Below are 55,996 nucleotides of genomic sequence, written 5' to 3'. Positions count from 1 at the left end.
GCGAATCCGAAGCGCAGGAACATCGCACGGATCGCCTTGAGACGGGCCTCGTCGGCCTCGTGCACCCGTGCCGCGGCCACGTCTGACTTGTGCGCCCATCCGCGTATCGCGAAATCGAGTTGCGGGTCGAAGAGCGTCTCATCGTGGAAGACCGTGATCAGATTGAGGACGGCCTCGGAAATGGTCTCTGCGTAGGCGCTGCAGGCCTCGACGAAGGCGCCGGTGTTCTTGGCGTCCCATTCTTCCAGCAGCGCATCGAGCAGCGCATCGCGGTCCTTGAAAAACCAGTAGAAGCTGGTGCGCGCGATTTGCAGCTGGCCCGCCAGCGGCTGGATCTTCACCGCATCGACGCCCGAAGTGATCAGCGCCTGTCGCGCGGCGTCCATCCAGACCTCGCGCGATCCGCGCCAGCCGGTGTTCTTTTCGTTGGATGCGCCTGTGTCGTTCATTGCCGCCATGGCATCGACCTTAGTCCGCCCTGATGGTGGCCACAAGCAGAATATACATATGTGAACCTATACTTGACATATGTGAACATTTTGCAGATAGAGATACCATCCGCCAAGGAGGCCCACCCATGTCCAACGATCCCCTTCTTCAACCCTATCAGCTGAAACACCTGACGCTTCGGAACCGGATCATGACCACCAGTCATGAACCCGCCTATCCCGAGGACGGGATGCCGAAACAGCGCTATGCCGCCTATCATGCAGAGCGTGCAAAGGCCGGGGTCGCATTGGCCATGACGGCAGGCTCGGCCGCGGTGTCCAAGGACAGCCCGCCGGTGTTCAACAACGTTCTGGCCTACAAGGACGAGGTGGTGCCCTGGATCAAACAGCTGACCGATGCCTGCCATGATCACGGCTGCGCTGTGATGATCCAGCTGACGCATCTGGGCCGGCGGACCCGCTGGGACAAGGGCGCATGGCTGCCATCGGTGTCATCCACCATGCACCGCGAACCGGCGCACCACGCCTTTCCAAAACGCGCCGAGGACTGGGATATCGAGCGCATCATCACCGATTTTGCCGACGCGACCGAGCGGATGAAGGCGGGCGGGATGGATGGTATCGAATTGCAGGTCTACGGCCACCTGCTGGACCAGTTCTGGTCGCCGCTCACCAATGACCTCGACGGGCCCTATGGCGGGCAAAGCCTTGAGAGTCGCATGAAACTGCTGATGGATGTGCTGACGGGCATTCGCAAACGGGTGGGGGACGATTTCATCGTCGGCCTGCGTTACACGGCGGATGAGACCGAGGCAGGCGGGATCACGCCCGAGGAAGGCATCGAGATATCCAAGCGGCTGGCCGATTGCGGCATGGTCGATTTCCTGAACGTGGTCCGGGGCCGCATCCACACCGACCCGGCGATGACCGACGTGATCCCGGTGCAGGGGATGAAGAACGCCCCGCATCTGGATTTCGCAGGCGCGGTGAAGAAGGCCACCGGCATGCCGACCTTCCACGCCGCCAAGATCCCCGACGTGGCCACCGCCCGCCATGCCGTGCAGGCCGGGCTCTTGGACATGGTGGGCATGACCCGCGCCCATATGGCCGACCCGCATATCGTGAAAAAGATCATCGAAGGGCGCGAGGACGACATCCGCCCCTGCGTCGGTGCCACCTATTGCCTTGACCGCATCTATGCCGCCGGCGAGGCGCTCTGCATCCACAATGCGGCCACCGGGCGCGAGTTGACGATGCCGCACGACATCGCACCAGCCAAGAGCCGCAAGCGCGTTGTCATCATCGGTGCCGGCCCTGCCGGGCTGGAGGCTGCCCGGGTCGCGGCAGAGCGCGGTCACCATGTCACTGTCTTCGAGGCCCAGCCTGATCCCGGCGGGCAGATCCGCCTGACGGCGCAGAACCCGCGTCGGCGCGAGATGATCTCGATCATCGACTGGCGCATGGCGCAATGCGCGGCCCGCGATGTCGCGTTCCGCTTCAACACCTGGGCCGAAGCCGGGGACGTGACCGCGCTGAACCCCGACGTGGTGATTGTCGCCACCGGCGGGCTGCCGAACACCGGACTCTACGAAAATCGCGCCGAGCAGCCCCTTGTGGTCTCGGCATGGGACCTGATTTCGGGCGACGTCAAGCCCGGGCAGGATGTGCTGGTCTATGACGAAAGCGGCGATCATCCGGGGCTCATGGCCGCCGAAATCGCGGCAAATGCCGGTGCCAAGGTGGAAGTCATGACGCCCGACCGGACCTTCGCCCCGGACATCATGTCGATGAACCTTGTGCCTTACATGCGGGCGCTGCAGGACAAGGACGTGACCTTTACCGTCACCCGACGGCTGAAGGCGGTGGAAAAGGACGGCAACCGTCTGAAGGCCAGGATCGGGACGGACTACAGTGGTTTCACGAGCGAAAAGAGCTATGACCAGATCGTCGTGAACTACGGCACCCTGCCGCTGGACGATCTCTACTTCGAGCTGAAGCCCCTGTCCTCCAATAGCGGGGCGGTCGACCATGACGCCCTGATCGACGGGCGTCCGCAGGCCGTGACGCGCAACGAGGACGGCCGTTTCCAACTCTTCCGCATCGGCGACGCGGTCAGCGCCCGCAACACCCATGCGGCGATCTACGACGCGCTGCGTCTGATGAAGGATATCTGACATGCGCGCGACCAAGACCGTCCACGTGATCTCTGCCCATGCCGAGGGCGAGGTGGGCGACGTGATCGTCGGCGGCGTCCTGCCACCGCCGGGCGACACGATCTGGGAACAGAGCCGCTGGATCGCGCGCGACCAGACCCTGCGCAATTTCGTTCTGAATGAACCGCGCGGCGGCGTCTTCCGGCATGTGAACCTGCTGGTACCGCCGAAACATCCCGAGGCACAGGCCGCCTGGATCATCATGGAACCAGAAGACACGCCGCCGATGTCCGGATCGAACTCGATCTGCGTTTCGACCGTATTGCTGGATGCGGGACTTGTCCCCATGCAAGAGCCCGAAACCCACATGGTGCTGGAAGCCCCCGGCGGGCTGGTGCGTGTGCGGGCGGAATGCCGCAACGGCAAGGCCGAACGCATCCATGTGCAGAACGTCCCCTCTTTCGCCGCCGAGCTTGACCAAAAGCTCGAGGTCGAAGGCATGGGCACGCTGACCGTCGATACGGCCTATGGCGGCGACAGTTTCGTGGTCGTCGATGCGGCCGCGCTGGGGTTTTCGCTGAATGAAACCGAGGCGCACGACATCGCCAGGCTTGGGGTCCGCATCACGAATGCAGCCAATGACCAACTGGGCTTTACCCATCCCGAGAACCCGGACTGGCGTCATATCTCGTTTTGCTTGTTTGCGGGACCACTTGTCGAAGGCGCGGCAGGCTTGGAGACTGGCGCTGCGGTGGCCATCCAGCCGGGCAAGGTCGACCGGTCGCCCACCGGCACCGCGCTATCGGCCCGGATGGCCCTGCTGCATGCACGCGGCGTGATGAAGGCCGGTGACCGCCTGACTGCGCGTTCGGTGATCGGATCGACGTTCTCGGGGACGATCATCAGCGAGACAACGGTAGGGGATCGCGCGGCCATCGTCCCGGAAATTTCGGGGCGCGGCTGGATCACCGGCATCCACCAGCACATGCTGGACCCCTCTGATCCCTGGCCCGAGGGGTATCGTCTGTCGGACACCTGGGGCGCCCGATAAAGGGTCATGGGGTGACAGTTGCCCGCAGCCGCAGAGGTTCAATGGCCCTGTGCGGAAAGACTGTCGCAGATTTTGCATCGCGTCCGGCAGTCAGCCTGACATCGACACACTGGCCGTTGGCATCCATCGCGCGCCAAAGGCAGCGCCATGTTCCACCCACACTGCAACAGTCCCCCGTTCAACGACGCCTTCCGATTTTCTGTCTGATCAGTTCCGGTCGCCGCATAGTCCGCCAAGGTCGAGCAGACCTGCGCCGTAGACCGGGTCCGGTCCCGGGTCGCCGCGATCAAGGGCCATGCGCCTCAACTCCGCTTCCACGCCGGGCGCATCGAGTTCGGGGCGCGACTCGCGCAGGATCGCCGCGGCTGCCGAGACGAATGGCACCGCGAAGGATGTCCCTGTCTTCCACCGTGCACCGCTGATCGAAGCTGCGGTCCAGACGTCCACGCCGGGCGCGGCGAGATCGACATGGTCGCCCCTTACGGCGCGTCGGTATACCTCTCCGTTCCGATCAACGGCGGTCACCGCGATCACGGGGTCAAAGGCCGCCGGATACGCGGGTTCCGCATTGGGGCCAAGGTTGCCGACTGCCGAGACGACGACGATGTCGAGGTCCAGCACCAGTCGATCCACCAGTTCTTGAAGAACCGTGTTGGGCGGTCCTGACAGGCTTAGGTTGATGACACCGACACCCTGTTCGGCCAGAAGGCCGAGCGACTCGATCAGGGTGAAGATGTCTGCGCGCTCGTCGCTGCCGACCCTGTAGAAGGCATCGACGGCGATCAGGGGCGATCCCGGGACCAGTCCCGGCGAACGTGTGTCAGGGTCACCGACAAGAAGCGCTGCGACCGCCGTTCCGTGAATGGCGCGCGAGGCGTCCAACTCTTCGACCGCAAGCCGTCTTACGTCAAGCAGCGCACCATCGAAGGTCTCGTGGTCTTCATTGATGCCTGTGTCGATCATGCCGATGGCGACACTTCGGCCGCAGGCGTTGTCGCGTTCCGATGACATGGGCCAGCCGATGGCAAGCCTTGCAGGGCACTCGTTGCCACTGCAATCTTCTGAAAATCCCTGCTCGGAACGGTAATAGTGGTTGAAATCGGCGTCCTGGCCGGTGGGCAGGCCACGCACTGCTTCCCGCGCTGCCGCAAGCGACAATCCCGGGGGAATTCGCAGTCGTCGGGATATTGCCGAGAAATCGGGAACGGTGATTTCCTCGACCACCTGAAAGCCCTGCCCGGTCAGCACGTCGAGGTCTTCCTCGGACAGGGCCAGCGCGACGATCTCGTCTGCTGCGTTGACGGGTGGCGGCGGCGCCGGTGTGGCGGGTGCGGGTGCGGGTGCGGGTGGCGTTGTCTGGCGTTGGGGCGCGCCGAAGAGGTCCCTCAGGAAATTGCCGCCTCCGCCGCTGCGCGCGCGGGGGCCATCGTCGTCGTCGTCATCGTCGCGTCGGAATGAGCTGCCATTGTCATCGTCATCGTTATCGCCGCCATCGTCGTCATCGTCGTCGCCGCCGTCGTCATCATCGTCAGCCCAGGCCGCGGAAAGCCCCATCTCGGACGCAACCAGTGGCAATAAGCTGTGAGCCGCCACAAATGACAGGAACAGAACGATCAACATCTGGGGTGTCTTCATGGCTTCATTCCTTTCTGGCCGGGCATGCTCAGAAGGTTTACGTTTGTAAGATGATGTTATTTCGTCAATTACCATAGAAAAGCACATTTCAGAAAATGCGGGACGAATTCGAGCAGGATATCATCGCGGCGCTTCCAAGCCTCCGGCGCTTCGCGCTCTCGCTGTGCCGCAACGGCGATATCGCCGACGACCTTGTCCAGACGACGGTCGAACGCGCCATCGCGTCGCGGGACCGCTACGATACATCCACCCGGGTAGAGCCCTGGCTTTTCCGCATCCTCAGAAATGCCTGGATCGATATGTCCCGCCGCAAACTTACCCGTGGTGTCGAAATCGACGTGACGGACACGCCAGAGGCGGCAGTCGTCGATGGCGCGCGGACCATCGAGGCGGTTCTGATGCTGCAAAAAACCGACGAGGCGCTGGCGACGCTGCCCGCAGACCAGCGCGAGATCATCGTTCTCGTCTGTTTCGAAGAGTTGTCCTATGCCGAGGCCGCCGAGGTTCTCGGGATACCCAAGGGAACGGTGATGAGCCGCCTCGCGCGGGCGCGGACCGCACTTGCGGAACGGCTTGGAATAAAATGACGCCTCGCCCGTTGTCTGGGTGGGGTCAAGGAGTAGTGGCATGAACAAGCAGGATTTCGAGGACGAGACGTTGATGGCCTATGCCGACGGCGAACTCGACGCCGGGACGGCGCAGGCGGTCGCGGCAGCAGCGGCGGCGGATCCTGCGCTGGCGCGACGGATCGAGATGTTCGCGACGACCGGCAGTCTGCTGGGCGAGCTTGGACGAAGCCGCCCGCTTGAACCGGTTTCGTCCGACCTCGAAGCGCGGGTGCGCGCAATGCTTGGTGCGGAATCAGCCACAGCGACGGTCGTCCCGTTCCGAAGTCCCGCTTCGGCCCCGGTGGCCTGGCGCCCTGCCGCCATCGCCGCGGGTCTTGCCCTCGCAGTCGGTCTCGCGGGTGGATACTTCGCCTCGCAGCAGTCCGGTGGTCAAGGTGCAACGGGGCTGAGCATCGCGTCGCTTGGCGCGCCTGCCATTGCCCGGACGCTGGACGAGGTGCCATCGGGCGAGAGGGTCGCCATCGAGGGCGGCGAAATCGCGACCATCGCGTCGTTCCGCAACGCCGACGGCGAGTTCTGCCGCGAGTTCGAGTTCGACAGGGCCGACAGCAACACCGTCGTGTCGGTCGCCTGCCGGACAGAGGCGGGCTGGGAGGCGCGCTTTGCCGTGGTCGCCACAAGCCCGGATGAGACGGGGTATGCGCCTGCCTCGTCGCTCCAGACGCTTGACGCCTATCTGGGTGGCGTGGGGGCCGGCGCGCCCCTGTCGCTCGAGGACGAGGCGGCGGCCCTGTCAGGTCTTCGCCGATAGCGTCGCCACCCCGGGACGATCTGAACAGGACCAGTAGCAGCAGCGAAAGCCCGCCCCGTCGGCCCTTGGCCTCGGATGGTGGGTCCGGTCATCGTGCAATGCTCAGGAAAGAACGACAGCCGTGCCTGCGGTGGATTGCAGGCACGGCTGCCGCTACGTGGTCGTTTGTGAGTGGTGGGCAGGGTCAGTCGTCGTCGTCGTTGCCGCCGTCATCGTCATCGTCGTCATCGTCGTCATTGGATGAACGGCCATCGTCGTCATCGTCATCATCGTCGTCGTCGTCGTTATCATTGGATGAGCGGCCATCGTCGTCATCATCATCATCATCGTCATCATCGAAACCGTCATCGTCGTCATCGTCGCGGCTTGCGTTGATGCGGCGGATGTCGTCGGGCGAGATGTCGCGGCCTCCGTTCCTCTCCCAAAGCTGGTTGGCCGAGGCCGTGCCGAAGGTCAGCACAAGTTCGTCGTAGGACAGAACGCCGTTTCCGTCGCGGTCGACTTCCGAGAAAGGGACCCCTTGGGAATGTGCGGCAGTTGTCGCAAGCAAAAGCGCCGCAACGCTGAGCGGGGCAAGTGAGATCGATTTTTTTATGTCATGAAACCTTTTGTTCCTGAATTGGTATTTCGGACGAAGTTCAACGAAACTCAGTCGTCATCGTCGTTCCGGCCATCATCGTCATCATCGTCATTCCGACTACGCCGCGAGCCGCGGTCATCGTCGTCGTCATCCCGACCACGCCGCCAGCCGCGGTCATCATCGTCGTCGTCGTTCCGGCCACGTCGCCAGCCATCGTCATCGTCGTCGTTCCTCTGGCGGAACTCTCCGCGCACGGTCGACCGAACGTCGGAAACGAAGGTGTCGAGGAAAAGCCATATCGCGTCGCGGTCATCAGCCACAGCGGGTGCGCTTCCCAAGGTCGTTGCGGCCACGCTGGCTGCGAGCAATAGTTTGAAGTGTCGCATAGGTTCTCTCCGTTGCATTGCGGCCCCGCATCGGGACCTTGCTGAGACTACGGATTGCGACAGTATCTATTCCGTGCGAGCGCCACTTTTTCTTTTTTCGGCGATCGTCTGCCGCCCGACCAGCCGCAGAAAAAGCCGCCGTCCGCCAGCAAGAACCGGGTAAAGCAAGGCCGCCCGACGTGGCGAGGCAAAGACTAGGCGTTGAAGAGTATTGAAGCCGCCCGAGGGTGCCGAGAGTGTCGCAAGCAGATGCACGGCGTCCTGGCCGAAGAACTGCTTTCCGTCCCAGGTCACCAGCATGCCCTGGTCAAGGTCGTATCCGGCAGAAAGCGCAGCCAGAACCGACGGGGCATCTGATCGGGCATCGATCAATTCGACCTCGCCCACCGTCTCTCGAAGGCGTACCATGGACACGTAAGAGGAACAGAACGGACATTCACCGTCATAGATTATCGTAATCCCATCGTGCAAAGCGCTTCTCCGATTTTTTTTCATCTGTCGGGAATAACGGCCAACCCGTTCCGTTATTCCATAGACAACGCGTGAAAGGAGAGAATTATGTCTCGGGCATATACGGCAGAAAATTTGCGTGAAAGATCGATCGCGGCACTCTCTACGCCGGTGTCCGGTCTTTCACTTGCAGCGTTTCGGATCGCACTTGGGGCGCTTCTGGTCTGGGATTGCTGGCGCTTCATCAAGTATGACCGGGTCTACCGCTACTGGGTGCAGCCCGAGTTCAACTTCACCTACTCGGGGTTCGGCTGGGTGACGCCGCTTCCCGATCCCTGGATCCACCTTGCGTGGCTTCTTGTGGGGATTTCGGCATTCTTCGTCATGCTGGGTCTTTTCTACCGGGTCTCCATCGTCGTTCTGACGGTCACTTTCAGTTACTTCTTCCTTCTCGACAAGGCAGAGTATCTCAACCACTTCTACCTCGTCATTCTCTTCCTGATCCTGATGTGCTTTCTGCCCGCGCACCGGCAGTTGTCGCTCGACGCGCGGCTTTTCCCGCAGGTCAGGGGCGATCATGTGCCCTATGCCTCGGTCTTCATCCTGCGCATGCAGATGGAAATCATGCTGATCTTCGCGGGTATCGTCAAGCTGACGCCCGACTGGCTGGCAGGCGAGCCCCTCGGGCTTTGGCTCAGGGCGCAGTCGAACGATTTCTTCTTCGGGTTCATGTTCCACTATGACTGGGTGATCCTTGCGGGCGCATGGGGGACAGTGGCGTTGCACGTGCTGGGCGCGCCGCTTCTGCTTTGGAAGAAGACGCGGCTTGTCACGTTCCTTGTCTATTGCTTCTTTCACTCGATGAACGCGGTCTTCTTCAACATCGGCATCTTCCCGTGGATGACCATTGCCGCCACGACGATCTTCTTCGCGCCGGACTGGCCGCGACGCGTCGCGCGCTGGCTGCTTGGCCGCTTCGAGGACCTGCCGGCCTACAACCCGCCCGCCCGGCCGCAGGCCCGTCCGATCTCGGCTCTGGCGCTCGCCGCGATTGTCGGCTGGGTCGGCGTGCAGGTCGCCTTGCCGCTGCGTGCCGGCGCCTTCCCGACCGAAGTGCGCTGGAGCGGCGATGGCCACCGTTTCTCGTGGCGGATGCGCATTTACGACCGGAAGGCCGAGGGACATTTCATTGTCAGCGCGAACGGCGAAGAGTGGATCGTCGATCCGACCGACTACCTGACGAAACGGCAGGCCGGGAAGATGCTGGTGCGCTCCGACATGGTCCACCAGTTCGCAGGCTACCTCGAAACGGTCTGGCGCGAAGCGGGCTACGAAGATGTCGCGGTCCGTGCCGACATCCTGAAATCGCTGAACGGGCGCCCGGCGCAGCCTTTCGTCGACCCTACGGTGGACCTGACAAAGGCACCGCTGGCCTATCTGTCACCCGACCCTTGGGTGCTTTCACTGGAACGACACGTTTGGGGCGTCGTGGACAACGGGCGGGATCCGGACCTGCCCAAGCCGGAGGACATGATCGTGATAGACCCTTCGCTGATGTAGCCACAGATCCGAATGGGGCGGCGGCCATCGCCGCCTTGCCCCTGCGTGTGAAAACCGCTATCGCGCCATCGCAAACCTATGACGCAAAGGCATGATCCGCATGACTGCTCCGAAGAAAGTTGTTCTGGCCTACTCGGGTGGCCTTGATACCTCGATCATCCTCAAGTGGCTGCAGACCGAATACGGTTGCGAGGTCGTGACCTTTACCGCCGATCTGGGACAGGGCGAGGAACTGGAGCCCGCGCGCAAGAAGGCCGAGATGATGGGCGCATCCGCCGTCTATATCGAGGACCTGCGCGAGGAATTCGTGCGCGATTTCGTCTTCCCGATGTTCCGCGCCAATGCTCTTTATGAAGGGCTGTATCTCTTGGGCACATCCATCGCGCGGCCCCTGATCTCGAAGCGTCTGGTCGAGATCGCCGCCGCCGAAGGCGCTGACGCCGTGGCCCATGGTGCCACCGGCAAGGGCAACGATCAGGTGCGGTTCGAACTGGCGGCCTATGCGCTGAACCCCGAGATCAAGGTCATCGCCCCGTGGCGCGAATGGGACCTGACCAGCCGCACCAAACTGATCGAATTCGCCGAAGCGAACCAGATTCCCGTCGCCAAGGACAAGCGCGGCGATGCGCCCTTCAGCGTGGATGCGAACCTGTTGCATACCTCATCCGAGGGCAAGGTGCTGGAGGACCCCGCACAGGAAGCGCCGGACTATGTCTACCAGCGCACCGTGGCGCCCGAGGATGCGCCTGATCAGGCGGAAATGGTCGAGATCACCTTCGCGCGCGGTGATGCTGTCGCGATCAACGGCGAGGCGATGTCGCCCGCGACGATCCTGACCGAACTGAACGCGCTGGGCGGCAAGCATGGTGTCGGCCGTCTCGATCTGGTCGAGAACCGCTTTGTCGGCATGAAATCGCGCGGCATCTACGAAACCCCCGGCGGCACCGTTCTGCTCGAGGCCCATCGCGGGATCGAACAGATCACGCTGGATAGCGGTGCGGGTCACCTGAAAGACAGCATCATGCCGCGCTATGCCGAACTGATCTACAACGGTTTCTGGTTCAGCCCCGAGCGCGAGATGTTGCAGGCGCTGATCGACAAGTCACAAGAGCACGTCAGCGGCACCGTGCGCGTAAAGCTTTATAAAGGCTCGGTAAATACGGTCGCCCGCTGGTCGGAAAAGTCGCTTTATTCCGAGGCGCATGTGACCTTCGAGGAAGACATGGGCGCCTATGACCAGAAGGATGCACAAGGCTTCATCCAGTTGAACGCGCTGCGCCTGAAACTGCTGGCAGCGCGCAACCGCAGGGGCTGAGGGGGCGCTGCCCCCGCTGCCTGCGGCAGCCCCCCCGGGATATTTTTGGGCCAATAATGACAATGGCCTAGAGTTTGAGGGCTGCCAGTTTTTCGTAGTGTGGCATGGCCATTCGGCACAGGTCTTGCTGCGCGGCATCCAGATCGGGCAAGGGCCCTTCGGCGCCGGCGAAACCGGTGCTTTGGTGCACGGCGTTATACCAATGCGCGGCCCAGATGCCGTCGTCCTTGCGCGGGCCGGCAGGCCACGACAGCATCGCGGGGTCGAAGTCCAACCCTATGGTCTTGCAAAGCTTTTGCAGCATGCCTGCCGGATCGGCGCGGATGTCGGCGCTGTCGATGACCGTGCCGCCGATCCTGTCGTAAAGAGCGGTCTGCTGGGGGTAGCCGATGTCCTTCAGCGTCATCTCGTCCCGCTTGGCACCATAGCTGGCGATCACGCGGGCGGGGTGGCGGATCAGGTGGATGTTGACGCAATCACCCGCCCAGTCGAGCGGGAAATGGGGCAGCATGTGATGCGGCATGTGCTTCATGTAAAAGTGTTTTTTGCCATCGGGGATGGGCCCTGCACAGCGGGCGGCGACCTTTGCGACATCCGTCTCATGTGTGGCCAGAATGGCGTCGCGCATCGGGTGATCCGCGCCTGTGGTGGCAAGATAGGGGGCGTAGAACGGCTCGTCCCAGATCGCGCAATCGGGGCGGTTGCCGAAGGCATACATCATCGCGGTCGAGAGGTTCCGCGGGCCGGACCACATGGCGATTTTCATGGGCAGCATCGCGTCGGCAAAACGTCTGCAAAACGTCGGGAGACTTGTCGGGTCATGATCGGCTCACCAGTTCCTTGTAAAGCTCCCGCAGCCGTGCCGTCACGGGGCCGAGGTCGCCCGTCCCGATCTGTCGCCCGTCGATATGGCTGACGGGGGTCTGAGCGCCGAAGGTGCCGGTCAGGAAGGCCTCGTCCGCCGAATAGGTATCGACCAGCGAGTAGTTGCGTTCATGCACGGGGATACCGTTGGCGCGGCAGAGGTCGATGACCTTGGCCCGGGTGATCCCGTTCATGCAGTAGTCGCCGGTGCTGGTCCAGACCTCGCCCCTCTTCACGATGAAGAAGTTGCAGGCGTTGGTGGTGTTCACGAAGCCATGCACGTCGAGCATCAGCGCCTCGTCCGCGCCGGCCTTCACGGCGGCGATACAGGCGAGGATACAGTTCAGTTTCGAGTGGCTGTTGAGTTTGGGGTCCTGCGTCATCGGCAAGCCGCGCTGGTGCGGGACGGTGGCCAGCGTGATCGGGCGCGGGATCCTGGGTTTCGAGTGTTCCATGATGATCACCATGGTCGGACCCGATTGCGACAGGCTGGGGTGCTGGAAGGGCCGCACCTTCACGCCGCGCGTCACCATCAGCCGCGCATGGGCATCGGTGGTCATGCCGTTGGCGGCGCGGGTGTCTTCCAGCGCCTTGATCACGCCCGCTCGGTCCAGCCCGATGTCGAGATCGATGGCCTTGGCGGCTTCGAACAGGCGGTCCATGTGATCGTCGAGGAAGGCCCATTTCCCGTCATAAAGCCGCAGCCCTTCCCAGACGCCGTCGCCCAGCATGAAGCCGCTGTCATAGACGCTGACCGTGGCCTCGCGTTTGGGGACGATCCTGCCGTCGATGTAGATCAGGATGGTGTCGTTGCGGGCGTCTTCTTCGGCCTGATGGGTGGTGACATCGGTCATGGCGCGGTCCTTGTTCTGTGCTGCAAGTGACGCAGAAAGTCAGGGGCGTTGCAAGGTGGGGGCGTTGCCCCCATCGCCTGCGGCGATCCCCCCAGGATATTTTTGGGCCAATAATGGGGTCAGGGCTGAAACGCCTGCACCTCGGACAGGTCGGGGATCACGTCTGCGGTGCCGTGCCGGGTGACCATCAGCGCGGCCGCGCGGGTCGCTTGTGCGATGGCCTGCGCCATGGGCAGACCGCGGTCGAGACCGGCGAGGACGTAGCCGGTGAAGGTATCACCCGCGCCGGTGGTGTCGACGGGGGTGACCTTGATGGCGGGGAAGTGCTGTTCGCCGTCGCGGCCGAACCAGTCGGCCCCTTCGGCCCCTCGCGTGACGATCACGTCACGGACCGGCAGATCGGCGGGGGACTGGCCGGTGATAGCCTGCAATTGCGCCGCCTCGACCGCGTTCAGGATCAGGAAATCGAGGTGGGGCAGCACCGCCTGCACGCGGTCCGCATCGAAGGGGGCGGCGGCATAGGCGATCTTGAGCCCCAGCTTCTTGCCGAGCCGCGCGGCGGTGCGTTGCAGGTTGGTTTCGTTCTGGATCACCAGCCAGTCGCCGGTCTGCGCCTCGGACAGGGCGGCTTGCAGGGTGGTTTGCGGGATCTCGGCATTGGCGCCGGGGTGCAGGATGATGCTGTTCTCGCCCTTTGGGTCGACCATGATGATGGCCTGCGCGGTCTCGGTGCCGATCACGGTGATGTTGCGCGTGTCGACGCCGTATTCCAGCAGCCGGTCGAGGGCCCAGCGCCCGTCCTCGCCCACCGCGCCGATGTGGTTCACGCGGGCGGCGGCGCGGGCGGCAGCGACCGACATATTGGCCCCCTTGCCGCCCAGAAACATCTGCCGGCCGGTCGCGGCGAGGGTTTCGCCCGGGGTGGGGATATGCGGCACGGCATAGACGAAATCGGCATTGATCGAGCCAAGGTTCCAGATCGCCATCATTCCACCTTGCAGGCGGCGATCACCGCCATGTTGAGGATGTCGTTCACCGTCGAGACGGTCGAGCAGATCTGGATCGGCTTGCCTATCCCTGAAAGGATCGGGCCGATCACCGTCGCCCCCGCCATTTCCTGCATCAGCTTGACCGAGATCGAGGCCGAGTGCCGTGCCGGCACGACCAGCACGTTGGCGGGACCGGTCAGGCGCTGGAAGGGGTAGTTTTCCTGCGCGCGGGGGTTGAGGGCGACGTCCACCGTCATCTCGCCCTCGTATTCGAAGTCGGCCTTGCGCGCGTCCAGGACCTGTGGCGCGCGGTGCATCTTTTCGGCCCGTTCCGACACCGGATAGCCGAAGGTCGAGAACGACAGGAACGCCACGCGCGGTTCCAGCCCCAACTCGCGCGCGACGGCGGCGCCACGCTCGGCGATATCGGCAAGGTCGTTCTCGTCGGGCCATTCATGCACCAGCGTATCGGTGATCAGGACGATGCGGCCCTTGTGCAGCACCGCGGTGACACCGACCGCCCCGTCATGGGGCTGGGCGTCGAAGACGTGGTTGATCAGCTGAAGGATATGCGCGGACTTGCGTGTGGCCCCTGTCACCATCCCGTCCGCGTGACCATGCGCCAGCATCAGGGCGGCAAAGACATGGCGGTCGCGGGCGGCAAGGCGGTGGACGTCCTGCATGTCGACACCCTTGCGCTGCAAGCGTTGATAGAGGAAGGCCTTGTAGGTTTCGAGGTGGTCGGTATTGGCGGCGTTGACGATGTGAAGCTCGTCGAAGGCCTCGGGCATGCCTTCGGCGGTCAGCTTCTCGCGCACGTCGTCGTCGCGCCCGACGACCAGCGCCTTGCCCATGCCGGCGCGCTGGTATTGCACGGCGGCACGCAGCACGCGCGGGTCATCGCCTTCGGCGAAGACCACGGTGGACTGGTTGGCGCGGGCGCGGGCATTGAGGCTGCGCAGGATCGATTGGGTCGGGTCCATGCGGGTTTTCAGCGACAGCTCGTAGGCGTCCATATCCACGATGGGCCGCCGCGCGACGCCGGTTTTCATGCCCGCCTTCGCCACGGCGGGCGGGATGCGGTGGATCAGGCGCGGGTCGAAAGGCGTCGGGATGATGTAATCGCGTCCGAAGGTCAGTTTCTTGCCATAGGCCATGGCGACCTCGTCGGGGACATCCTCGCGGGCGAGGGCGGCGAGCGCCTCGGCGCAGGCGATCTTCATCTCGTCGTTGATGGCGCGCGCGTGGATGTCGAGCGCACCACGGAAGAGGTAGGGAAAGCCCAGCACGTTGTTTACTTGATTGGGGTAGTCGCTGCGGCCTGTGGCGACGATGGCGTCCTCGCGCACGGCATGGGCGTCTTCGGGGGTGATCTCGGGGTCGGGGTTGGCCATGGCGAAGATCACGGGGTTGGGGGCCATGTCGGCGACCATCTGGCGCGTGACCGCGCCCTTGACGCTGACGCCAAGGAAGACATCGCAGCCCTTCATCGCCTCTTCCAGCGTGCGCATGTCGGTTTTGACCGCATGGGCGGACTTCCACTGGTTCATGCCTTCGGTGCGGCCCTGATAGATCACGCCCTTGGTGTCGCACATGATGCAGTTGTCGTGCCGCGCGCCCATCGACTTGAGCAGTTCGAGGCAGGCGATCCCCGCCGCCCCCGCACCGTTGAGGACGATCTTCACCTCGTCGATCTTCTTGCCCGACAGGTGCAGCGCGTTCAGCAGACCCGCGGCACAGATCACGGCGGTCCCGTGCTGGTCGTCGTGGAACACGGGGATGTCCATCTGTTCCTTCAGCGTCTGTTCGATGATGAAACACTCGGGCGCCTTGATATCCTCCAGGTTGATTCCCCCGAAGGTCGGGCCCATCAGGCGCACGGCGCGGATGAATTCCTCGGGGTCTTCGGTGTCGAGCTCGAGATCGATGGAATTCACATCGGCAAAGCGTTTGAAGAGGACGGATTTACCCTCCATCACCGGCTTGCTGCCCAGCGCGCCGAGGTTGCCCAGACCCAGCACGGCGGTCCCGTTCGAGATCACGGCGACAAGATTGCCCTTGTTTGTATAGTCATAGGCGGTGGCCGGATCGGCGGCGATTTCCTCGCAAGGGATCGCGACACCGGGGGAATAGGCCAGCGACAGATCGCGCTGCGTGGTCATCGGGACCGTTGCCTGAATTTCCCATTTGCCGGGCGTGGGGCGCATGTGGAATTGCAGCGCATCCTCGCGGGTCAGTTTGTTCTTCGACATCGGCTTCCCCCTCTGGCGTTTGGCGAACATAACGGGTTCTGTCAGGGCCCCGCAACGGATTCATTTCGGGGTTTCGCGGCCAAGCTGGGCTGGTAATGTGCGCAGGGCGATCCGGGGGGATTGATGAGCAGCGACACCAACACCACGCCGATGATGGCGCAATATCTTCAGATCAAGGCGCAGCACCCCGATGCGCTTTTGTTTTATCGCATGGGCGACTTCTACGAAATGTTCTTTGACGATGCCGTCGCCGCATCCGAGGCGCTGGATATCGCCCTGACAAAGCGCGGCAAGCATGATGGCGGTGATATCCCGATGTGCGGTGTCCCCTATCATGCCGCCGAGGGGTATTTCCTGACGCTGATCCGCAAGGGCTTTCGCGTGGCGGTCTGCGAACAGATGGAAAGCCCCGCCGAGGCGAAAAAGCGTGGCTCCAAGGCCGTCGTGAAACGCGAGGTCGTGCGGCTGGTCACCCCCGGGACGCTGACCGAGGATTCGCTGCTCGATGCCCGCCGTCACAACTTTCTGGCCGCTTACCATGTGGTCCGCGACGAGGGCGCGCTGGCCTGGGTCGATATCTCGACCGGGGGGTTTCATGTGATGCCCTGCGCGGGGGGGGCGCTGGGGCCGGAACTGGCCCGGATCACCCCGCGCGAGGTCATCGTGATCGACGGGTCCGAAGGCCAGTGGGCGGGTGTGATCGCGGATGCAGGCGCGACCCTGACCACCCTTGGCGCCGCCGCCTTTGACAGCACCAGCGGCGAAAAGCGGCTTTGTGCGCTTTACAAGGTCGGGTCGCTGGATGCTTTCGGGACATTCACGCGGGCCGAGATCGGGGCCATGTCCGCCGTCGCCGAATACCTTGACATCACGCAGCGCGGGAACCTGCCCCTGCTGCGCCCGCCTGTGCGCGAAGGGCAATCGGCGGCGATGCAGATCGACGCCGCGACACGGCGGTCGCTGGAACTGACCCACAGCATGGGCGGCGGGCGGCAGGGGTCGCTTTTGCATTGCATCGACCGGACGGTGACTGCGGGCGGCGCGCGTTTGCTGGAACGGCGGTTGTCCTCGCCGTCATGCGATGTCGATGTGATCGGCGCGCGACAGGCGGCGGTCGGTTATCTGACCGAAGACACCCGCCTGACCGCCGATATGCGCGATGCCCTGAAGGGCGTGCATGATATCGACCGCGCGCTTTCACGGCTGGCTTTGGATCGGGGCGGCCCGCGCGATATGGCCGCGATAAGAAACACGATTGCGCAGGCCGCAGGGCTGGCGCAGGGCCTGCCCGATGGCCTGCCGCAGGTGCTGGCCGATGCGGCAAAGGGGCTGACGGGCCACGACGACCTGCTGGACCTGCTGGATCAGGCGCTGGTCGCGGAACCACCCATGTTGTCCCGCGATGGCGGGTTCATCGCCCCCGGCCATGACGATGAACTGGATCAGGTGCGCAAACTGCGCGACGAGGGCCGTTCGGTCATCGCGGGGATGCAGGCGGACTATGTGCAGCTTTCAGGCGTGCAATCGCTGAAGATCAAGCACAACAACGTGCTGGGTTACTTCATCGAAACCACCGCTACCCATGCGGAAAAGATGATGGCCCCGCCCTTGTCGGACACCTTCATCCACCGCCAGACCACCGCCAATCAGGTGCGGTTCACGACCGTGGACCTGTCCGAGATCGAGACGAAGATCCTCAACGCCGGTGGCCGCGCGCTGGAGATCGAGAAACGCCTCTTCGACACCCTGCGCCAGACGATCATCGCCCATGCGGGCCCGCTTGGTGCGCTGGCCCGAGCCTTGGCGGACATCGACCTGACCACCGCCCTTGCCCATCTTGCCGTGACGGAAAACTGGGTGCGGCCGCGTGTGGACGACAGCCGCGCCTTTGCGATCACGGGCGGACGCCATCCGGTGGTCGAGGCCGCGTTGCAAAAATCAGGTGCGCCATTCGTCGCCAATGACTGCGACCTGACCGATACGCAGATCTGGCTGCTGACCGGTCCGAACATGGCCGGCAAATCCACCTTTCTGCGCCAGAATGCGCTTTTGGCGATCCTTGCGCAGATGGGCAGCTTTGTGCCAGCCGAGGCGGCCCATATCGGGGTGGTCAGCCAGATTTTCAGCCGCGTGGGCGCCTCGGATGATCTGGCGCGCGGGCGGTCGACCTTCATGGTGGAAATGGTGGAAACTGCCGCGATCCTCAATCAGGCGGATGACCGTGCGCTGGTGATCCTCGATGAAATCGGGCGCGGCACGGCGACCTATGACGGGCTGTCCATCGCTTGGGCGACGCTGGAGCATTTGCACGACGTGAACCGCTGCCGCGCGCTTTTCGCCACACATTACCACGAGATGGCGACGCTGGCGGGCAAACTGGCGGGGGTCGATAACGCGACGGTCACGGTCAAGGAATGGGAGGGCGACGTGATCTTCCTGCACGAGGTCAAGCGCGGCACTGCCGACCGCAGCTATGGCGTGCAGGTCGCGCGGCTGGCGGGGCTGCCGCCTGTGGTCGTGGACCGCGCCCGCGTGGTGCTGGAAGCGCTGGAGAAAGGCGAGCGTGAAGGCGGCACCGCGCGCAAGGCGGTGATCGACGACCTGCCGCTTTTCGCCGCGACGCCGCCACCTGCGCCCGCCAGACCCAAAACCTCGGCGGTGGAAGCGCGACTGAAGGACATCCACCCCGACACGCTGACCGCGCGCGAGGCGCTGGATCTGATCTATGAGCTGACGCAGATGGCAAAGGGCGCAGAGTAACCCTACGCCCTTTGGGAAATTCCGTCGCGGATGCCCCTTAAGAGGCCTTCATCGACGACACGCCCACCTGCGCGGGACGCAACAGCCGGTCATGGAGCAGAAAGCCGGTGGTCGAGACCTGGATGATCTCGCCTGCTTTGGTTCCGGGCAGCGGGGCCTCGAACATCGCTTCGTGCATCTTGGGGTCGAACTTTTCGCCCACTTCCGGTGTGATCGGCTTTACCCCGTGCTTTTTGAAGACGTTGATCAGCTCGCGCATGGTCAGCTCGATCCCTTCGAGCAGCGAGTCCGGCACTTTTTCCTCGCCCTCGTTGGCGGCCTTCAGGGCGCGGTCCATGTTGTCGTAGACCGGCAGCAGATCACGGGCGAGCCGCGAGCCGCCGTAATTCTCGGCCTCGCGGCGGTCACGGTCGGCGCGTTTGCGGGTGTTTTCGGCATCGGCCAGCGCGCGCATGAACTTGTCGCGGAATTCGTCACGCTCGGCGCGCAGGGCCTCGATCTCGTCAAAGCCTGTCTCGCCATCGGCAGAGGCCGCTTCCATCTCGTCGCCTTCAGCGGCGAGTTCGTCGAGGGTTTGCAGATCTTCGGTCTTTTTGGACATGCGTTCTTTCCTTCACGCGCGGTCGGCGATCATCTTGCCGACCAGCTTGGCAGTATAATTCACGATCGGCACGATACGGCCGTAATTCAATCTGGTCGGGCCGATGACACCGACCGCACCAATGATCTTTCGGTCGGCGTTCATATAAGGGGAAACCACCAGAGAGGAACCCGAAAGCGAGAACAATTTGTTCTCGGAGCCGATAAAAATGCGCACGCCCTCGCCGTCTTGCGCCAGATCGAGGAACTGGGCGATGTCGCGCTTGCGTTCGAGGTCGTCGAACAGCGTGCGGATCCGGGCAAGGTCGTGCTCGGATTCGCTGTCACCCAAGAGGTTGCCGCGCCCGCGCACGATCAGCCGTTCGGTCGTCTGGCCCTCGTTTTCCCACAGCGCCTGACCGTTCTCGACGAGATCGCGGGCAAGTGCGTCGATTTCCTGACGCCGCGCCACGATTTCACGGGCGACAACGGTGCCAAGCTCGGACAGGGTATGCCCCTCGGCGATGGAATTGAGGAAATTCGCCGCCTCGCGCATGGATGAGGGCGTCTGCCCGACAGGCGGTGTGAAGACGCGGTTTTCCACATGGCCATCGGCGAAGACCAACACCACCAGCGCCCGTTCGCGATTGAGCGAGACAAAGTCGATGTGCTTGATCGGCGCCTCGTGTTTGGGCGTCAGCACAAGGCTGGCGCCATGGGTCACGCCCGACAGCGCCTGCCCCACCTGATCAAGCACCGTTGTCACATCATGATCGTTCGAGGCCACGGTCCGGTCGATGGTCTCGCGGTCCTTGCCGTCGAGATCGCCGACCTCGAGCAGGCCATCGACGAACATGCGCAGGCCAAGCTGCGTCGGGATGCGCCCTGCGCTGACATGCGGGCTGCCCAGAAGCCCGAGGTATTCCAGATCCTGCATGACGTTGCGGATCGTGGCAGCACTGACCCTTTCCGAAAAGTCCCGCGTCAGCGTGCGTGATCCCACAGGCGCGCCGCTTTCCAGATAGCCTTCGACCACGCGGCGGAAGACCTCGCGCGAGCGGGCGGTCATGTCGTCGATGTTCGGCGGTGATTGCGTCATCGCATCCTCTGGTGAAAGCGAGCCAATTAAAACCAAGTGGTCAGGACCGTCAATCGGGGTTGGATTCCATATGTGGGCAGCGTATCGACAGGTTGCAATCAAAAGGAGTGACCCCATGCGCCCATCCGGCCGTCAGACAGATGAAATGCGAAGCATATCGATCGAGACCGGTGTCACCATGCATGCCGAGGGGTCCTGTCTGATCAAATGCGGCAACACCCATGTCTTGTGCACCGCAACGCTGGACGACCGCGTGCCGCCTTTCCTGAAGGGCTCGGGCCTTGGCTGGGTCACGGCGGAATACGGGATGCTGCCGCGCGCGACGAATACGCGCATGCGGCGCGAGGCGAAAAATGGCCAGTCGGGCCGCACGCAGGAAATCCAGCGGCTGATCGGGCGCTCGCTGCGGGCGGGTGTGGACCGCGTGGCGCTGGGCGAGCGGCAGATCACCATCGACTGCGACGTCATTCAGGCCGACGGCGGCACCCGCTGCGCTGCGATCACCGGCGGTTGGGTTGCGCTGAAACTGGCGGTGCAAAAGCTGATGAAGGCGGGCGACGTGATCAGCGACCCGCTGGTCGATCCGGTGGCGGCTGTGTCCTGCGGCGTCTATGCGGGGCAAAATGTGTTGGATCTTGACTACCCCGAGGATTCAGAGGCCGGTGTCGATGGCAATTTCGTCATGACCGCTGGCCGCCTGATCGAGGTGCAGATGTCGGCGGAGGGCGCGACCTTCACCCGCGCGCAGATGGACGGGCTGCTGGACCTTGCCGGAAAAGGCATCGCGGACCTGACCGCAGCACAGCTTGCCGCGGTGGGCTGATGCGGCGGTTCGACGGCAAGGACCTTGTGATCGCGACCCACAATCGCGGCAAGCTGGAAGAGATCGCGGACCTGCTGTCGCCCTATGGTGTGGTGCTGACCTCGAACGCTGATCACGGGCTGCCCGAACCGGACGAGACCGAAACGACCTTTGTCGGCAATGCCCGCATCAAGGCCCATGCCGCAGCCAAGGCCACCGGCCTGCCCGCCTTGGCCGACGACAGCGGGATCGAAATCGACGGTCTGGGCGGTGCACCGGGCGTCCATACCGCCGATTGGGCGGAAACGCCGCAGGGCCGCGACTTTACCATGGCGATGGAGCGCGCATGGCGCGCGCTGGAGGCGGCGAAGGCCCCCCACCCCCGCACCGCGCGCTTTTGTTGCACGCTGGTGCTGGCCTGGCCCGACGGCCATGACGAGGTCTTCCCGGGTGTCATGCCCGGCCAGATCGTCTGGCCGATGCGCGGGGACCAGGGACACGGCTATGATCCGATCTTCCAGCCTGAAGGGTATGATGTGACCTTCGGCGAAATGGACCGCTGGGAAAAGAACCGCATCAGCCACCGCGCGGATGCGTTCCGGAAACTGGTCGCAGGCTGCTTTGGCTGAGGATTGGGAAAACGGGGGCTTTGGCCTCTATGTCCATTGGCCCTTTTGTCAGGCCAAATGCCCCTATTGCGATTTCAACAGCCATGTCGTGGCGCAGATCGACCAGCGGGCCTGGGCCGAGGCTTACCTCAGCGAAATAGACAGGGTCGGTGCGGAAACCAAAGGTCGGGTGTTGCGCTCGGTCTTTTTCGGTGGTGGCACGCCCAGCCTGATGGACCCCGCGGTGGTGGATGCCGTGCTGACGCGTGTGCGCGCCACCTGGCCGATGGCCAATGACGTGGAAATCACGCTGGAAGCGAACCCGACTTCCGTCGAAGCTGGACGGTTCGCGGGTTATCGCGACGCGGGCGTCAACCGCGTGTCGATGGGGATACAGGCGCTGAATGATGCGGATCTGAAGGCGCTGGGGCGGCTGCATTCCGTGGACGAGGCTTTCCGCGCCTTCGACATCGCGCGCAGCACCTTCGCGCGCGTCAGTTTCGACCTGATCTATGCACGACAGGGGCAGAGCCTTGCGGCATGGAAGATGGAATTGCAGCAGGCGCTGTCGCTTGCCGTGGACCATCTGTCACTTTACCAACTGACGATCGAGGACGGCACGGCCTTCGGCGACCGCTATCAGGCGGGCAAGCTGCGCGGGCTGCCGGATGATGACACCGCCGCCGATATGTATCTGGCAACGCAAGACATCTGTGCGGCGGCGGGGTTTGTGGGCTACGAGGTCTCGAACCACGCCGCCGACGGGGCGGAAAGCGTGCACAACCGGATTTACTGGCGCTATGGCGATTATGCGGGCATCGGACCGGGGGCGCATGGCCGGCTGACCATCGGCGGGCAGCGCTTTGCGACGGAAACCCCGCTCGGCCCGGCGCAGTGGCTGGCACAGGTGCGCAAGACCGGCAATGGTGAGGGTGCACGCGAGACACTGACCGGGACCGAGCAGTTCACCGAGTTCCTGCTGATGGGTCTGCGGCTGCGCGAAGGTGTGTCACGGCAGCGGTTTCCGGATCAGTGGAATGACGTATTGATGAACAATATCAATGGTTTACGTGATATTGGCATGCTGGAAATGACCGATGATCACCTCTGCGTCACGTCACGGGGGCGTCCCGTGCTGAACGCGGTTCTGCGGCAACTTCTGGAAGGTTAGCCGCCCGAGAGCGCGCGCAGCAGATCATCGAGCTGATCCAGTGAGCGGTAGCTGATCGTCATCTTGCCGCCCTCGGACCCTGCAGCGTGGTCGATGGACACTTTCATCCGCAACTGGGCCGACAGTTCCTTTTCGATCTGCACGGTGTCGGCGTCTTTCGTTGCCCTGCGGCTGCTCGAAGGTTTGCCGTCATCACCGAGCCCCTTTTTGGCCAGCGCTTCGGTCTGACGGACCGACAGCTTTTCCTGCACGACCTTGCGGGCGATGCCGATGGCGTCATCATGCCCGATCAATGCCCGGGCGTGACCGGCGGTCAATTGTCCGGCATTGAGATAATCCTTGATTTCATCCGGCAGGCCGACAAGGCGCATCATGTTCGCGATGTGGCTGCGGCTCTTGCCGAGGACCTCGGCCAGTTTCTCTTGCGTATGGCCGAATTTTTCCATCAGTTGCTTGTAACCCGCGCCCTCGTCTATCGGGCTGAGGTCGGCGCGCTGGATGTTCTCGATGATCGCGATTTCAAGCACTTCGGTGTCGTCGTATTCGCGGACGATGATGGGCACTTCGTGCAGTTTCGCCTTCTGCGCCGCCCGCCAGCGGCGTTCACCGGCGACGATCTGGTAATCCGCACCGACAGGCCGGACGATCAGCGGCTGGATGATGCCTTTCTCGGCAACAGAGTTGACGAGTTCAAGCATGGCTTCCTCGGCGAAGAAGCGGCGCGGCTGGTCGGGGTTGGGCCGGACCCGTTCAATGGGCACCACCAGATCGGGGCGTTTCGGGGTTCCGTCGGACCCTGTATCTGCCGTGACATCGGACATCAGGGCCGACAAACCGCGCCCCAGGCCCCGTGATTTCGTATTGCGTCCCATGTCAGGCAGCCTTCTGTTTTTCGATACGGTCGACCAGTTCCTTGGCAAGGGCGCGATAAGCCTCGCTACCTTTGGACTGGGTGTCATAGGCCAGAACGGGCACCGCGAATGACGGTGCCTCGCTGAGGCGGACGTTGCGGGGGATCACGGTCTTGAAAACCATGTCCCCCATATTCTCGCGGGCGTCGTCCTCGACCTGCAGGGACAGGTTGTTCCGGCTGTCGTACATGGTCAGGGCGATCCCCTCGATCCGGAGATCGGGGTTGGCGGTCTGGCGGACGTCGCGGACCGTCAGGATCAGTTGCGACAGACCTTCGAGGGCGAAGAACTCGCTTTGCAGGGGCACGATGATCGAATGCGCCGCGACCATGGCGTTGACCGTCAGAATGTTCAGCGAGGGCGGGCAGTCGATCAGGATGTAGTCGTAGTTGTCACAGCCGCCCTTGGGATCACGCAGGACATTGCGCAGCAGGTAGCTGCGCTTGGCGTTGTCGACAAGCTCCAGATCGGCAGAGCTGAGATCGGTCGTGGCCGGCACGATTTCGAGGTTGTCGACACTGGTGGTCTGGACAGCATCTGCGAGCGCGATTTCACCTGCAAGAAGGTCATATGTTGTGGCATCGCGCATATCATACGCAATTCCTAGTCCGGTTGAGGCGTTTCCCTGCGGATCAAGGTCCAGCAAAAGCACGCGCTTTCCAAGCTCGGCAAGCGCCGCACCAAGGTTGATCGTGGTCGTCGTCTTGCCGACACCGCCCTTCTGGTTGGCAACAGCGATGATCGTCGACTTGACGGCGGTTTCAGTTGCCACGGGGAAGAATCCTTTGGATTTGCAATAGTCGTGCGTCAGGATCAGTGATACTGGGGTGATCTTCAAGGTCAAATGCCCATTGGACACGGGCTTCGGCGACCTCTTGCGCTGCCTGGCGGCCTTTGTGGACAAGGGCGCGGCCGTCTTCCCGCAAGTGTCGCAGAATCAGCGGCAACAACGCGGGCAAAGGGGCAAGCGCGCGGGCTGAAACGACGTCGGCGGCTTGGGGCGGTGCCTCTTCGATCCTGCTGGCGATCACATCGACCGACATATCGAGCGCGCGCGCGGCGGTGCGCAGGAAGGCGCATTTGCGTTGGTCGCTTTCGATCAGAACGAACCGCGCGTCGGGATGCTTTTCCTTTGCGATCGCGGCAACGACGATCCCCGGAAACCCGCCGCCACTGCCGATATCGGCCCAAGTTGCGAAATCTTCAGGGGCATGGCGATAGATTTGCGCGGAGTCGACGATATGCCGGTCCCAGATATCGCCAAGGGTTCCTTTCGCGATCAGATTGATTTTCGGGGTCCATTTGGCCATCAGTGACGCGAAGGCTTCTAGCCGCGCCATTGTTTCACGTGAAACTAACAATCCACCGAGGTCTGGCAAGCGTCAGGTCCCCGTGGCCTTGGGCACATCCCGCTTGATGGCCGAGATCAGCAGCATCAGCGCGGCGGGCGTCATCCCTTCGATCCGGCCAGCCTGAGCGATGGTGGCAGGTCGTGAAGCGATCAATTTGCCTGCAATTTCATTGGACAAGCCCCTGATTAAAGCGAAATCCAGATCGTCGGGGATGACCTGTTGCTCATCCCTTTCCAGCGCCGCGATATCACGCTCTTGCCGGGCGATGTAATGGGCGTAGAGCGCGTCTTTCTTGACCTGATCGCGGATGTCGTCCGCGATATCGTCAAGGTGGTGGCCCGCAGCGGCAAGTTCGGGAAAGCCGAAATCCGCGAGCGCCAGCGCATCAAGGGCCGACCGGCGGGGGCCGTCGGGGTTCAGTTTTGCGCCGGTTGCGGCAATCTCGCGGGCGGTGACGGTGATCGTGTCGAGCCGTGCCGTCGCATCGTCAAGCTGCGCGCGTTTGTCCGAAAAGGCGGCCCAACGCAGATCCCCGACGCAGCCGATGTCGCGGCCCATCGCTGTCAGGCGCTGATCGGCGTTGTCGGCGCGTAAGGACAGGCGGAATTCGGCTCGCGAGGTGAACATGCGATAGGGTTCCGACACGCCGCGCGTGATCAGGTCGTCGACCATCACGCCGATGTAGGACGTGCGGCGGCTGAAAGTGACAGGATCCCGGCCAAGCGCCGCAGAGGCCGCGTTGAGGCCCGCCACCAGACCCTGTGCCGCCGCCTCTTCATAGCCAGTCGTGCCGTTGATCTGCCCGGCCAGATAAAGGCCCGGCACATCGCGCAGTTCCAGTGTCGCGCGCAGGGCGCGGGGATCGATGTAGTCGTATTCGATCGCATAGCCAGGCTGCAAAATCACCGCGTTTTCAAGGCCATGGATGGAATGGACATAGTCGTGCTGCACGTCCTCGGGCAGCGAGGTCGAAATACCGTTGGGATAGACCGTTTGGTCGGTCACGCCTTCCGGTTCGAGAAAGATCTGGTGCGAGGTTTTATCCGCGAACCGCACGATCTTGTCCTCAATCGAGGGGCAATAGCGCGGCCCGATCCCGTCGATATGGCCGCCATACATGGCCGACCGCCCCAGATTGGCGCGGATGATATCATGCGTCTTTTCGTTCGTATGGGTGATCCCGCAGTCGATCTGTGGCGCATAGGTGCCTTTGGACAGGAACGAGAACAGCACCGGATCATCATCACTTGGCTGCTTTTCTAGCACCCCCCAGTTGATGGTCCGCCCATCCAGACGCGGCGGCGTGCCGGTTTTGAGCCGCCCCAGCGGCAGGCCGAAACTGTCCAGACGCTCGGCCATTTTCACTGACGGGTCGTCCCCCATCCGCCCGCCCGGACGCGAGACATCGCCAATATGGATGACCCCGCGCAGAAAGGTCCCGGTGGTCAGGATCACAGCCACAGCGCGGATTTCGCTTTGGTCGCGCAGCACCACACCCGAGACGCGGCCGGTGTCGACGATCAGGTCGGTCGCCTCGCCTTCAACGATGTCGAGGTTCGGTAGAAGCGCAAGCTCTGCCTGCATCTCTGTCTTGTAGATCCGGCGGTCCGATTGCGCACGGGGCCCCTGCACCGCTGGCCCCTTCTTGCGATTCAACAGGCGAAACTGAATGCCCGCCTTATCGGCCACGCGCCCCATGACCCCGTCAAGCGCGTCGATCTCGCGCACCAGATGCCCTTTGCCCAAGCCACCGATCGCCGGGTTGCAGGACATCACACCGATTGACGCACGGGTCAGCGTCACCAGCGCCACGCGCACACCCATCCGCGCAGCCGCATGCGCGGCCTCGGCACCGGCATGCCCGCCACCTATGACAATCACGTCGTAGTCCTGATGTTTCACGTGAAACACTCCTACTTCCCGATGCAAAAACTGGAGAAGATTTCGTCAAGCACCTGTTCTACATCAACGCGGCCCACAATGCTATCCACCGCGCGGATCGCCGCGCGCAGGTCTTCGGCGATCAGGTCGGCCATGGCGCTGTCGTGCTCCATCCCTGCTTGCGCCGCATCCATGCAGGCAATCGCCCGCAGCATCGCTGTCCGGTGCCGTTCGCGCATGGCGATGCCGATATGTCCGACCCGGGCTTGCAGTCGTCCGGATACCTCAGCGATTAGCGCATCAATTCCTTCGCCGGTTTTGCCCGATATCGACAGCCCATCATGCAACCCAAGATCAGCCTTGCCGTGGACGACGATATCGTCAGGCCCCGCCGCCTCTGGCCCCACTTCAAAGGGCGACAGCAGATAAATCCGCAGATCCGCAGCTTCGGCACGTTCCTTTGCCCGCGCAACACCCAGGCCTTCGACCACATCATCCGTCTCGCGCAACCCCGCTGTGTCAAGCAGCGATACAGGCAACCCGCCAAGATCCATCCGCACCTCGATCACGTCCCGCGTCGTCCCCGCGATTTCCGAGGTGATCGCCACATCCCGCCCCGCAAGCCGGTTCAGCAATGTGGACTTGCCCGCGTTGGGCGCACCGATGATCGCGACTTCGAAACTATCCCGCACCCGTTCGGCGATCCGCACCCCGTCCGCTTCGCGTTGCATCTGGCCCGAGACCTCTGCCAGCAAGGTCCGCACTTCGGGCGTCACATCGACCGGCACCTCTTCGTCGGCGAAATCGATCGTCGCTTCCAGCAGGGCCGCGGCGCGGATCAGCTTTTGCCGCCAGCCATCCGCCAGCTCGCCCAAGGCACCAGAGAAGACGCGCACGGCCTGCCGCCGCTGGCTTTCCGTCTCGGCGTCGATCAGATCGGCCAGCCCCTCGACCTCGGCCAGATCCAGCCTGCCGTTCTCCAGCGCGCGTCGCGTGAATTCGCCTGCCTCGGCCTGTCGCAGGTCCGGCAAATCCCCAAGCACCCGCAGCACGGCAGCGACCACGGCGGGGCTGCCATGCAGGTGCAGTTCGATCACCTCTTCGCCGGTAAAGCTGCGTCCTTCGTCAAAGCGCAGGATCAACGCCTCGTCCAGCAGCGCGCCTTCGGTATCGATCAGAGACCGCAGCCCGCGCGCGGCAGGCACAGAACCGCACAGCCGCCCGGCCGCCAGAACCGCAGATGGCCCGGAAACCCGGACCACCGCGACACCTGCGCGCCCCTGCGCCGTTGCCAAGGCAAAGATCGTATCCATATCTAACCCATTGTTATAAAACAATAAGTTACGTGTTCATCGAGTCGAAGAAATCGCTGTTCGTCTTGGTCTGCTTCAGCTTGCCGATCAGGAACTCGATCGCATCCGTGGTGCCCATCGGGTTCAGGATGCGGCGCAGCACATAGGTCTTGGCAAGATCCGCCTTGTCCACCAGCAGTTCCTCTTTCCGCGTGCCGGATTTGAGTACGTCCATTGCAGGGAAGACGCGCTTGTCGGCCACTTTGCGGTCAAGAACGATCTCGCTGTTACCGGTGCCCTTGAATTCCTCGAAGATGACTTCGTCCATCCGGCTGCCGGTGTCGATCAGGGCGGTCGCGATGATCGTCAGCGAACCGCCCTCTTCGATGTTGCGTGCCGCGCCGAAGAACCGCTTGGGGCGTTGCAGCGCGTTGGCATCCACACCCCCTGTCAGAACTTTCCCCGAGCTTGGCACAGTCGTGTTGAACGCCCGCCCCAGACGCGTGATCGAATCAAGCAGGATCACCACGTCCCGCTTGTGTTCCACCAGACGTTTCGCTTTCTCGATCACCATTTCCGACACCGCCACATGCCGCGAGGCCGGTTCGTCGAAGGTCGAGGACACAACCTCGCCCTTTACCGACCGCTGCATGTCCGTCACCTCTTCGGGGCGTTCGTCGATCAGCAAAACGATCAGATAACACTCGGGGTGGTTCTTTTCGATCGAGTTGGCGATGTTCTGCAAAAGCACCGTCTTGCCCGTCCGTGGCGGGGCTACGATCAGCGACCGCTGGCCCTTGCCGATGGGGGCGACCAGATCGATGATCCGCGCCGACCGGTCCTTGACCGTCGGGTCCTCGATTTCCATTTTCAGCCGCTCGTCGGGATAGAGCGGGGTCAGGTTTTCGAAGGCGACCTTGTGCTTTGCCTTGTCGGGATCCTCGAAGTTGATCCGCTCGACCGAGGTCAGGGCGAAATAACGCTCGTTATCGTTGGGTTCCTTCATCACGCCTTCGACGGTATCGCCGGTGCGCAGCGAATACTGGCGGATCATGTCGGGCGAGACATAGATATCATCCGGACCTGGCAGATAGTTCGCCTCGGGCGAGCGCAGGAAGCCGAAACCGTCCTGAAGAACCTCCAGCACGCCGTCGCCGCCGATGACCCATTCTTCGTCCGCGCGCTCCTTGAGGATCGCGAACATGATATCGCCCTTCCGCATGGTCGAGGCGTTTTCGATCTCCAGCTCTTCGGCCATCGCCAAAAGGTCTTTGGGGCTTTGTGCCTTGAGATCGGCAAGGTTCAAACGGTGTTGGGACATCACGTATTCCAATGGCCTGCCCCTTGGGGCGGCGCGTTTCGTTTCTCAGATGGAAGTCTCTTTCCCGGACGGGAAGCGAGGCCAGACATAGGGATGGATCACCCGCGAGTCAATCGGGCACTAGAACGGCCGCACGATCACCGCGATGACGATCAGAAACATCAGGACGGTCGGCACCTCGTTGAAGATGCGGTATTGCCGTCCCGTGCGCGTGTTCGTGCCGGCCGCGAATTCCTTGCGCCGTGCGGCCATCCACATATGCGCCCATGTCATCGCCAGCACCGATGCGATCTTGATCCAGGACCAGGCCGCCCCCCAGTCAAAGACCCCGAGACCCAGCATGATCAACCCTGCCACCCATGCGACGATCATCGAAGGGTTCATGATCACGCGCAGCAGCTTTTCTTCCATGATCTGAAATGTCTGGTCGAGTTCCGATCCGACCGTCGCCCGTTCCGCGTGATAGACATAGAGCCTCGGCAGATAAAACAGCCCCGCCATCCAGGCGATCACCGCCATGATGTGCAACGCCTTGATCCAAGGATAAATCGTATACAGAAATTCGATCATGTCTTGCCCTGTCTTGCCATTGTCCTTCTTTCATAAATGAAGAAAGAAAGAAAAGATGATGTTGTTGTTTGAGGGGCGGATTTCTGTGGGTTGTTTTTTCATCCGCAGAGTTATCCCAAGGCAGGCATCGGGCCGGACGACTGTTTCCCGTTCGGGTATTCACTTATTTCTTAATTAAAACAAGTATTTAGTTAATCATGGTCGGTCTTGTCATTTTGTGTTTCTACCGCGTCGGGGCGACAATGCACGATTCGTCCACAGCGGCCGGTTATCCCAATCCACGGTGGAGAATATGCTGATAGTCGCCCCGGATCCGATTGTCGCTGGGCCATATCGTCCCGAGTGCTATTTCTGGGGATGTTCGCCCTCAGGGTGACACAGGGGTTTTCCCGAAGGTTATGCACATGTCCGAACATCTGGTTCTCGCCTCTGGTTCCGAAATCCGCGCGCAACTGTTGCGGAATGCCGGATTGGAAATTTCTGTCGTGCCCGCTCGGATCGATGAAGACGCGATCCGGGCCTCGCTTTGCGCCGAAGGGGCGAGCCCGCGGGATGTCGCGGACGCGCTGGCCGAATTCAAGGCCCAGCGTGTCGCCGCGAAACATCCCGATGCGCTGGTGATCGGCTGTGATCAAGTGCTGGCTTTCGGGCCCGAGATCTTTTCCAAACCGGAAACCCCTGCGCAGGCGCTGGATCAGTTGAAGGCGCTGCGCGGCAAGCCCCACCAGCTCCTTTCGGCGGCGGTCATCTATGGCGAGGGCAAGCCGCTCTGGCGTCATGTGGGTGTGGTCCGTCTGCATATGCGCGACGCAAGTGACGCCTATCTTGCCAATTATGTGGACCGGAACTGGGACAGCATCCGCCACGCGGTCGGGGCCTACAAGCTGGAAGAAGAAGGAGTGCGACTTTTTGCACGCATCGACGGAGATTATTTCAACGTGCTGGGCCTGCCGCTTGTCGAACTCTTGTCTTACCTCACCCTACGCGGGACATTGCCGACATGAGTGATTTTCCCCGCGCTGCCGTCATCGGGAACCCGATCAGCCATTCCCTGTCGCCGAAGCTGCATGGCTATTGGTTGAAACGGTATGGGCTGGACGGGTCGTATACGGCCCTCGAGGTTTCCGAGGACCAGCTGGAAGAGACCCTGTCGCGCCTTCCCAAAGAGGGCTACGTCGGCGCGAACGTGACTTTGCCGCACAAGGTTAACGTGCTGGGTTTTGCCGACCAGATCACCGATCGCGCAACGCTGATCGGGGCCGCGAATACGCTGACCTTCAAAAGCGACGGTCGCATTTATGCCGATAACACAGATGGTTATGGATTTATCGCCAACCTGCGCCAAGGTGCTCCGCACTGGGACCCGAAAGCCGGTCCTGCGGCGGTCTTCGGTGCCGGTGGTGCCGCCCGCGCGGTCGTCGTGGCGCTGATCGATGCCGGCGTGCCCGAGATCATCGTCTCGAACCGCACCCGCCCCAAGTCCGAAGCCCTGCGCGCGGATTTCGGCGCGCGGATTTCGGTGGTCGACTGGGTGCAGGCCGACATGATGCTGGAAGAGGCGCGGACCGTGGTCAATACCACCTCGCTTGGCATGAAGGGTGCGGCGGACTTCAAGGTCTCGCTTGATCTGTTGCGCAAGGACGCCGTGGTCACGGATATCGTCTACAACCCGCTTATGACCCCGTTTCTGGCCGCTGCCGAAAGGCGGGGCTGCACGATTGTCGATGGTTTGGGGATGCTCTTGCATCAGGGTGTGCCGGGGTTCGAGCGCTGGTTCGGCCAGCGCCCCGAGGTGGACGAGGCGACCCGCGCGGCGGTGCTTGCGTGACACATCTGCTGGGGCTGACCGGGTCCATCGGGATGGGCAAATCCACCACGGCCCAGATGTTCCGTGATGAAAGCGTGCCGGTCTGGGATGCGGATATGGTCGTGCACCGGCTTTACGCCAAAGGCGGTGCGGCGGTGCCGGCCATCGCCGAAGCCATCCCCGAAGCTGTGATAGATGGTGCGGTAGATCGCGGGGTATTGAAGGCCTGCCTCGCCACGGATCCGTCGCTGATCAAGACGCTGGAAAGCATCGTCCACCCCCTTGTCGCGGCGGACCGTGCGGCCTTTCTGGCGGCTCAGGATGCGCCGCTGGTGGTGTTTGATATCCCGCTGCTGTTCGAGACCGGCGCCGAGGCCTGGCTGGATTCGGTTCTGGTCGTCACCGCCCCTGCGGATGTGCAGAAAGCGCGGGTTCTGGCCCGTGGCGCGATGGATGAGGCAATTCTGGCGCAGATCCTTGCCCGCCAGATGCCGGATGCCGACAAACGCCGCAAGGCCGATCATGTGATCGAGACCCTGACGCTGGACGACACCCGCGCAGCCGTGCGACACCTGATCGCGAAACTGACGGGGGCAAATGATGCGTGAGATCGTGCTGGATACGGAAACTACGGGTTTTGAACCGGCCGAGGGCGACCGTATCGTCGAGATCGGTGCCGTCGAACTGATCGGCCATGTGCCCACGGGCCGCACGTTTCACGTCTATATCAACCCCGAACGGTCGATGCCCGCCGAAGCCTTCGAGGTGCATGGCATTGGTCCCGATCTTCTGGAACCGCCCCAGCCTGCCAAACCGGGCCAGCAGACGCTGAAGGACAAGCCCGTCTTTGCGGACGTCGGCCAGCGCTTTCTGGACTTCGTCGGGGACGCGAAACTGGTGATCCACAACGCGGCTTTCGATATGAAATTCCTCAATTTCGAGTTGCACCGGATGGACCTGCGGCAACTTCCAATGGATCAGGCGATCGACACTCTGGCGATTGCGCGGCGAAAATTCCCCGGCTCGCCCGCCTCGCTCGACGCGCTTTGCCGCCGTTTTGCCATCGACAACACCGCGCGGACATTGCACGGCGCGCTGCTGGACAGTGAAATTCTGGCGGATGTCTATCTGGAACTTATCGGCGGGCGGCAGCCGGACTTCGGGTTGGCAAGCGCGGATGCCCCCGAGATGTCGGGCCAAAGTGGGGATGGCTGGCGCCCGATGCCCCGCCCGACCCCGCTCGCTTCGCGTATCTCGCAAGAAGAGACCGCCGCCCATGCCGCCTTTGTGGACAGACTGGGCGACGGCGCTGTCTGGAAGAAACTGGCCTAGTTGGCCTTGGCTTTTTCCGCCTCGACCCGACGGGCGAGTTCCGAGCGGTAGAGTGCCAGAAAGTCGATTGTCTCAAGGTTCAGCGGCGGGAAGCCACCGTCACGGGTGATGTCGCTGACGATCCGGCGCAGGAACGGGAAGGTGATGCGCGGACATTCGATCAGAAGGTAGGGGTGCATCTGTTCCTCGGGTACGCCTTTCACCTCGAAGACACCGGCGTATTCCAGTTCCAGAACGAACAGAGGCTCGCCCTTTTCCTTGGTCTTGCTGGTGATGTTCAGTTTGGTGATCACCTCGTATTGGTCGTCGGGCTTGCGCTTGCGCGCATCGAGGTTCACCTGCACCTGGATTTCAGGCTGCGCGTCGCCGGTCACGCCCTTTTGGGCAAGGATATTCTCGAAAGACATATCGCGGATGTATTGCGCCAGCACACGACTGGACACTTGGGGTGCGGCGGCGGGCGTCTGGGGCGCTGCGGCACCGTTTTCGGGGGTATCGGACATAAGAACGGCTCCGGTTCAAAAAGGTTCGGGCGTTCCTAGCAGGCTACGGGCAGAGGCTCAATGCCGTGTCCACTCGGATGGTGGGCGGTGCGTCGGCTTTTGGGGCGAAACCTCTTCGAATTCGCCGTCGATGACGCGGTCGTCGGGCCGATGTGACCGTGGCGGCTGCTGGCCCGTGTCCACCCTGAAACCTTCCACCTTGACGCGGGACCTGGCCCAGAGAAACGCGCGCCGCCGCACGGCTGGCACGAGCAGCGACAGACCCACCACATCGGTGAAGAAACCGGGTGTCAGCAAAAGCGCACCTGCGAAAAGGATCATCGCCCCATTGGCAAGGGGTTCTGTCGGATCGTCGAGGTCATTGAAGGCGCGTTGCAGGTTCGACAGCTCGCGTGCGCCCTGACTGCGGACGAGAAACGAACCGGCGACCGCCGTTGCCAGAACGATCAGAAGGGTCCACCAGACGCCGATCACACCACCCACCTGAATGAACAGCGCGATTTCGATCATCGGGACCGCGATAAATGCCGCGAGCAGCCACATGGCCTTGGCCTTTCATAACAGTTTCGGGGGCACGGTGGACTCGGCCCGACCCGTGACCTACATAATAAGCCAAGGGGCGGTTTTCCATGCCCTCACCCAGACGAGGTAGAAATGAACTCTTCGATTATTCAGCTTCTGGTACTTGCGGCCATCGCTGTCTTTCTGATTCTGCGGTTGCGCGGGGTGCTTGGCACGCGGGAGGGTTTTGAAAAACCCGCCGTCACGCGGGCCGAACCGGCAAACCGCATCGGTCGCCCTGACTTTGACGTGATCGAAGGCGGGCCTGATCTTGATATCACCGACTATGTCGAAGACGGGTCCGATGACGCCAAAGCGCTTGCCGCGATGAAGCGGGTCGATCCGTCCTTCAACGTCAGCGAATTTCTCGGCGGTGCGCGCGGCGCCTATGAGATGATCCTGATGGCCTTCGAGAATGGCGATCTGGACAGCATCCTGCCCTTCATTTCCGAAGACGTGTATGAGGCTTTCGCCTCGGTCGTGGATGAACGCCAGCGCCAGAACCTGTCGGTCGAGGCGAATTTCATCGGGATCAGCGATATGACGCTGGTGGACGCGCAGTTTGACGAGATCACGAAAGAAGGCGAGGTCTCGATCCGGTTCAAGGCCGAGATGACATCCGTGGTGCGCAATGCCGCAGGCGAAGTCGTCGAAGGCAGCGTGAAAGAGATCAAGCGGATGAAGGACACATGGACCTTCGCGCGCAAGATGGACGCCGACGATCCGAACTGGCGTTTGGTCGCCACCGGCGAATAATTCCGGCGGCCAAAGGGTGGCCGGATTGCGCTATCATAAACGATCCTTCGCGGACCTGACGGGGTGGGCTGATGACGATCATCAGGCCGCCCTTGATGTTTTTGGCATAACGCGCGGGGCGCTTGGCCCCGACTGGCCAGAGCTGCCACGGGCGGGCGTGGATGCGCGCCTCTATTTCGAGGCGAATTTCACCCCTGTCCTGATCGTGGATGACAGGGCTACGCTCTTCACCGGATATTATGAACCAGAACTTGCAGGCGCGCCCGTCAAGGACGCGCATTTCCGCTATCCGGCCTATGCCGTGCCCCCCGATCTGGACCCGGGCACCCCCTATCTGACCCGGGCCGAGATCGAAGGCGGCGCGCTGCAAGGGCGCGGGCTGGAACTGGCGTGGTTCGCCGATCCGGTCGATGTGTTCTTCCTGCAGGTGCAGGGGTCGGGACGTGTGCGCTTCCCCGATGGCGGGATGCTTCGGCTGGGGTTCGCGGCAAAGAACGGGCATCCCTATACCTCGGTCGGCGCGGTGCTGGTGGAACGGGGTGCCGTTGCGGCGGATGCGGTCAGCCCCGAGGCGATCCGCGCGTATGTCAGGTCTCATGGGCCCGCGATCCTGTGCGAAAACGCAAGCTTTGTCTTCTTCCGCCCGATCGACGCGGTGCCCGCGACAGATGGACCGCTGGGTGCGCTGGGCCAATCGGTGACCGCAGGCCGGACGCTGGCGGTCGATCCCGATGTCCAACCGCTGGGCGCGCCGGTCTGGATCGAAAAAGCGGGCGCGGTCCGGCTCTGTCGGTTGATGGTGGCGCAGGATACCGGCTCGGCCATCAAGGGGGCGCAGCGGGCGGATATCTTCTTTGGCACCGGGGCAAAGGCGGGTCAGGCGGCGGGGGCGGTCAAGGATGGCGGGCGCATGGTGACGCTCTTGCCGCATGTGTTGGCGGACAGGCTGTGCAAGGGTGCGGCCGATGCGTAGGCCCCGCCATCTTTCGCCGGAAGAGCGCGCCCTTTGGGACAAGGTCGCGGCGCGCACAGAGCGGCGGGGCGACAGGCCCTTGCCCGCACCGGCGACCGAGCCGCCCCCGAAGGCGCCGATGCAGCCCAAACCGGATGACCGCAGCGCGCCCTTGCCTGATTTCCGGATCGGCCAGAAGGCCAAGATGACCCCGGCCCATGATCTTTTGGGACCGATCGCCGAACGCATGTCATCGGCGCAGGTAAACATGGACAGCCGCGCCCACCGTCGCATGACCCGTGGCAAACTGAAGCCCGAGGCGCGGATCGACCTGCATGGCATGACCATCGCCGAGGCGCATCCGGAACTGACGGCGTTTATCCTCGGCTCGCAAGCGGTGGGGCGGCGGTTGGTGCTGGTGATCACCGGCAAGGGCAAGGACCGCGACGATGGCGGACCGATCCCCGTGCGGCAGGGTGTCTTGCGGCATCAGGTGCCGCAGTGGCTGGCACTGCCCCCCTTGGCGCAGGCGGTCTTGCAGGTGACCCCCGCCCATATCCGGCATGGCGGGCACGGGGCCTATTACGTCTACCTACGCCGCAGCCGTTAAGGCCGCTTGCGCGCGGCGCGTGGGAACAATCAGGATCAGCGCTGCAAAGGCAAAGGCGGCGGCATAGCCCAGTTGCTGCACCTCGAAGCCGAGCCCGGCGTCGATCAGCCAGCCGCTCAGCCCGGGGCCGATGGCGGACCCAAGGACCATCAGCGCCGCAGCCGCCGCCTTGATCGCGCCGATATGGCGGGTGCCGTAGAACTCGGCCCAGCAGGCGTTCAGCAAGGTCGCCTGCCCACCGCCTGCCAGCCCCATCAGCACAATCGCGAAGGCGGTCCAGCCAAGCGACGGGGCATACCAGTGCAGCACGAAGGCAATCACCAGCGGGATCAGGTAGATGGGCAAGAGGCGCGTAGCGCCGAAACGGTCGATGGCCCAACCATAAAGGATGGTCGAGCCCGCCAGAGTGATCGTGCCAAGCGGGAAGACCGACACCAGCGCCAGATGCGACCAGCCCTTGATTTCGGCGAAATGCACCTGATGGAACCAGAAGGCGGTGCCGAAACCGGAAAGCGACATCACCGCCGGTGCCATCGCCCAGAAAAGCGGATGCCGCAGCGCCTCGGCCCGGGTCCAGTGCCGTCCGTTCATGCCGGCGGAATGGGTTGTGGCCGCCATCGCCTGCGGCGTGCGTTCAAGCTTCAGCAAATGGTAGAGAAGGCCGCTTGTCAGAACCGCGAAGACCGCGCAGCCGATCCAGATCGTCCGCCAGTCGACCATCGTTTTCAGCCAGACCATCGAAAGCGGCAGCGTCGCCTCGCCCAGCATGAAACCGAAGGCCGCAACGGCAAGCGCGCGCCCCCGCGAGGCGACGAACCAGCGCGCCATGGCAACGGTCGCCACATGGGTGGTCATGCCCTGTCCGGTGAACCGCAGGCAGAAGATCACCAATGGCAGCAGGGCCGCGATGCTGTTGAAGGCCATGAAAAGGCAGGCCGACGCCAGAAGCCAGACCACCAGAATTCCCAAGGTCCGCACGCGAAAGTGGTCGGCCAGCCCGCCCGCAAAGATCATGACCAGCGCCGAAGCCCCCGTGCCCACCATATAAAGCAGGCCCCAGTCTCCGTTGCTGAGACCATAAGCCTCACGGATCTCGCCGCCGAAGATCGAGATGAAAAAGGTTTGCCCGAAACTGGAAAGAAACGACAACAGAAACCCCGTCCCGAGAAAGGGCAGATTCTCGCGGATGAAACGGATGTATCCAGAGGATTGATTCATGCCGCATACATGCGCCGATGCGCGGGCATGGGAAAGGGGCAAAACGCAGATGACCTGCGCGCGTCTCAGCCCACGGCCTGTTCCAGCGCCTGCCAGAAATCAAGCACCGGTGCACGCCTGAACTTGATGCCACGAAACGCTTCGAAATCGAGGGTTCGGGCTGTCGGCCCAAAGACATCACCCCTGATGCCATTGATCGATTCCATGACATCGCGGCGCTCGATCTGGAGCAACTTCATCGCCTCGCGACGGACAAATTCAGGAGACAGACGCCGCTCTTTCAGGACATGGACACCGGCCTTCACCGCTTCTGGGGTCGGCGCGACGAATAGCGCGGTGTCATCATGGTAGAATCGGCTTCTTCCGCCAATGTTCTCGACAGTGACCACGGGTTTGCCGGCCAGCAAAGATTGCAGGGACGCCCGCATGAAGCCTTCCTTAAAAGAGAGGGCGAGCGAGACATGAGCGTCGGCGAGAAGCCTGCTCAGGTCTTTTTCGTCGAAATACCTGTAGATGCCATCGTTGAGGTCGTGATTGGCAAAACAGGCGTTTGGAAAGTCCTTGCGAAAACCGTGAACCAGATCGCTGTCTTGTCCGGGGTGTTCATAGACAAAGAGCTGGTTCTTCAATGCCTTCGTCAGGTGATGGTTCTTCCAGTCCAAAAGGCGTGCGTTGTAGATCGCCTCGTACCGTGGGGCCCCACCAGAGGGCGGTTCTTCGATTGACCAGGCGCGATCGTCCTCGAATGCGGAACTGTTTGCCTGGATGGCGCCAATCCCCGCCTGCCCAAGCCTGTAAGCGCAAAAAGGAGTCCGGGCGATGATGACGAATTTGGCCAAAGGCGTGGTCCGCGCGACGCGTTCGAAAAGTGCCTTGTAAGTGCTCAGGTCGATGCTGTGGAAGTGCCAAGTCGCATCCAGAAGATGCAGAGACCGCTTCTTGAGCAGCGCAGGTGGGGCCTTAGCCGCAAGTTCAAGCTGCCAGGGCGTCTGAAGATCAAGCGAGGTGTAAGTGGTCAGGTTTTCCGGATCGACAATCCGCCAGTGTGTGTGGTGAAGGCCGAGATTATCGAAGGCGGCCTGCCTCATTGCCCCGCCCGCCCGATGATAGATCTTCAGCAACTGGTCCACTTTGGGATTGCGGAACAGTCTTATCATCCGCCGGCCAGAGCGCGTGAAGGCGTTCATCGGTTCACATCACGCTAGAGCACATAGCGGCTGATGTCCCGCGATCGCGAGAGTTCGCCCAGATGCCTTTCGACGAAATCCGCATCCACGGCGATTTCTTCGCCCGCGCGGTCGGGGGCGTTGAAGGAAAGGTCCTCGAACACACGCTCGATCACTGTGTAGAGCCGGCGCGCGCCGATGTTTTCGATGCTTTCGTTCACCTCGGCGGCGATCTTGGCCAGCGCCTTGATGCCGTCGTCGGTAAAGGTGACGGCCACGTCTTCGGTTTTCATCAGGGCCGCGTATTGCAGGGTCAGCGCATTGTCGGTTTCGGTCAGGATGCGGACGAAGTCATCTTCGGTCAGCGCGCGAAGTTCCACACGGATCGGCAGGCGGCCCTGCAGTTCCGGCAAAAGGTCCGAGGGTTTCGCCACATGAAAGGCGCCCGAGGCGATGAAGAGGATATGATCGGTCTTGATGGCCCCGTGTTTGGTGCTGACGGTGGTGCCTTCGATCAGGGGCAGCAGGTCACGCTGCACCCCTTCGCGTGACACATCCGCGCCGCGCCTGTCGGCATTGGCGCAGACCTTGTCGATCTCGTCCAGAAACACGATGCCGTTCTGTTCGACCGCTTCCATCGCCGCCTTGGTGACGGTTTCATCGTCGAGCAGCTTGTCCGCCTCGTCCGCGATCAGCGCTTCATAGCTTTCGGCGACTGTCATGCGCTTCTTGACCTTCCGCCCGCCCATGGCTTTGCCGAACAGATCGCCGAGGTTCATCATGCCGCCCATGCCGCCGGGCTGGCCGGGGATCTCGAAACCGCCCAAGGGGTTGCTGGTATCGGTCAGTTCCAGTTCGATCACGGTGGTGTCGAGTTCGCCGGACTTCAGCTTTTTGCGGAACATCTCGCGCGTTGTGTCGCGCGCGTCGGTGCCTGCGACGGCGGTGATGACACGCTCTTCGGCGGCGTGATGGGCCTTGGCCTTGACGTCTTCGCGCATGTGTTCGCGGGTGTCGATGATCGCGGTATCCACCAGATCGCGGATGATCTGTTCCACGTCGCGCCCGACATAGCCGACTTCGGTGAACTTGGTCGCCTCGACCTTGATGAAGGGCGCACGGGCGAGTTTCGCCAGACGGCGGCTGATCTCGGTCTTGCCGACGCCGGTGGGTCCGATCATCAGGATGTTCTTGGGGTAGACCTCGTCCCGCAGGTCATCGCCCAATTGCTTGCGCCGCCAGCGGTTGCGCAGGGCTACCGCCACGGCGCGTTTGGCGTCCTTCTGACCGATGATGAACCGGTCGAGCTCCGAGACGATTTCGCGGGGGGTCAGGTCTGTCATGATCAGTCCTTACGAATGGGATGGGGGAAGCCGGTGCAGCGGCACGAAGCGCGGCATCAGCCGCAGCAGGCGGGCGCGGATGCGTTCCCAGAAAGCGCCCAGCAACAGCAGCGTGACGCCCAGCGCCAGAACGGTGAAGGCGGCGCCCTCGCCGTTGAAGACGGTTGCGGCCAGGGCCACGAAATAGCCGATGGCGGCAATCAGGAACGACCGGCGGTCGATGACGATGGCGACGATGGCGAAACCCGCCAGTATCGCGATAAGAACGAGGTTCGACATGGCCGTATCCTGATCCAGCAGCGACAGGGCGACGGTATTCACCAGCGCAGGTGCGGCGACCACATGCAGCCAGAAGCCGTTGGCGGACCGGCGGGTCACACGGTGCGGGTCGCTCATGTCGAAGGTCATGGCGACGGCGAAGACGATCAGCCCAAGCGCCAGCGTGATCACGGCGAATGGCCCGCCCGCGGATAGCAGGAAGAAGTCCGAGATGCTTTCGATCTTCCCACCGCGGCTGGCGGCAAGGACGATGGCCACGGCAAACAGACCCAAAGCGATCATCGCCATCGCGAAGGGCACGCGAAAGCGCCACCAGTAGACCAGCAGCGTCAGCGTGGCCAGAAACAGCGGCAAGGGCACGCTGGAAAAGTCGTTCTGCGCGATCATGAAGGGTTCCGACATCCCGACAACAAAGACGCTGCCGGCGTTGCTGGCGAACATGATCGACAGGGCGATGGCGGGACCGACCATGCGGCGCTTGCGTATGAAATACTCGGACAGCATCCACAAGATGATCGCGCCGACCACGCCGTAGATCACGGTCGAGCGCTGCCAGCCCGCAACCTGATCGGCCAGCATCACGGCAAGCACGCTCCACCAGCCGGTGGACAGGATCAGAAGGCCGATGACGATGAAAACCTCGTTGAAGCCTTTGAAAAGCTCGAAGGGCTCGTCGCCGTTATCGAGGTTCTCGCGCGCGCCACGGCGGCTGTCGGACAGCGCGATCAGACCAGAGGCCTGCCTTTCGTTCAGAAGGCCGCTGGCGACAGCGGCGCGGATGTCGTCGCGTTCGATCATCATCCGATGCTCTCCACTGTCAGGTTGCCGTTGGTATAGACGCAGATATCGGCGGCAATCGCCATGGCCGCGCGGGCGATGGTCTCGGCATCCTTGTCGGTGTCCATCATCGCGCGACCTGCGGCCAGCGCGTAATTGCCGCCCGATCCGATCGCCGCGATATCATGCTCGGGTTCCAGCACATCGCCCGCGCCGGTGATGACGAACAGGTCCTTGCCGTCGCTGACGATCAGCATGGCTTCCAGCTTTTGCAGGTATTTGTCGGTGCGCCAGTCCTTGGCCAGTTCGACGCTTGCGCGGGCCAGTTGGCCGGGGGTGGCTTCGAGCTTCTTTTCCAGCCGCTCCAGCAGGGTAAAGGCATCCGCCGTCGATCCCGCGAAACCGCAGATCACATCCTGACCGCCGGGTGACAGCCTGCGCACCTTGCGCGCGGTGCCCTTGATCACGGTCTGCCCAAGGCTGACCTGCCCGTCGCCTGCGATCACGACCTTGCCGCCCTTGCGCACGCCGATGATCGTCGTGCCGTGCCAGCCGGGGAAATCCTCTTTTGCCATTGGCGGCTCCTCTCACGGTGTCATTTGCGTATATGGCGGGAGGTGCCGCCGCAAACAACCCCGCACCGCTTGTTCAGGCCCCCCGCGAAGGCTAGCTATGGCGCATGAGCGCGCGCGAGACCGTCACATTCTACCTGCATCCCCAGTTGCGGCGACAGGCCGAAAACGGGAACCAGAATTTCATCGCCAAAGTCTCCGAGGTGCTGGAGGCGGCAGGGCTGACCGTGGCCTTCGACAGCGACGATCAGGCTGCACGGCTGCGGGCGATGGCGCGGCCGGGGCACAGTCTTTTCCTGATGCAGCCGCCGGTCAACGGGCGCGGATTGGTGTTCCGCAAGACATACCTTTACCCCTTCTGGCATATCGAGAAAGCGGCCGAGCGGTGGGACTGGCCGGTCGCCAAGTCGGCTTTCGATCCCCATGCCGTCGATCCGCGCAAGGCGTCGAACTTCTACCGTTTCTGGCGCAACCGCCTGTTCGACGAAGCCCCGCGCACGGCGCGGCGTGACGGGTTCGTTTTTGTGCCATTGCAGGGTCGGCTGCTGGAAAAGCGGTCATTCCAGCACGCAAGCCCGCTGGACATGGTGGAAGCCCTTCTGGACCATGATCCCAAGCGACAGGTCGTCGTGACGCTGCATCCCAACGAGACCTATACCCCGGCCGAGGGTGCCGCCTTGCAGGCCCTTGCCGACAAGCACGCGCGGCTTTTCGTGCAGGCGGCGGGGGTCGAGCGTTACTTGCAGAACTGCGATTACGTGGTGACGCAGAATTCCAGCGTCGGTTTCATGGGCTTGTTCTTCGGCAAGCCGCTGGTCCTGTTCGGCAAATCCGATTTTCACCACATCGCGCTGAACGTGGGCGACATGGGCGCGGCACAGGCGATTGCGCGCGCGCCTTTCCATGAGCCCGACTATGCGTCGTATATGTTCTGGTTTCTCCAGATGCAGGCGATCAACGCAGGCCGGCCCGAGGCGAAGAACAAGATCCGCAACGTGCTGCGCGGTCACGGCTGGCCCGTGTGAACGAAAAAGGGCGCCACGAGGGGCGCCCTTGAAGGTCGGAAACGGTCGCGATCAGATCGAATCTTCGATCCAGCCCTGAATGGCGGCCTTGGGTGCAGCACCCGCCTTGTTCGAGACGACCTGACCGTCCTTGAAGACGAACAGCGCAGGGATCCCGCGCACGCCCATCTGGGCGGGAGAGTTGGGGTTTTCGTCCACGTTCACTTTGACGATCTTGACCTTGCCGGCCATCTCGTTCGACAGCTCTTCCAGAGCGGGGCCGATCTGTTTGCAGGGGCCACACCACTCGGCCCAGAAGTCGACGACAACGGGGATGTCGGACTGGCGCACTTCGGCGTCAAAGGTGGCGTCGGTTACGGCTACGGTTGCCATCGGGGATACTCCTTGGCGGGAAAGGTTGAGCGCGAAAACTAGGTATGCGCGCGCGGATGGTCAAGACGTTGCAAGACGCATCATGGCTTCGTGAAGCAAGTCGTCGGGTATCGGCATCAGGGTTGCGGTTTCGGTCCAGAGGATTGCCACCGAAACGGGCGTTTCGGGGAAGATTTGCGCAAGGGCGGCATGGTAGACCGCCATTTGCCGCAAAAGCCCGTCGGGCGTGGCTTCGGGCCTGTCGGGCACAAGGCGGTTCGATTTGTAGTCGATGGCGGTGATCTGCTGGTCCGTGATGATCAGCCGGTCGATGGCGCCGTGGATGCGGCCCAGTCCTGCGATCTCGGCGGTGATGTCCACCTCGGTCAGCGCGTCCGCGGCCCAGATATGGGCAAGCGCCGGATCATCGAGAAGGCGGATCACAGCCCCGACCGTTCCGGCATCGCCCTGCCCTGCGATTTGCAGGCCAAGGGTCTGGCGCGCATCGGGCGGGGCCAGCGGCAGGTGTTCCAGCAGGCGGTGGATCAGCGTGCCGCGCGCCTTGGCGGCTTCGGTATCGCCCTCGCCGCTTTCGCCCGGCAGGACCTTGGCACCGTCGAGATCAGAGGGCGAGATCGTGCTGGCGCGCCCAGGTTGCGGCAGATCGGAAAATCTGGGCAGCGTTACCTCGGGTCTGGTCGTCTGCGTCACCTTGCCCAGCGGCAGGCCGTCCCAATCGCCCGACGCGACCCGCTTGATGGAAAGCGCACCCGATGTGGCGTCAGTGGCACCGCGCTGCGCCATCCCGTCCGAGACGATGTTGTACCAACTGTCGTCACCATCACCGACATCGCCCGCTGCGGCGACGATCAGCCATTTCTCGGCGCGGGTCATGGCGACGTAAAGCAGACGCATCCTTTCGCGATCCTGCTTGGCCAGGATGTCGTCCTTCAGGGTTTTCACCGCCTCTGGCGAGTCGTCGGCGCGGGGTTTCCAGATGATATGGTCGCCCGCTGGCAGGATCTCGTCATTGACCTCGCGCTTGCGCTTGACCGTGTCGGGCAGGATCACGATCGGGGCCTCCAGCCCCTTGGCGCCGTGCACCGTCATCACGCGGATACGGTCGCCCTTGCTTTCCATCTGGCGTTTGACTTCGACATCGTCGGTCTGCATCCACGTCAGAAAGCCGGTCAGGCTGGGCACGCTGGATTGTTCATAGGCCAGCGCCTGAGACAACAGCGCGTCGATGCCGTCTTCCGCCTCGGGGCCAAGCCGCGCCAGCAGCTTCTGCCGCCCGCCATGACGGATCAGGATACGTTCCAGCAGGTCATAGGGGCGCAGGAAGTCCGCCCGTTCGCGCAGATCATGGATGATGGCAAGTGTTTCGGCATGACCGGAGTCGCGCAGCGCGCTCCAGAGGTAAGCCTTGTCCGGCCTGTGATGGGCGAGGCTGTATAGGTCCTGTTCGCGCCAACCGAACAGCGGTGACCGCAGGGCGGCGGCAAGCGACAGGTCGTCCTCGGGCAAGGCGAGAAAATTCAAGAGCGCGGCAAGGTCCTTGACCGCGAGTTCCGCGCCGACGCGCAGGCGGTCGGCCCCGGCGATCTTGAGGTCAGCCGCCTTGCAGGCACGGATGATCTCGGCAAAAAGGTCTGACCGGCTCCGGACGAGGATCAGGATATCGCCCTCGGTGATCGGGCGTCGTTCGTAGGTGCCGGTCTGCTCTTTCTCGACAGGGATGGTTTCGTTTTCGATCATCCATTTGATCTGGTCGGCGATCTGCCGGGCGAGGATGACGTCGTGATTTCTGGCGCTGGGCTGGTCGACGGGATCATACCAGAGGCGGTCGTCCTCATCCTTGCTTTGCTCGATCACCGGCCAGAGGTCCACGCGCCCCGGCATGTCAGCCTTGAAGGCGATGTGGCTGACGCTGTCGTCCATGCCAGCGGCGCGGTCACCGGTGAAACAGGTGTCCACGACGTCAAGGATCGGCTGCGCGGATCGGAAGGAATGCGCCAGCGTCAGCGGTTCGAGCGTTTGTCCGACCGCCTCTTGCGCCTTGGTGAAATGGGCGGACATCCTGTCGAATTCATCGGGGTCCGCACCCTGAAAGGAATAGATCGACTGTTTCTTGTCGCCGACGACAAAGACCGTCCGTTCGCGCTGGGCGTTGGCCCCTTCGCCCGCCGCGAATTCCTGCGTCAGCCGTTCGATCACGGCCCATTGGGTCGGGCTGGTGTCCTGCGCTTCGTCCACCAGCACATGGTCGATGCCGCCGTCCAGCCGGAACAGCACCCATTGCGCCAGATCGGGGTTCGTCAGCAGGTCCTTTGCCTTGCGGATCAGATCGTCGAAGTCGAGCGCCCCCATCGCCAGCTTGCGCGCCTCGTAGGCGGGGATGAAACGGATGGCGAAAGCATAGAGCGCGGCGGTGCGGTCGGCTGCGTCGATGGTCAAAAGGTGCTGTCTTGCGGCGGCCACACGGTCCATCCAATCGTGAACCTCGGCTGCGATGGGGGCCATCGCTGCGACAGCATTCGAATGGTTGCTTTGGGGAAAATTAACCGACTTCGACGTGCCGTCCTTGGCATAGAGGAACAGCGAGAAGAGCGTCTCCAGATCATTCCAGCCCGGATCGGCAAAGTGGAGTTTTCCAAGCTTTGTGGCAAAGTCCCGATAGGTCTTGCTTTCGGATTTGAAAACCTCGGCCACGCTGTCCGCGATTGAGGCCTCATCCCCTGCAAAAGCCAATGCGAGCGCATCCGCACGGGTCGCATCCTTGGCAAGCCCGAGGACGGTGTGAATTGCCGCTTTATCCCAAGCGCCCTGAAAAGCTTGCCTGTGCTGCGCGATCTCTTTCGTCAGCTGGGCCAGATCGTTTCCGGTGAAATGCGCCAGCACCCCTTCGACCACCTGCGCATCCGTCCCCAGCAGCATCCCGTCCACCACATCGGCGCGCAAGAGTTCCGCCTCGCGGTCCTCCATCTCGCGGAATTGCGGGCTGACCTGCGCCTCCAGCGGGAAGCGGCGCAGCAGGCCTGCACAGAACGAATGGATGGTCTGGATTTTCAGGCCGCCGGGGGTCTCGATTGCGCGGGCAAAAAGCGTGCGGGCCTGCCGCAACTGGTCCGCGTCGATCGCACGCGCGACACCCAGATCGGCAAGGGCGGCGCGCAATTTGGCATCCGGCATCATCGCCCAAGCGCCGAGGCGTTTGAACAGGCGGTTCTGCATCTCGGTCGCGGCGGCCTTGGTATAAGTCAGGCAGAGGATGTTCTGGGGCGAGACATCTTCCAGCAGCAGACGCGCCACGCGGTCGGTCAGCACGCGGGTCTTGCCCGAGCCCGCGTTGGCCGACAGCCATGTGGACTGTCGCGGGTTGGCGGCATCGATCTGGTGCTGGGTGGCTGCGTCGCGGATCATTCCAGCACCTCGGGCGCTGCATCATGGCTGGTGTCCCATTCGCCGTAGCGCGACAGGTGGTCATAGTCGCTGATGTCGCCTTTCGAGAACATCGCCAGCCGTGCGGTATAGCCCCGGTCCCGTGCCTGCCAACGCAGGAACAGTCTTTCCAGTTCGGCCCAGACCTGATCGGGCGGGTGGTCGGCAAGCGGGGCGGGCGTTATCTTCATCTCTTTTTTCACGCCGATAAAAGCGGCCTGTTCGACCTGTCTGGCGCCAAGCCTTTCAAAGGCACCGCGTTCGACCATCGCGGCCGTCACCAGCAGCTGCTTTTCGAATTTGGCCTGTCTGGCGGCGGTTGGCACGTCGCCGGTCTTGTAGTCATAGATCAAGGCCGTCCCGGCCTCGGTCAGGTCGATCCGGTCGGCTTTGCAGACAAGATTGATGCCCGAGGCACCGACCACCGCATTGCCCTTTTCTTCGAAGATGGTCGGGGTGGCATTGGATTGCCGGATCGTCTCGCCCTCCAGAAAGAGATCGGCGATCTGCACGAACCGCCCCATCCATTGCGCGCGGATGGTGGGCCATGGGCAATGCTTGGTGAATTCCTCTTCCGCGAAGGCGATCAGGGTCGCGCGGTCGTCGGTGGGGAAGCGGCCTGCGATGAACCGTTCGAGGATCGTGTGAATGATCGTGCCCTTCAGCCGCGCCTCGGCGTTGGGGCTTAGCGGGTCGAGCGGATCGAGCCGCAGGACCTTGCGGGCGTAGATCGCGTAAGGGTCGCGGATCAGGGTGCGGATCTGTGTGACTGACAGCTCGCGCGGGCGGGCATCGGTGGGTGGCTGCGGCGAGGGGCGCTTGGCGGGCGCGACGGTATCGGCGGGTGCGGCAAGCTTTGCCGCCTTTGCGATCCAGTCATTGCCGCGCGCCTGCATCGCTTTCAGCGCGGCCTCCCCCCCCTTATCCGGCAAACCGTCCAGCAGGTTCGTCAACCGGTTCACCCAACGGGACGCCACGGTTTCCGCATCGGCCGAGCGTTTTGCGCGGGTGATCCAGACCTCTTTGCCGCCCATGGCCTGCTGGTAGTCATGCGCCGACAGCCCGATCTTGCGTTCGGGCAGCAACAGCCCCGCCTGCGCCCGCAGCGTCCGGTTCAGCCAGGGATCAGGCGGCGGGGCCTCGGGCCAGATACCATCGTTCATGCCGCCAAGGATGGTCAGGTCAGCGCCCTGCACCCGCGCCTCGAGCGTGCCCCAGATCAGGACCTGCGGGTGCCCCTTGTCGCGGTCGCGGACCGTGCCTTCGCCGATGACACCGCCAAAAAGGGACGCATAGTCGCGGGCGGTCATCGTGCCGCCTGCCTCGGCGGCGGCGATCAGGCTGTCGCAGATCCGCCGCGCCTCGCGCCCTGCGGGCATAAGCCACAGACCGCCGCTGCCTTCGGCAACCGGTCCGGCGGCAAGGGCCGTGGCGATGGTCAGGTGGCGGTCGAGGAAGGTGGACAGATGCCCCTCGGCCAGAGTTTCAAGATCGGTGACCAGCGGGGCCAGCCATGCAACCCAGGCCTGCCGGTCGGGTGTGTCACCGGCCCATTTTGCAAGGTCGGCGGCATCGGGAAACGGTGGGCCGTAACGGCGCAGCGACAATTCCAGATCGCGGGTGTGGCGCAGATGGTCGCCACGCGCGCCTTCGCCGGAATGGCATAGCGGGTGTTTGAGCAGGGTCAGCAGCGCCTCGCCCGTCAGGGGCTTGCCGAAAAGGTCGGCCACATGCCGCAGGAACCGCCCCGGAGGCGAAAGCGCCAGCGGCATCCCTGCGCTGTCGTCGGGCGTGATGTTCCAACGGTCAAGGGCCGCCGTGACCTGCCGTGTCAGCATCCGGTCGGGGGTGATCAGGGCGGCGGTCTGGCCGTCCTCGACCGCCTGCCGCAGACGCAGGGCGATGGTCTCGGCCTCGGCCCGGGGCGAGGCGGCTTCGACCAGTGTCAGATCGGCGGTTGCGGTGACGAGGTCGCCAAGGTGGGGGCCTTCGTCAAGCCATTGGTCAGTGACGGGCGCGGGGCGCAGTGAAAGCGAAACCAGCCTGTTGCGGGCGGGATTGGCGGGGGCGGCATCGGTCCAGGGGGTAACGTCGTCTTTGCCAAAGCCGATCAGGTCCATCAGGCGGCGAAACCGGTATTGCGGGTGATCCTCGAACACGAGGTCGTCTTTCATGTCGGCCCAGACCGGCGCGGGCAGGTCAAAGTCGAAACCGGGCAGGATCAGCGCGCCTTGCGGCAGTCTGGCGACGGCTTGCATGAAAAGCGCGGTTGTGCCGCGCGATCCGGTCGAGCCTGCGACGATCACAGGATGGGCGGGGGGCGTTGTCGCCCAACGCTCGGCCAGGGCCGTGACCACCATGCGCTGCCGCGCGTCCTTGTCGGGGGGCTGGTCGGCACGGTTGAAGAAGGGCGTGATGATGCCAAGGAATTCCAGCGCGCGCGCCCAGTGGCCGGACTGGTCTGTCACGTCGAGTTTCGCGATGGCGTCGGGCGAAACACCTTCGCCCTGCATTTCGTCCATCAACCGCGCCAGACTGTCGGACAGATCATAGAGTGCGGCGCGCGGGGCAAGATCGGGCTGTGCGTCCAGCAGCTTGGCCACGAATTGCGCCAGTTCCAGCCGCCGCCGCAGGGGCGGGACGGCGGGCGGCACGGCAAGCGACACCGGATCATCAGCCAGATCGGTGACAAGCCGGATGCGTGGCAGAAGGCGCGGCGGGCCTGCGTCGAAAACCTCGCGCAGGCGGCGCTGCATGCGGGCGGTGTTCACGTAGATCTCGATCCGCGCCCAGTCGGCGGGGGAATAATCGGTGCCGCGGGCCGCAAGCCCGCGCACAAGGGTTTCGGCAAAGTCCGTGCCGGGGGCGGTGGCGAAAATGCGCGGGCTGCTGGCGGGGTCAAACATGGCACATCGCCTCGGCCAGAGGGATGCTTTCGGGCTGGCCCACATCGCACCACCGCCCGTCATGGATCGCGCCATAAAGCCCGCCATCGCGGATCATCGCGTCCCAGACCACATTCATCGAGAAGACCTCATCCCCTATTGCGGCCAGTCTATCGGTGCGGATGATCTGAAGGCCAGTGTAGACAAGGTCGCGGCCGCGTTGCAGCCTGCCGTCCGCTGCGCGGTCGAAGTCGCCTTTGCCGTGGTGGCCCGCGACGTTCCGCTTTTCGACCACAAGCAAGAGACACTCCATCCCGTCCCGCCATGCCCCCAGAAGATGCTGCACCGGATTGGGCCCCCGCCAGACGGCGTCGGTGTTCATGGTGACGACGGGGTCGGCTTTCAGCAGCGGCAGGGCGTGGCGCAGGCCGCCGCCGGTTTCGCGCAAGAGGTCGGCCTCGTCCGAGATCAGCACGTCGCGCCCCGCGACATGATCGCGGATCATATGCCCCAGGTAATGGGTATTGATCACGATGGGGCGGCATCCGGCATCGGTGGCGAGGTCATAGGCATGATCCACCAGCGGTTTGCCCGCGACGGTGATCAGCGGTTTGGGAAGGGTATCGGTCAGCGGGGCCATGCGGGTGCCCTTGCCTGCCGCAAAAAGAAGGATCGGGCGGGTCATGGTCGCAGCCTTTGCAAATGGTCGGGCGTGGGGGGCGGCAGGGTCACTGTGACTGCGGCGCGCAGATCAGCCAGCGCGGGTGTCGCAAGGTCGGTCTGGATATGGGTCCAGACACGGTCCATGAACCGAAGGTAGCGCGGTTTGCCCGCCTGCGCGAGCCGCGCGAAAATGCCAAGGATGCGCAGGTTGCGTTGCACGCCGAGGGTCGCGATTTGCAGGCGAAGCCCGGCCTCGCCCGCGTCGAAAGCCGAAACGAAACGATGGATCATCGCCTCGGAGGTCTGGGCCGAGACATCCCGGCGCGCATCCCGCAGCAGCGAGGCGAGGTCGTAACCGGCGGGGGCCACAAAGGCATCCTGAAAGTCGAGCAGGCCGACACGGGCGTGGCCTGTCCGATCCGGCCGCCAGATCAGGTTTTCGGCGTGGAAGTCGCGCAGGGCCAGCGTGTCGGGGATCGGGGCGTAACGGTCCAGCGCGCCATGAAGGGCAGATTGCAGTTCGGTGATGTCAGCGTCCACATAGGCGGGCGCCAGAACCCCGATCATCTCGGCCCCGACCTTGGGTGTGAGGCGGGCAAGATGGCTGGGTGGCGCGATGCCGCGGATGGCGACCAGCAGATCGGTCGCGGCCGTGTAAAGGACGGCTTCGTCTTCGGGGTGGTCCCGCAGGTGGGCGGCGAAGTCGGTTGGCCCAAGATCAGAGAGGATCAGGACGCCGCGTGAAAGGTCTGTTTTCAGGACATCAGGTGCGGCAAGGCCGACCTGCGTCAACAGTTGCGCGATGTCGACAAAGCGGCCCGTATCCGTGCAGATATCTGCCGGCGCGTCCATCACGATGACAGAGGCCCCGTCCGACGTCAGCCGCAGGTATCGCCGCGCCGAGGCATCCCCGGTGATGGCGTGGGCGCGCCAGTCTTGCCACGGCGTGTCTTGCAGGACTGCCGCGATGTCTGCGGCGCGGTCAGACATTCCAGACCTTTGCGCGTGCCTGCCAGTCGGGATTGCCAGAGACCACGACCTCATGCGACGCCGGACCGGCGGAAAAGGCCAGATGCAGCGCGTTTTCGGGGGCGGCGTCGCCCAGCCGGTCGGGCCATTCGATCAGGCAGATGGCGGTCTCGAAGGCCGCGTCCAGCCCGAGTTCAAGCGCCTCGTCAGGGTGTGTCAGCCGGTAGAGATCGCAGTGCCAGATCTCGCCCTCTGCGGTGTCATAGGTCTGCACAAGCGTGAAGGTGGGCGAGGGCACATCCTCGGCCCGGCCCAGCTTGGCGCGGATGAAGCCGCGCGCGAAGGCGGATTTACCGGCGCCGATGCTGCCCGACAACAGAAGGGTGTCGCCAATGCCGATCTGCGGGGCAAGGCGCGCCGCGAAAGCCGCCATCGCGGTTTCGTCGCTGATCTGCCGTGTCAGGATCGGGGTGGCCATGCCCCGACATTATGGTCTGAGGGGCCGCCCGCAAGTCCCATTCACCCGCTGCGGGCGCGAATTGCCGGGTCGGCCTGCATCAGTTTCTGGATCAGCGGCGGTGTGGGCGGTGCAAAGGAGAAGCGCATCAGCGTCATGCCCCCGTCAAGCGGTGTTCCGTGACAGCGCAGGGGCCGTCCGTCCAAGAGATGGACATCGCCCGTCCACGCCTTGCGGTCGCTGCCTTGCCGCGCGAAGGTCTGGAACCTTGACCAGACCGACGAGGTGACCGCGTTCTCGCGCCAGAGCGATACCTCGGTGATGAGATCGCGCAGGCTGAGGTGGGGGTCCTCGATGCCCCAGAGATCGGAATAGCCCCTGTTGGTCATGAGCAGCGTTCCGGCGGGTGAAAAGACGGCAATGGCGTCGGGCAGGCTGTCCATCACCGCCTGTCCGGTTTCGATTTCCGCCCGGAAGCGCCGGGTCAGTGACAACTCGGCCGTGATGTCTTCAAAGAGCAGGGCAAAGGCACCGTCGGGGTGCGGTCTGCCTGTCACACGGAAGGTCTGCCCGTCCGGCAGCGGCCAGTTTTCGCAATAGGTGCCGCGGCGGGCCCCCGATTCGACAGCGGTGAACTGTTCGCGCCATGTCGCATAGTCTTTGGGTTCGGGCATCATCTGCAATTCGCGCATCCGGTCGAGCACGGTGTCGATGCGAGGCATCGCGCTAAGGAAGGCGAAGGGCAGCTTGCTCATCTCAAGGAGAGCGGGGTTGAACATCTTGAGTTGCCCCGCCTTGTCGAAGATCGCCAGACCGGTGGCCAGATCCCCGAAAGTCCGCCCGAGGGTTTTCACATATTCCCGCCTGTTGTCATCGGCGCGCACGATCTCGGTCGTTTCGGTGGCAAAGCAAATCAGCCCGTCTTCACTGGGTGCGGTCGTCACATCGAACCAACGGGTGCTGCAGGCCTTGGGTTGCAGGCGTCTGGATTGATGCGGTTCGGCCGGATCGAGATCAGGGAAAAGGCCGCCATCGCCGTGCGGAATTTCCGAGGCGATCCGGCGATAGGTGCTGTTGGACCAGATCAGGCGTCCGTTGTCCGCGATTTGCCAGACCAGTTCGCCCGAGTGGCGCGCGATATCCGCAAGCAGTGTCAGCTCGCGCGCGCGGCGCGCCATGATGATGTCCGGCAAACCCCAGACCTCGACCCGCAGGACGGCGCCGTCTTGCCGCGCCGTCAGCCGCAAGCGACCTGTCGGGTCAGAGCGGCTTATGCCCTGCGGGTCGATATCGGCGAAAGAAAGGTCCGGAAAGGTGGCCGTCAGCATTTCTTCCAGATCGGCGATGCAGTCGACTGGCACGGCCAGATAATCGCGGGCCGTCGGGGTCATGTCGCACAGGCGTTCGCCGTTGAAAAGAAAAATCGTCGGCGTTTCGCGGGGTTCCGTGGTGTCCGCCCGTGACAGCCTGTCACGAATCAAGGACAGGCAAACCATGAAGCCGGCCAGAAAAGCACCGCCAAACATGAAGATATCCGAGATTGCCAATGCCATAGAGTTGCCCGTTCCGCTGTCCCAGGGGCAGCGTGGCAAATGAAGGTTAACGCCGTCTTAACCGCCCTTCACCGCAGGACGATGCCTGGCTATTGCACGGCGAACCGCTGGTTTTCGCCCAAGGGGGCTGTCGCCTCGTCACTGCTCAGACCCAAGGTCCGCCGTTCCCATGTGACCTCGACCACGGCACCGCCGGTGGCCTGACCGGTCCAGCTTGCGTGGCCATGCCGGCGGCTGTTGGCAAAGCGCAGCTGCGCACCGGACCTTTCCAGCAGGGTCTTGGCAATGAAGAGACCAAGGCCCATCCCCTCGTAGCCGGGGCGTTTGGCGCCATCCTCGGACAGACGCCGCCGCCGGACGTAAGGGTCGCCGATCCGGCCAAGGACGGATTGGGGAAAGCCGCGCCCGTCATCCGCGATGCGGACGTCCAGTGTCGTTTCGGTCCATGCCATCTCGACCGTCACTTCCGAGCGGGCAAAATCGACGGCGTTCTGGATCAGGTTGCGCAGCCCGTGGATGATCTCGGGGCGGCGCAGGATCGTGGGTTGCTGGCGCGGGCCGCCCTCGGCGGGGGCGATGTAGAATTTCACCGACTTTCCGCGATTGAGGTGTGGCTCGGCCGCTTCGCGCACGACGGTTTCAAACGGGGCCTGCCGCAGCATCAGATCGTCTTTCCCTGCCCGCCCCATGGAATGCAGGATCACGCGACACCGGTCGGCCTGTTCGCGGATCAGGCGGGCGTCTTCAAGAAGATCGGGGTTATCGGCCACTTCCTCCATCAACTCGCTGCTGACCAGCTTGATCGTGGCAAGCGGGGTTCCCAGTTCATGCGCCGCAGCGGCGACCACGCCGCCAAGGTCGGTCAGCTTCTGTTCGCGCGCAAGCGCAAGCTGGGTGGCGACAAGCGCCTCGCCCATGGCGTGCATCTCGGTCGTGACCTGCCGCGCATAGAGCGCAAGAAAGACAAGCCCGACCAGCAGGGCGACCCAGGACCCGAACTGAAAGAGCGGCGGCAATTCCAGCACGGCCCCGCTTGCGCCGATGATCGGCAGGTAGAAAACGCTGAGCAGCGTGGTCAGCGAAATCGCCGTCAGGCAAAGAAAGATCGTATTGGTCAGATGCAGCACCGTCGCCGCGATTGTCACGGGCGCAAGCAAAAGCATGGCGAAGGGGTTGTTCAGACCACCTGTCAGGAACAGCAAGGCGCTAAGCTGCACCAGATCGAAGATCAGCCAGAGCGTGGCCTGCGTTTCCGAGAGCCGCTTGTTTTCCGGATAGGCGTTGATCGAGACCAGGTTTGCAACCACCGAGGTGGTGATCACCAATGCCGCGTAGCCGACCGGAATTTGCAGCCCGTAGACTTTTATAGCCACGATCAGCGCGACGGACTGCCCGATCACAGCGAACCACCGCAGCGCCACAAGCGTGCGCAGGCGCACCCAGTCGCTGCGTTGCTGATTGAAGAGTTCGAATTCCGAGTTCTGCATGGACCGTTCAGGCTGACTTGTTGATGACAGGATAGCGTCAATCCCCATCCGATCAATCAGGCTGCGCGCCGCAGGTTCATCGGGGCGTCTGGTTCAAGTTGACGAGAGGGCGCCGCTGCCTATCTCATAGCCAAAGGTTAGATCAAGGTGACGCATGAATTCCGAAGCTCTGGATCTGGGCGACGACAAGAGCCTGCTGCTGGTCGATGATGACGAAGCGTTTCTGCGCCGTCTGGCCAAGGCGATGGAAAAACGCGGCTTCGATGTCGAAACGGCAGGCTCGGTTGCTGCCGGACAGGCGATTGCGACGGCCCGCCCCCCTGCCTATGCAGTGGTTGACCTGCGGCTTGAGGACGGCAATGGCCTCGACGTGGTCGAAACGCTGCGGGCGCGGCGTCCGGAAAGCCGGATCGTCGTGCTGACCGGCTACGGCGCGATTGCCACGGCTGTGGCTGCGGTCAAGATCGGGGCGACCGACTATCTGGCCAAACCCGCCGATGCGACCGATGTGACCAACGCCCTGCTTTCGCGGACCGACACGCTGCCGCCGCCCCCCGAAAACCCGATGAGCGCGGATCGCGTCCGTTGGGAACACATCCAACGGGTTTACGAGCTGTGCGACCGGAACGTCTCGGAAACGGCGCGGCGTCTGTCCATGCATCGCCGCACCTTGCAGCGCATCCTTGCAAAGCGAAGCCCGCGTTAGGCGGGCTATCCCTCGTCGCTATCGCGGCTGAGCAGATCGAATTTGCGCAGCTTCACATAGAGCGACTGGCGTGACAGCCCGAGCATCTCTGCGGCGGCAACACGATTGTTCATCGTCAGTTCGACCGCCGTCTCGATACACATCTTTTCCACCACATTGGTGGTCTCGGCGACGATATCCTTAAGCGTCGCACTGCCCACAAGCTCGACCACGGATCGCATGCTGTCGTCGGCGGTGGCTGCGGTCTTGCCGCCCGTCGTCTCGGGGCGGGCACCGTCGCGGATCACGAAGGCAAAGATCGTTTTCGATCCCGCCGTCA

54 protein-coding genes (1 of these 54 cut by a window edge) are annotated in these 55,996 nt (G+C 63.1%); 19 read left to right on the top strand and 35 right to left on the bottom strand.

Annotation, left to right across the window (positions count from 1 at the left end; all coding sequences use genetic code 11):
- Positions 1-458: the 5' portion of a TetR/AcrR family transcriptional regulator gene (locus V7N12_RS01685; RefSeq protein WP_333712202.1), read on the bottom strand. It extends 220 nt beyond the left edge of the window; only the first 458 of its 678 coding nucleotides appear in the window; the start codon lies at positions 456-458; the stop codon falls past the left edge of the window.
- A 119-nt stretch (positions 459-577) separates the two neighbouring features.
- Here V7N12_RS01685 and V7N12_RS01680 point away from each other — a divergent pair, with 119 nt between their 5' ends.
- Together V7N12_RS01680 and V7N12_RS01675 are read left to right on the top strand one after the other, a co-directional pair.
- Complete coding sequence (locus tag V7N12_RS01680; protein WP_333712201.1) at positions 578-2,623, top strand: NADH:flavin oxidoreductase; 2,046 nt, start codon at positions 578-580, stop codon at positions 2,621-2,623.
- Between the two features lies 1 nt (position 2,624).
- On the top strand, positions 2,625-3,653 hold the full coding sequence (locus tag V7N12_RS01675; RefSeq protein ID WP_333712200.1) for a trans-3-hydroxy-L-proline dehydratase: 1,029 nt from the start codon (positions 2,625-2,627) through the stop codon (positions 3,651-3,653).
- Between the two features lie 4 nt (positions 3,654-3,657).
- Here the strand turns inward: V7N12_RS01675 and V7N12_RS01670 are convergent, their stop codons facing one another.
- A complete protein-coding gene (locus V7N12_RS01670) occupies positions 3,658-3,813 on the bottom strand; it encodes a DDE-type integrase/transposase/recombinase (protein ID WP_333712199.1) in 156 nt (51 codons plus the stop codon).
- Positions 3,814-3,860: 47 nt separating this feature from the next.
- Positions 3,861-5,288, bottom strand: coding sequence for a S8 family serine peptidase (locus tag V7N12_RS01665; RefSeq protein WP_333712198.1), 1,428 nt, complete (start codon positions 5,286-5,288; stop codon positions 3,861-3,863).
- A gap of 95 nt (positions 5,289-5,383) precedes the next feature.
- On the opposite strand from V7N12_RS01665, the gene V7N12_RS01660 reads away from it, so the two are divergent.
- Both V7N12_RS01660 and V7N12_RS01655 read left to right on the top strand, forming a co-directional pair.
- On the top strand, positions 5,384-5,875 hold the full coding sequence (locus V7N12_RS01660) for an RNA polymerase sigma factor (protein WP_333712197.1): 492 nt from the start codon (positions 5,384-5,386) through the stop codon (positions 5,873-5,875).
- A gap of 40 nt (positions 5,876-5,915) precedes the next feature.
- The gene (locus V7N12_RS01655) at positions 5,916-6,668 is read left to right on the top strand and encodes a hypothetical protein (RefSeq protein ID WP_333712196.1); all 753 of its coding nucleotides are present in this window, start codon (positions 5,916-5,918) and stop codon (positions 6,666-6,668) included.
- Positions 6,669-6,852: 184 nt separating this feature from the next.
- On the opposite strand, the gene V7N12_RS01650 is transcribed toward V7N12_RS01655, so the two are convergent.
- The 3 genes from V7N12_RS01650 to V7N12_RS01640 form a co-directional block, all read right to left on the bottom strand.
- Positions 6,853-7,218, bottom strand: a complete 366-nt coding sequence (locus V7N12_RS01650; protein WP_333712195.1) for an EF-hand domain-containing protein — start codon at positions 7,216-7,218, stop codon at positions 6,853-6,855.
- A gap of 88 nt (positions 7,219-7,306) precedes the next feature.
- Positions 7,307-7,468, bottom strand: coding sequence for a hypothetical protein (locus tag V7N12_RS01645; RefSeq protein WP_333712194.1), 162 nt, complete (start codon positions 7,466-7,468; stop codon positions 7,307-7,309).
- A 232-nt stretch (positions 7,469-7,700) separates the two neighbouring features.
- A complete protein-coding gene (locus tag V7N12_RS01640) occupies positions 7,701-8,129 on the bottom strand; it encodes a DCC1-like thiol-disulfide oxidoreductase family protein (protein WP_333712193.1) in 429 nt (142 codons plus the stop codon).
- 90 nt (positions 8,130-8,219) lie between these two features.
- Between V7N12_RS01640 and V7N12_RS01635 the strand changes: the two genes are divergently transcribed.
- Positions 8,220-9,644 carry an HTTM domain-containing protein gene (locus V7N12_RS01635; RefSeq protein WP_333712192.1) on the top strand — a complete coding sequence of 475 codons (1,425 nt, stop codon included), beginning with the start codon at positions 8,220-8,222 and terminating at the stop codon, positions 9,642-9,644.
- A 100-nt stretch (positions 9,645-9,744) separates the two neighbouring features.
- Positions 9,745-10,959, top strand: coding sequence for an argininosuccinate synthase (locus V7N12_RS01630; protein WP_333712191.1), 1,215 nt, complete (start codon positions 9,745-9,747; stop codon positions 10,957-10,959).
- A gap of 67 nt (positions 10,960-11,026) precedes the next feature.
- Here the strand turns inward: V7N12_RS01630 and V7N12_RS01625 are convergent, their stop codons facing one another.
- The 4 genes from V7N12_RS01625 to V7N12_RS01610 form a co-directional block, all read right to left on the bottom strand.
- A complete protein-coding gene (locus V7N12_RS01625) occupies positions 11,027-11,725 on the bottom strand; it encodes an HAD family hydrolase (protein ID WP_333712189.1) in 699 nt (232 codons plus the stop codon).
- Between the two features lie 52 nt (positions 11,726-11,777).
- Positions 11,778-12,677 carry a D-amino acid aminotransferase gene (locus V7N12_RS01620; protein WP_333712188.1) on the bottom strand — a complete coding sequence of 300 codons (900 nt, stop codon included), beginning with the start codon at positions 12,675-12,677 and terminating at the stop codon, positions 11,778-11,780.
- Between the two features lie 119 nt (positions 12,678-12,796).
- Positions 12,797-13,663, bottom strand: a complete 867-nt coding sequence (locus V7N12_RS01615) for a ribokinase (protein WP_333712186.1) — start codon at positions 13,661-13,663, stop codon at positions 12,797-12,799.
- A complete protein-coding gene (locus V7N12_RS01610; RefSeq protein ID WP_333712185.1) occupies positions 13,663-15,918 on the bottom strand; it encodes an NADP-dependent malic enzyme in 2,256 nt (751 codons plus the stop codon). Before V7N12_RS01610 ends, V7N12_RS01615 begins: the two co-directional genes overlap by 1 nt.
- A 123-nt stretch (positions 15,919-16,041) precedes the next feature.
- Here V7N12_RS01610 and mutS point away from each other — a divergent pair, with 123 nt between their 5' ends.
- The gene (mutS, locus tag V7N12_RS01605) at positions 16,042-18,678 is read left to right on the top strand and encodes a DNA mismatch repair protein MutS (RefSeq protein ID WP_333712183.1); all 2,637 of its coding nucleotides are present in this window, start codon (positions 16,042-16,044) and stop codon (positions 18,676-18,678) included.
- Positions 18,679-18,715: 37 nt separating this feature from the next.
- Here mutS and V7N12_RS01600 read toward each other — a convergent pair whose 3' ends face one another.
- Positions 18,716-19,279 carry a nucleotide exchange factor GrpE gene (locus V7N12_RS01600; RefSeq protein ID WP_333712182.1) on the bottom strand — a complete coding sequence of 188 codons (564 nt, stop codon included), beginning with the start codon at positions 19,277-19,279 and terminating at the stop codon, positions 18,716-18,718.
- Positions 19,280-19,291: 12 nt separating this feature from the next.
- Positions 19,292-20,356 carry a heat-inducible transcriptional repressor HrcA gene (gene hrcA, locus V7N12_RS01595; RefSeq protein WP_333712181.1) on the bottom strand — a complete coding sequence of 355 codons (1,065 nt, stop codon included), beginning with the start codon at positions 20,354-20,356 and terminating at the stop codon, positions 19,292-19,294.
- 115 nt (positions 20,357-20,471) lie between these two features.
- Between hrcA and rph the strand changes: the two genes are divergently transcribed.
- The 3 genes from rph to hemW are packed head-to-tail and all read left to right on the top strand — an operon-like array spanning position 20,472 to position 22,937.
- Positions 20,472-21,179, top strand: coding sequence for a ribonuclease PH (gene rph, locus V7N12_RS01590; RefSeq protein ID WP_333712179.1), 708 nt, complete (start codon positions 20,472-20,474; stop codon positions 21,177-21,179).
- Positions 21,179-21,787, top strand: coding sequence for an RdgB/HAM1 family non-canonical purine NTP pyrophosphatase (rdgB, locus tag V7N12_RS01585; RefSeq protein WP_333712178.1), 609 nt, complete (start codon positions 21,179-21,181; stop codon positions 21,785-21,787). The genes rph and rdgB overlap by 1 nt, the downstream gene beginning before the upstream one ends.
- Positions 21,780-22,937: a radical SAM family heme chaperone HemW gene (gene hemW / locus V7N12_RS01580; RefSeq protein WP_333712177.1), complete on the top strand. Its 1,158-nt coding sequence runs from the start codon at positions 21,780-21,782 to the stop codon at positions 22,935-22,937. Before rdgB ends, hemW begins: the two co-directional genes overlap by 8 nt.
- Here the strand turns inward: hemW and V7N12_RS01575 are convergent.
- From V7N12_RS01575 to hemJ, 7 genes are all read right to left on the bottom strand, one after another.
- A complete protein-coding gene (locus V7N12_RS01575) occupies positions 22,934-23,809 on the bottom strand; it encodes a ParB/RepB/Spo0J family partition protein (RefSeq protein ID WP_333712176.1) in 876 nt (291 codons plus the stop codon). The genes hemW and V7N12_RS01575 overlap by 4 nt on opposite strands.
- Position 23,810: 1 nt before the next feature.
- Complete coding sequence (locus V7N12_RS01570; protein ID WP_333712174.1) at positions 23,811-24,620, bottom strand: ParA family protein; 810 nt, start codon at positions 24,618-24,620, stop codon at positions 23,811-23,813.
- The gene (gene rsmG / locus V7N12_RS01565; protein ID WP_333712173.1) at positions 24,610-25,188 is read right to left on the bottom strand and encodes a 16S rRNA (guanine(527)-N(7))-methyltransferase RsmG; all 579 of its coding nucleotides are present in this window, start codon (positions 25,186-25,188) and stop codon (positions 24,610-24,612) included. Before rsmG ends, V7N12_RS01570 begins: the two co-directional genes overlap by 11 nt.
- A 42-nt stretch (positions 25,189-25,230) precedes the next feature.
- The gene (gene mnmG, locus V7N12_RS01560; RefSeq protein ID WP_333712171.1) at positions 25,231-27,102 is read right to left on the bottom strand and encodes a tRNA uridine-5-carboxymethylaminomethyl(34) synthesis enzyme MnmG; all 1,872 of its coding nucleotides are present in this window, start codon (positions 27,100-27,102) and stop codon (positions 25,231-25,233) included.
- Between the two features lie 11 nt (positions 27,103-27,113).
- The gene (gene mnmE, locus V7N12_RS01555; protein ID WP_333712170.1) at positions 27,114-28,394 is read right to left on the bottom strand and encodes a tRNA uridine-5-carboxymethylaminomethyl(34) synthesis GTPase MnmE; all 1,281 of its coding nucleotides are present in this window, start codon (positions 28,392-28,394) and stop codon (positions 27,114-27,116) included.
- 28 nt (positions 28,395-28,422) lie between these two features.
- Positions 28,423-29,694, bottom strand: a complete 1,272-nt coding sequence (rho, locus tag V7N12_RS01550; protein WP_333712168.1) for a transcription termination factor Rho — start codon at positions 29,692-29,694, stop codon at positions 28,423-28,425.
- A 120-nt stretch (positions 29,695-29,814) separates the two neighbouring features.
- On the bottom strand, positions 29,815-30,264 hold the full coding sequence (gene hemJ / locus V7N12_RS01545; RefSeq protein WP_333712167.1) for a protoporphyrinogen oxidase HemJ: 450 nt from the start codon (positions 30,262-30,264) through the stop codon (positions 29,815-29,817).
- 404 nt (positions 30,265-30,668) lie between these two features.
- Here hemJ and V7N12_RS01540 point away from each other — a divergent pair, with 404 nt between their 5' ends.
- Genes V7N12_RS01540 through dnaQ form a run of 4 tightly spaced genes read left to right on the top strand, consistent with a single transcriptional unit; the run spans position 30,669 to position 33,403 of the window.
- Entirely contained in the window at positions 30,669-31,268 is a 600-nt protein-coding gene (locus tag V7N12_RS01540; RefSeq protein WP_333712165.1) for a Maf family protein, read from the top strand.
- Entirely contained in the window at positions 31,265-32,092 is an 828-nt protein-coding gene (locus V7N12_RS01535) for a shikimate dehydrogenase (RefSeq protein WP_333712163.1), read from the top strand. Before V7N12_RS01540 ends, V7N12_RS01535 begins: the two co-directional genes overlap by 4 nt.
- Complete coding sequence (gene coaE, locus V7N12_RS01530) at positions 32,089-32,679, top strand: dephospho-CoA kinase (protein ID WP_333712162.1); 591 nt, start codon at positions 32,089-32,091, stop codon at positions 32,677-32,679. Before V7N12_RS01535 ends, coaE begins: the two co-directional genes overlap by 4 nt.
- Positions 32,672-33,403, top strand: a complete 732-nt coding sequence (gene dnaQ, locus V7N12_RS01525) for a DNA polymerase III subunit epsilon (protein WP_333712224.1) — start codon at positions 32,672-32,674, stop codon at positions 33,401-33,403. Before coaE ends, dnaQ begins: the two co-directional genes overlap by 8 nt.
- Here dnaQ and secB read toward each other — a convergent pair.
- Entirely contained in the window at positions 33,400-33,906 is a 507-nt protein-coding gene (gene secB, locus V7N12_RS01520; protein WP_333712161.1) for a protein-export chaperone SecB, read from the bottom strand. The genes dnaQ and secB overlap by 4 nt on opposite strands.
- Before the next feature lie 57 nt (positions 33,907-33,963).
- Positions 33,964-34,449 carry an FxsA family protein gene (locus tag V7N12_RS01515; protein WP_333712160.1) on the bottom strand — a complete coding sequence of 162 codons (486 nt, stop codon included), beginning with the start codon at positions 34,447-34,449 and terminating at the stop codon, positions 33,964-33,966.
- 111 nt (positions 34,450-34,560) lie between these two features.
- On the opposite strand from V7N12_RS01515, the gene V7N12_RS01510 reads away from it, so the two are divergent.
- The 3 genes from V7N12_RS01510 to V7N12_RS01500 are packed head-to-tail and all read left to right on the top strand — an operon-like array spanning position 34,561 to position 36,785.
- Positions 34,561-35,223, top strand: coding sequence for a Tim44/TimA family putative adaptor protein (locus tag V7N12_RS01510; protein WP_333712159.1), 663 nt, complete (start codon positions 34,561-34,563; stop codon positions 35,221-35,223).
- A gap of 16 nt (positions 35,224-35,239) precedes the next feature.
- Positions 35,240-36,196 (top strand): murein transglycosylase A, encoded by a 957-nt coding sequence (mltA, locus tag V7N12_RS01505; protein WP_443089928.1) that lies wholly within the window; start codon positions 35,240-35,242, stop codon positions 36,194-36,196.
- Positions 36,189-36,785 (top strand): Smr/MutS family protein, encoded by a 597-nt coding sequence (locus V7N12_RS01500; RefSeq protein ID WP_333712157.1) that lies wholly within the window; start codon positions 36,189-36,191, stop codon positions 36,783-36,785. The genes mltA and V7N12_RS01500 overlap by 8 nt, the downstream gene beginning before the upstream one ends.
- Here V7N12_RS01500 and V7N12_RS01495 read toward each other — a convergent pair.
- The 5 genes from V7N12_RS01495 to hslV all read right to left on the bottom strand — a co-directional run bounded on the left by V7N12_RS01495 (position 36,768) and on the right by hslV (position 42,143).
- Complete coding sequence (locus V7N12_RS01495; RefSeq protein ID WP_333712156.1) at positions 36,768-38,003, bottom strand: MFS transporter; 1,236 nt, start codon at positions 38,001-38,003, stop codon at positions 36,768-36,770. The two genes, V7N12_RS01500 and V7N12_RS01495, sit on opposite strands and share 18 nt — an antisense overlap.
- A 65-nt stretch (positions 38,004-38,068) precedes the next feature.
- The gene (locus V7N12_RS01490) at positions 38,069-39,190 is read right to left on the bottom strand and encodes a hypothetical protein (RefSeq protein WP_333712155.1); all 1,122 of its coding nucleotides are present in this window, start codon (positions 39,188-39,190) and stop codon (positions 38,069-38,071) included.
- A 14-nt stretch (positions 39,191-39,204) separates the two neighbouring features.
- A complete protein-coding gene (gene hslU / locus V7N12_RS01485) occupies positions 39,205-40,512 on the bottom strand; it encodes an ATP-dependent protease ATPase subunit HslU (RefSeq protein ID WP_333712153.1) in 1,308 nt (435 codons plus the stop codon).
- 9 nt (positions 40,513-40,521) lie between these two features.
- The gene (locus V7N12_RS01480; RefSeq protein ID WP_333712223.1) at positions 40,522-41,589 is read right to left on the bottom strand and encodes a hypothetical protein; all 1,068 of its coding nucleotides are present in this window, start codon (positions 41,587-41,589) and stop codon (positions 40,522-40,524) included.
- Positions 41,589-42,143 carry an ATP-dependent protease subunit HslV gene (hslV, locus tag V7N12_RS01475; protein ID WP_333712151.1) on the bottom strand — a complete coding sequence of 185 codons (555 nt, stop codon included), beginning with the start codon at positions 42,141-42,143 and terminating at the stop codon, positions 41,589-41,591. Before hslV ends, V7N12_RS01480 begins: the two co-directional genes overlap by 1 nt.
- A 104-nt stretch (positions 42,144-42,247) precedes the next feature.
- On the opposite strand from hslV, the gene V7N12_RS01470 reads away from it, so the two are divergent.
- Positions 42,248-43,165: a capsular polysaccharide export protein, LipB/KpsS family gene (locus V7N12_RS01470; RefSeq protein WP_333712149.1), complete on the top strand. Its 918-nt coding sequence runs from the start codon at positions 42,248-42,250 to the stop codon at positions 43,163-43,165.
- A gap of 51 nt (positions 43,166-43,216) precedes the next feature.
- On the opposite strand, the gene trxA is transcribed toward V7N12_RS01470, so the two are convergent.
- From trxA to regB, 8 genes are all read right to left on the bottom strand, one after another.
- Entirely contained in the window at positions 43,217-43,537 is a 321-nt protein-coding gene (gene trxA, locus V7N12_RS01465) for a thioredoxin (protein ID WP_333712148.1), read from the bottom strand.
- Positions 43,538-43,597: 60 nt separating this feature from the next.
- Entirely contained in the window at positions 43,598-46,939 is a 3,342-nt protein-coding gene (addA, locus tag V7N12_RS01460; RefSeq protein ID WP_333712147.1) for a double-strand break repair helicase AddA, read from the bottom strand.
- Positions 46,936-49,863 (bottom strand): double-strand break repair protein AddB, encoded by a 2,928-nt coding sequence (addB, locus tag V7N12_RS01455; protein WP_333712146.1) that lies wholly within the window; start codon positions 49,861-49,863, stop codon positions 46,936-46,938. The genes addA and addB overlap by 4 nt, the downstream gene beginning before the upstream one ends.
- A complete protein-coding gene (locus V7N12_RS01450) occupies positions 49,856-50,527 on the bottom strand; it encodes a nucleotidyltransferase family protein (protein ID WP_333712145.1) in 672 nt (223 codons plus the stop codon). Before V7N12_RS01450 ends, addB begins: the two co-directional genes overlap by 8 nt.
- Positions 50,524-51,495: an aminoglycoside phosphotransferase family protein gene (locus V7N12_RS01445; protein ID WP_333712144.1), complete on the bottom strand. Its 972-nt coding sequence runs from the start codon at positions 51,493-51,495 to the stop codon at positions 50,524-50,526. The genes V7N12_RS01450 and V7N12_RS01445 overlap by 4 nt, the downstream gene beginning before the upstream one ends.
- Positions 51,488-51,952 (bottom strand): tRNA (adenosine(37)-N6)-threonylcarbamoyltransferase complex ATPase subunit type 1 TsaE, encoded by a 465-nt coding sequence (tsaE, locus tag V7N12_RS01440; RefSeq protein WP_333712143.1) that lies wholly within the window; start codon positions 51,950-51,952, stop codon positions 51,488-51,490. The genes V7N12_RS01445 and tsaE overlap by 8 nt, the downstream gene beginning before the upstream one ends.
- A 41-nt stretch (positions 51,953-51,993) precedes the next feature.
- Positions 51,994-53,484, bottom strand: coding sequence for a PAS-domain containing protein (locus V7N12_RS01435; protein ID WP_333712142.1), 1,491 nt, complete (start codon positions 53,482-53,484; stop codon positions 51,994-51,996).
- Positions 53,485-53,573: 89 nt separating this feature from the next.
- Entirely contained in the window at positions 53,574-54,971 is a 1,398-nt protein-coding gene (regB, locus tag V7N12_RS01430) for a sensor histidine kinase RegB (RefSeq protein ID WP_333712141.1), read from the bottom strand.
- A gap of 154 nt (positions 54,972-55,125) precedes the next feature.
- Here regB and V7N12_RS01425 point away from each other — a divergent pair, with 154 nt between their 5' ends.
- Positions 55,126-55,677, top strand: coding sequence for an ActR/PrrA/RegA family redox response regulator transcription factor (locus V7N12_RS01425; protein WP_333712140.1), 552 nt, complete (start codon positions 55,126-55,128; stop codon positions 55,675-55,677).
- A gap of 5 nt (positions 55,678-55,682) precedes the next feature.
- Here the strand turns inward: V7N12_RS01425 and V7N12_RS01420 are convergent.
- On the bottom strand, positions 55,683-55,996 hold a 314-nt coding region (locus V7N12_RS01420; protein ID WP_333712139.1), incomplete at its 5' end, for a helix-turn-helix domain-containing protein.

Origin of the sequence: Yoonia sp. (assembly GCF_036770585.1) — a bacterium.
Lineage (GTDB): Bacteria > Pseudomonadota > Alphaproteobacteria > Rhodobacterales > Rhodobacteraceae > Yoonia.
The sequence above is the reverse complement of the archived record's forward strand: the minus strand, read 5'-3'. Positions and strand labels throughout refer to the sequence as shown.

What these genes read in the sequence shown, in the direction of transcription:
- hemJ (WP_333712167.1), bottom strand. Translation starts at nt 30,264, where the DNA reads ATGATCGAATTTCTGTATACGATTTATCCTTGGATCAAGGCGTTGCAC.
- rph (WP_333712179.1), top strand. Translation starts at nt 20,472, where the DNA reads ATGCGCCCATCCGGCCGTCAGACAGATGAAATGCGAAGCATATCGATC.
- V7N12_RS01470 (WP_333712149.1), top strand. Translation starts at nt 42,248, where the DNA reads ATGAGCGCGCGCGAGACCGTCACATTCTACCTGCATCCCCAGTTGCGG.
- hslV (WP_333712151.1), bottom strand. Translation starts at nt 42,143, where the DNA reads ATGGCAAAAGAGGATTTCCCCGGCTGGCACGGCACGACGATCATCGGC.
- V7N12_RS01480 (WP_333712223.1), bottom strand. Translation starts at nt 41,589, where the DNA reads ATGATCGAACGCGACGACATCCGCGCCGCTGTCGCCAGCGGCCTTCTG.
- V7N12_RS01600 (WP_333712182.1), bottom strand. Translation starts at nt 19,279, where the DNA reads ATGTCCAAAAAGACCGAAGATCTGCAAACCCTCGACGAACTCGCCGCT.
- addB (WP_333712146.1), bottom strand. Translation starts at nt 49,863, where the DNA reads ATGTTTGACCCCGCCAGCAGCCCGCGCATTTTCGCCACCGCCCCCGGC.
- V7N12_RS01640 (WP_333712193.1), bottom strand. Translation starts at nt 8,129, where the DNA reads ATGAAAAAAAATCGGAGAAGCGCTTTGCACGATGGGATTACGATAATC.
- V7N12_RS01535 (WP_333712163.1), top strand. Translation starts at nt 31,265, where the DNA reads ATGAGTGATTTTCCCCGCGCTGCCGTCATCGGGAACCCGATCAGCCAT.
- V7N12_RS01495 (WP_333712156.1), bottom strand. Translation starts at nt 38,003, where the DNA reads ATGAATCAATCCTCTGGATACATCCGTTTCATCCGCGAGAATCTGCCC.
- V7N12_RS01630 (WP_333712191.1), top strand. Translation starts at nt 9,745, where the DNA reads ATGACTGCTCCGAAGAAAGTTGTTCTGGCCTACTCGGGTGGCCTTGAT.
- addA (WP_333712147.1), bottom strand. Translation starts at nt 46,939, where the DNA reads ATGATCCGCGACGCAGCCACCCAGCACCAGATCGATGCCGCCAACCCG.
- V7N12_RS01500 (WP_333712157.1), top strand. Translation starts at nt 36,189, where the DNA reads ATGCGTAGGCCCCGCCATCTTTCGCCGGAAGAGCGCGCCCTTTGGGAC.
- hslU (WP_333712153.1), bottom strand. Translation starts at nt 40,512, where the DNA reads ATGACAGACCTGACCCCCCGCGAAATCGTCTCGGAGCTCGACCGGTTC.
- V7N12_RS01680 (WP_333712201.1), top strand. Translation starts at nt 578, where the DNA reads ATGTCCAACGATCCCCTTCTTCAACCCTATCAGCTGAAACACCTGACG.
- dnaQ (WP_333712224.1), top strand. Translation starts at nt 32,672, where the DNA reads ATGCGTGAGATCGTGCTGGATACGGAAACTACGGGTTTTGAACCGGCC.
- V7N12_RS01620 (WP_333712188.1), bottom strand. Translation starts at nt 12,677, where the DNA reads ATGACCGATGTCACCACCCATCAGGCCGAAGAAGACGCCCGCAACGAC.
- tsaE (WP_333712143.1), bottom strand. Translation starts at nt 51,952, where the DNA reads ATGGCCACCCCGATCCTGACACGGCAGATCAGCGACGAAACCGCGATG.
- V7N12_RS01660 (WP_333712197.1), top strand. Translation starts at nt 5,384, where the DNA reads ATGCGGGACGAATTCGAGCAGGATATCATCGCGGCGCTTCCAAGCCTC.
- trxA (WP_333712148.1), bottom strand. Translation starts at nt 43,537, where the DNA reads ATGGCAACCGTAGCCGTAACCGACGCCACCTTTGACGCCGAAGTGCGC.
- V7N12_RS01490 (WP_333712155.1), bottom strand. Translation starts at nt 39,190, where the DNA reads ATGAACGCCTTCACGCGCTCTGGCCGGCGGATGATAAGACTGTTCCGC.
- V7N12_RS01615 (WP_333712186.1), bottom strand. Translation starts at nt 13,663, where the DNA reads ATGGCGATCTGGAACCTTGGCTCGATCAATGCCGATTTCGTCTATGCC.
- rdgB (WP_333712178.1), top strand. Translation starts at nt 21,179, where the DNA reads ATGCGGCGGTTCGACGGCAAGGACCTTGTGATCGCGACCCACAATCGC.
- V7N12_RS01625 (WP_333712189.1), bottom strand. Translation starts at nt 11,725, where the DNA reads ATGAAAATCGCCATGTGGTCCGGCCCGCGGAACCTCTCGACCGCGATG.
- V7N12_RS01655 (WP_333712196.1), top strand. Translation starts at nt 5,916, where the DNA reads ATGAACAAGCAGGATTTCGAGGACGAGACGTTGATGGCCTATGCCGAC.
- hrcA (WP_333712181.1), bottom strand. Translation starts at nt 20,356, where the DNA reads ATGACGCAATCACCGCCGAACATCGACGACATGACCGCCCGCTCGCGC.
- V7N12_RS01450 (WP_333712145.1), bottom strand. Translation starts at nt 50,527, where the DNA reads ATGACCCGCCCGATCCTTCTTTTTGCGGCAGGCAAGGGCACCCGCATG.
- regB (WP_333712141.1), bottom strand. Translation starts at nt 54,971, where the DNA reads ATGCAGAACTCGGAATTCGAACTCTTCAATCAGCAACGCAGCGACTGG.
- V7N12_RS01540 (WP_333712165.1), top strand. Translation starts at nt 30,669, where the DNA reads ATGTCCGAACATCTGGTTCTCGCCTCTGGTTCCGAAATCCGCGCGCAA.
- V7N12_RS01665 (WP_333712198.1), bottom strand. Translation starts at nt 5,288, where the DNA reads ATGAAGACACCCCAGATGTTGATCGTTCTGTTCCTGTCATTTGTGGCG.
- V7N12_RS01675 (WP_333712200.1), top strand. Translation starts at nt 2,625, where the DNA reads ATGCGCGCGACCAAGACCGTCCACGTGATCTCTGCCCATGCCGAGGGC.
- V7N12_RS01610 (WP_333712185.1), bottom strand. Translation starts at nt 15,918, where the DNA reads ATGTCGAAGAACAAACTGACCCGCGAGGATGCGCTGCAATTCCACATG.
- rsmG (WP_333712173.1), bottom strand. Translation starts at nt 25,188, where the DNA reads ATGGCGCGGCTAGAAGCCTTCGCGTCACTGATGGCCAAATGGACCCCG.
- rho (WP_333712168.1), bottom strand. Translation starts at nt 29,694, where the DNA reads ATGTCCCAACACCGTTTGAACCTTGCCGATCTCAAGGCACAAAGCCCC.
- mutS (WP_333712183.1), top strand. Translation starts at nt 16,042, where the DNA reads ATGAGCAGCGACACCAACACCACGCCGATGATGGCGCAATATCTTCAG.
- V7N12_RS01575 (WP_333712176.1), bottom strand. Translation starts at nt 23,809, where the DNA reads ATGGGACGCAATACGAAATCACGGGGCCTGGGGCGCGGTTTGTCGGCC.
- V7N12_RS01435 (WP_333712142.1), bottom strand. Translation starts at nt 53,484, where the DNA reads ATGGCATTGGCAATCTCGGATATCTTCATGTTTGGCGGTGCTTTTCTG.
- V7N12_RS01510 (WP_333712159.1), top strand. Translation starts at nt 34,561, where the DNA reads ATGAACTCTTCGATTATTCAGCTTCTGGTACTTGCGGCCATCGCTGTC.
- secB (WP_333712161.1), bottom strand. Translation starts at nt 33,906, where the DNA reads ATGTCCGATACCCCCGAAAACGGTGCCGCAGCGCCCCAGACGCCCGCC.
- V7N12_RS01515 (WP_333712160.1), bottom strand. Translation starts at nt 34,449, where the DNA reads ATGTGGCTGCTCGCGGCATTTATCGCGGTCCCGATGATCGAAATCGCG.
- mnmE (WP_333712170.1), bottom strand. Translation starts at nt 28,394, where the DNA reads ATGGATACGATCTTTGCCTTGGCAACGGCGCAGGGGCGCGCAGGTGTC.
- V7N12_RS01445 (WP_333712144.1), bottom strand. Translation starts at nt 51,495, where the DNA reads ATGTCTGACCGCGCCGCAGACATCGCGGCAGTCCTGCAAGACACGCCG.
- V7N12_RS01425 (WP_333712140.1), top strand. Translation starts at nt 55,126, where the DNA reads ATGAATTCCGAAGCTCTGGATCTGGGCGACGACAAGAGCCTGCTGCTG.
- V7N12_RS01645 (WP_333712194.1), bottom strand. Translation starts at nt 7,468, where the DNA reads ATGACGATGGCTGGCGACGTGGCCGGAACGACGACGACGATGATGACC.